The following is a 57,671-nucleotide window of genomic DNA, read 5'->3' as shown; positions in this document are numbered from 1 at the left end:
TATTAGCAAAGTCAATCAAATCTTTAATTTATGTTTTGTAGGTTTTCTACCACTTTTTATAGGTTGAAATAAAAAAACCCTGCATAGCGCAGGGTTTTTTGAAACTTAAAATCTAAATCTTAAAATGTAAGATTATTTAGATTCTTCAGCTTTTGGTTTTTCACGTAAGCGAATACCTAAGTCACGTAATTGGTTCGCTTCAACTGGCGCAGGCGCTTGGGTTAAAGGACATTCCGCAGTCTTAGTTTTCGGGAATGCAATCACGTCACGGATAGAAGATGCACCAGTCATCAACATCACTAAACGGTCAAGACCGAATGCTAAACCACCGTGAGGAGGCGCACCGAATTTCAAGGCGTTAAGCAAGAAGCTGAATTTCTCTTCTGCTTCTTCTTCAGAAATACCAAGCGCTTCAAAGATCGCTTTTTGCATTTCTAGATTGAAGATACGTAATGAACCACCACCGATTTCAGTACCGTTCAATACCATATCGTAAGCAACAGAAAGTGCAGCACCTGGGTTGTTCTTCACTTCTTCAACGCTTGATTTTGGCAGCGTGAATGGGTGATGAACAGACGTCCATTTACCGTCATCAGTTTCTTCGAACATTGGGAAGTCAACAACCCAAAGTGGCGCCCACTCGCAAGTTGCAAGTTTCATGTCGTGACCGACTTTAATACGTAAAGCACCCATCGCATCATTTACGATTTTCGCTTTGTCCGCACCAAAGAATACGATGTCGCCATTTTCAGCACCAACGCGTTTCAATAGATCAAGCACGATTGGCTCGATGAATTTAACGATTGGAGATTGAAGACCTTCAATACCTTTTTCAAGTTCGTTGACTTTGATGTAAGCCAAGCCTTTCGCGCCATAAATGCCAACGAATTTAGTGTATTCGTCAATTTGGCTACGTGGAAGCGCGCCAGCACCTGGTACGCGAAGCGCAACAATACGGCCTTTAGGATCTTTTGCAGGACCTGCGAATACTTTGAACTCAACGTCTTGCATCATGTCTGCAACGTCAACCAATTTCAAAGGAATACGTAAGTCAGGTTTATCAGATGCATAGTCACGCATTGCATCTGCATACGTCATACGTGGGAACTTGTCGAACTGAACGTTTAGAAGTTCTTTGAACATCTTAACCGTTAAACGTTCCATCAAATCCATAATGTCATCGTCACTCATGAACGATGTTTCAACGTCGATTTGTGTGAATTCAGGCTGACGGTCAGCACGTAAGTCTTCATCACGGAAACATTTAGCAATTTGGTAGTAACGATCGATACCGCCAACCATTAACAACTGTTTGAACAATTGCGGAGATTGTGGAAGTGCGTAGAAGCTACCGTTAGAAACACGACTTGGTACTAAATAGTCACGCGCACCTTCAGGAGTTGCACGAGTCAAAATCGGTGTTTCAACGTCTAGGAAACCATTTTCTTCGAAGTAGTTACGAATCAGGTTTGTTAATTTAGAACGGAAACGTAAACGATCTAACATTTCTGGACGACGAATATCGAGGAAACGATATTTCAAACGTACTTCTTCAGAAATATTGGTATTTTCGTCATTCAATGGGAATGGAGGAGTTTCAGACGCAGCAAGAACTTCAATTTCTTTGCCTAAAACTTCGATTTGACCACTCACGATATTCGCGTTTTCAGTACCTGCGTAACGACGACGCACACGGCCTGTAATTTTTAATACGAATTCTGAACGTGATTTATCAGCAGTCGCGAAAGCTTCAGGAGTATCAGGGTCAATCACCACTTGAACAAGGCCATCACGGTCGCGCATGTCAAGGAAGATTACACCACCGTGGTCACGGCGACGGTGAACCCAACCGCATAATGTAACGGTTTGGTCGATTTGGGCTTCAGTAAGTGAGCCGCAGTAATGAGTTCGCATCATAGCGTTAGAAATCCAACTATATGGGTTAAGGTCAGCGAATACGTAAACAGCGTACCGCTTTTATTCGAATAGGGGATTATGCCTCTTTTTGGCTGTTTTGTCACAAGGACTTATTGCTAAAACTGCCAAATTTACAGCAAATTTTCGGTCAATGATGGGCTTAAGCCGATGACGTTGAAAAAATATTGGTGCTCTTGCTTAAGATCAGAAATATCAGACTACCGAAGCTAAACGTGGCTAAAAATGCACGGAAAAAATAATTAATGGCTTTGCCGACATAGGCATACAAGTCGTGTACAAAGGCATCAGAGTAAATACTGTCAGCAAAATAAAAATAACTTGCGATTCCCGCAGCTAGAGACAGGGCCGCTAAACCATATACATAGACTTTGATGGTTGTGGGGACGTTTACAGTACTTCGATAGTGAAGATGATGACGATAAATCATCCATGCCAAAACGGGGAGTGCCAAGCCAGATAATCCAATTTGCAACACGCGATGTAGGGGATATGAATGACCAAAAAATTGAATCGGTAGACTCAATAGATCCTTAAATGCAAAGGTACGAAAGTCAACATGGGTCAAGCCATCCCAAACAATATGCGTCGAAGTTCCAATGATGAGTGCGAGGATGAGGCTTAGGATAAACCCACAGCATTGATTGAAATTCTGTAGATGCAGCGGCTTATTTAAACCAAAAAAAGCAAATAACATCGGGCGATAAAGCACATACCACAGCACACAAAACAGCAAACCTAGGATTAAGTTTGGAACAATTAACCCCGACCATTGATGTGAACCTACATAGTCAGCATTAGTAAATAAACGGAATAAATCCGGCACCATGCTACCAATTGCGAGTGCTGCAATAGACAGGCGGTTTCCGCTTAACTTGGAAATAGGCGGTGCGAGTACAGCATGGGATATGGTAAAAGGCATTGAACTAAAATAAATATATGAATAAATACAATGTGGTATAGGTGAGTGTATATGATTTGGGCAGATTAGAATGTTTTTTATTGCAAAATGAATGAAATGTTATATTATAACATTATTCAAAAATAGCCTGATTTGAGTCTCTCCAACATGTCTTTTCATAAGAATTTAATAACTGTTTCGATTTTTGCAGTGATTGCACCCAACCTTTATGCCGATGATCCAGAACAACAGGTACAAAAGCTCGAAGCTATTAATGTTCAGGTCCATCCTTTAAACCAAAGTGCGGCAGATTTTGCTGTTGCCGATAATGTCATTCAACATAAAGCCCTTGCACAAGGTGGCGTCACAATTGGTGATGCGTTAGCCGGACAGCCCGGTGTATATTCAAATCAGTTTGGTGCAGGTTCAAGTCGTCCTGTGCTGCGTGGTCAAGATGGCCCTCGTGTCAAAGTCTTAGAACATGCCTCAGAGACTGCTGATGTTTCGACCTTATCTCCTGACCATGCGGTTACGGTAGATCCGATTTTGGCCAAACAAATTGAAGTGATCCGTGGACCATCAACACTGTTATATGCGGCAGGAACAGTCGGCGGTTTGGTCAACGTGACGGATCAAAAGATTCCTACCTCTATTCCTGATAAAGGTTATGAAGGGCAAGTTGGGGTTCGTTATAACTCAGGCAGTGATGAAAAATTGGCGAGTGCCGGTGTGACGGCTGCTTTAGGTGAGCAATTTGCCATCCGTGTAGAAGGTTCGAAACGCAAAGCCAATGATTATATTGCACCCAATTATTTCCATGATCATGATGGTGAATTAGAAAAAGAACGCCGCGTTGGCAACACTTTTGCAGAAGGGCAAAATGTCAGTGTGGGCGCGTCATGGATTCATGATCGTGGTTTTGCTGGACTGTCTTATAGCAACCGACAAGACCAATATGGCCTGCCGGGTCATAGTCATGAATATGAAAGCTGTCATCCACATGATGACCATCTACACTGTGATGGTCATGATAACCATGGGCATACCGATGAACATGATCATTCAGCGCATGACGAACATGATCACGATCATGATGCCGCAGGCCTATGGGTCGACTTAAAGTCAGAACGTTATGATTTCCGTACCGAACTTGCGAATCCGTTTGCGGGCTTCCAAAAACTCCGTGCACATGCAAGTTATACCGATTATCAACATGACGAAATTGAAGGCGATACAGCGGCAACAACCTTTAAAAGTCAGGGCTATGATGGTCGTTTAGAGTTAGTGCATAACCCGATTGCAGATTGGGAAGGTGTGATTGGCGCACAATACAATCAGCAAAAGCTCAATATCAGTGGTGAAGAGTCACTGATGAATCCAAATAAAACCCAAAAATGGAGTGTTTTTGGTTTAGAGCATAAACAATTTGGTGATTTTCATGTCGAGCTGGGTGCCCGTGTCGATCAGCAGAAAATACAGATCGATTCTGCACAAAAAGATTATGATGATTATGGCATTTCTTATTCAGGTGCTGTGAATTGGGCGTTTGCACCCAATTATAAATTATCCTTGGTGGGTTCTCATCAAGAGCGGTTGCCATTGGCGCAAGAGCTGTATGCTGATGGCAAGCATTTTGCGACCAATACCTATGAACGTGGGAATGAAAATCTAGATGTTGAAAAATCTAATAATCTCGAATTAGGTTTCCATTATGAAAAAGATCAGTTGGATTATCACGTTCATGTGTACCACAACTGGTATGACAACTACATTTATGCAGCAACCAAAGATAATTTTGAAAACTTCCGTTTAGTTGATTACACCCAAGACAAAGCCAAGTTCTATGGCGCGGAAGCTCAAGTGGGTTATGCCATCAATGATGTGTATAAGCTCAGTGTCTTTGGTGATTATGTTCGCGGCAAAATTGATGGTGAAAATGCGCCACGTGTGCCTGCAGGGCGCTTAGGAACCAAGGTCGATGTTGACTTTGCCGATGGTTGGTCAGGTCTTGCAGAATATTCACATGTATTCAAACAAGACAAAATCACTGCATTTGAGCGTGAAACAGATGGCTACAACATGGTGAACTTGGGTGTGGCCTATAGTGGTCAGTTGAAAGATCAAAATGATTATCGAGTCTATTTCAAAGCCAATAATTTATTGGATGAAGATGTTTACTCTCACACGTCATTCCTTGCCAATATTCCACAAGTCGGTCGTAATTTTACAGTTGGTCTTGAATTTGGTTTCTAATTGAATTTGCACAGACTTTTCTAAGGAAGTCTAGGTGAAGTCACAGAAATCCTCTTGAAAAATCAATGAATAAAACCTAGTCTGAGCGCATTAGACTAGGTTTTTTCTTATGCGCATCATTCAACGAATACATCACAAGCTCAATTGGTCACGCCGTCGCTATGTGGGGGTGGTCATTGGTTTATTGGTTTTAGGTTATTTGGCATCGGCAACCTATCACACGCTAAAACCACTCCCTGAAGGGCTGAACTACACGGGGAAACTTCGCCATGCTGAAGTGAACTTTTTAGTGGATGAAACCTATATCGATGCGCAAGGAAAGCAGCAACAGGAACATCGCATTTTTAAAGAAATGCTAAAAATGATCGAAGAAGCACAGTCGACCATTGTGTTGGATATGTTTCTCTTTAATCCGCAAGTTGGCGACTCTCAATTAAAACATGAACAATTAACACAGGAACTGACCGATGCACTGATTTTGAAGCGTCGACTATCTCCTCAAGTGGAAATTTTTGTGATTACTGACCCGGTCAATTCGGTCTATGGCGGCATTCAACCCGAGCATTATCGTCAATTACGGCAAGGGGGGATTGAGTTGATGGAAACCAATTTGGCGCCGCTTCGTGCGTCCAATCCTGCATGGTCAGGTTTTTGGTATATCTGTTGTCAAGATATTGGCAATAATCCTGAAAAAGGCTGGTTACCGAACCCATTGGGAACCGAAAAGGTGACGATCCGCAGTTATATGGATCTGTTTAACTTTAAAGCCAATCATCGTAAAACCTTGGTGGTAGATACCGTTGAAGGTTGGAAAGGTTTGGTCACCTCTATGAATCCGCATGATGGTAGCTCACGACATTCTAATGTGGCCTTAACCGTCAAAGGCATGACCGCGATTGATCTGTTAAAGACCGAGCAAGCCGTAGGCATGATGTCCAAAGCCAATATTCCATTTGTGGTGATTAAAGATGTTGAAGCGGCGAAAACTCAGCCACAGGTTCAAGTACTGACTGAAAAAGCAATTTATGATGCCACACTCGACTTAATTGATAGCGCGAAGAAAGCTGGAACTGAAATTGATATCGCGATGTTCTACTTGTCAGAACGTAAAATTATCAAAGCACTCATTGCTGCACATGAACGTGGCGTGAAAGTGCGGGTATTACTCGATCCCAATAAAGATGCTTTTGGTCGAACCAAAAATGGTATTCCAAATCGTCCTGTTGCCTCTGAATTACACGATGCGGGTATTGATGTACGTTGGTGTAATACCCAAGGTGAGCAGTGCCATAGCAAGATGATTTTAAAACGAACAGCTTATCAGGCAGATATGATTTTAGGTTCTGCCAATTTCACAGCGCGTAACCTGAAAAATTATAATTTAGAAACTGATTTACGCGTGATTGGTTTGAAAGACGCTCAAGTCTTTAAAGAGGCAAATCAATATTTTAATACGGCTTGGTCAAACCGTGATGGTAAGCAAATGAGTGTGGATTATGACACGTATGCCGATGACTCTAAGTTGAAATATGTGTTGTATCGCTTTATGGAATGGAGCGGATTATCTACTTTTTAGAATTGTCTTAATCTCCCTAAATCCCTCTTTTGAAAAGAGGGACTTTCCTCCCTTTTTTAAAGGGAGGTTAGGAGGGATTTAATCAGTTTTAATTCTTCGGTTCAGGATTTGGCGGAACGATTTGATCTAAATCTTTATCCGTCATTTGATCCAATTCTTTAATATCGGTTTTGATTTTCCATTTATCGGCATCATCTACCGGTTGAGGTAAACGAGCTTCTAACCAGTCACAGATGACATCTGGAGGAAAGTCAGCATGGTTACATTGAATCACCCAAGACAAGAATTGTTTTGCTTCGCCATTCATATATGGTGGCGGAGAAACCGGTAAAAATTGAGTCGGTAAGCGTTCATTTTTAGAAATATAGTTCAATACATGGCCCAATTCTTGAACAGTTTGCCATGCTAAAGGGTGATCTACATTAATTTGAAATTTGAACCACCACGCATTTTTGCCATCGGTGCCGTAGGAGTCGATTAAGGCTTCTTGGATACTTGGTACTTTCGAAAAAAATTGATGAAGTCGGTCAAAACTTAATTCAGACACAGCGTTTGATCCACTACGAAATAAAAGGCATCTTAGCATATTCCGTCGAAAATCGAGTGCATCATCTGCTGATCAGAATCGCGTGGAGTATTTAACAAATCATTGCATTTGATGGATTTTTATCCATTTTTTCTCCTACAATGGAATTTATACTGAGCGTATAAACTGTCGAGGAGAGCTTAAGTGAAAACCACATTATTCTATGCGATTGCAGGTGTGATGCTGATCAGTGCTTCAGCTAGTACTTTTGCGGAAAACAAATGGGCAAATTACCAAGGTGTAGATACGTCAAAGACACAACACCGCCCACCGTCGATGAATCGGCCTGGCTATCCGCAACATGCGCCGAATTATCCTCAGTATCCAAGTCGTCCGCCAGTTTATCCGCAATATCCAAATCGACCTTATCCGCAGTATCCACAAAGTGGCATTAGTATTCAATACAATGCGCCGACCACGATTACTCAAAATTCGCAGAGCTATAGTTGGGTCAATGGCGATCCTGCCAGCGCTAGTATTTCGAGTTCGACCTATACGTTTATCAGCGATTGGAAACGGATTGGTTTACCAGCACCCCCAAGTGGCATGTATTGGATCTTTGAAAATGGTCGCTATGTATTAGTGCCGAATCGGTAATTTAATCTCCCCAAACCCCTCCTTAAAAAAGAGGGGCTTTAATAAGACTAAGCTAACTCATCATCTTGCGGACGTGGGGTTTTTCCTTCAGGCAGTGGCTTCTCGGAATGCTTATCTCGAATAACCGAAGGATATGTCCAAGAGGCATAGCGCACAATCAAAATGGCCACAGCAAGGATGAGGATCGAACCTGTAGTAATGACCAAGCCCATATCCGCTTTATGGTCATGTTGAATGTCCGAAATCAGTAAACGGGTCAGGGCAGTAATAGCAATATAAATCAGGAAGCGAACAGGCATGTGGTTGGTTTTAAAATAAATACCAACCATGGCACCGAGTTCGAGGTAAATAAACAATAATAAAATATCGTCAATCGTGGCGAATTGCTTAACTGTAATAATTTCAAAAATGGTATGACCCGCAGACCATAAAATCATACAGCCGATGACAAACAGCGCAAGATAATGAAAACCTTCTACAGCAAGATTGCCAAGTCGGTCGAGGAGGGCTTCAATTTTTTCTACTTTAGGATCACGGTGTTTCATATATCTTCCTCCTGTGTAAATTGCGTGAATATTCAATCAAGAACAAGTCATTAAATACCAAGCAAATTTCATGCACATGAAGCGCATATGACATAAATATTTTTTAGGTTAAATAAAGTCTTTAATGTTAAGTTTGAGCTTAAATTTTGTCCTATTAGAATGAAGCGACGATGTATCAACCAACGCATTTTAAACAGAATGAACTCCCTGATCTGATTGATCTTATGCGTAAGTATGCTTTGGCGACAGTAATACTGACTGCACCCAATGGTGAGTTGGAAGTGAATCATTTACCACTAGAATATGACACTGAGTCAGGCGAATTGGGTATATTGCGCGGTCATATTGCCAAGACCAATCCAATGTTTGAATTACTAAATCAGTCAGCGCAAGCCTATGTGATTTTTCATGCCGACGAAGCATATATTTCGCCTAGCTGGTATGAAGGAAAGCAGGAACATCATCGCGTTGTGCCGACATGGAACTATCGCGTGGTACATGTCAAAGGCAAGATACGTATAATTGCAGATGAAAAATATTTACGAGGGCTTCTGGCTCGGTTGACTCGGCAACATGAAGCTAGCCAACCCATGCCATGGAAAATGGGTGATGCACCGAATGATTTTATTGCGGAACAACTGGAAAAAATTGTAGCAATTGAAATCGATATTCAGTCGATGATCGGGAAATTTAAAGTCAGTCAAAATCGCAGCGCTATAGATGCGATGAATGTGGAAAAAGCTTTGGAAAGGTCGAATGCTGAAATGGCGGAGTCGATCAAAAAATTTTATCCCATGAAATAACAGGCTAAATAATCATGCCCAATATGATTGAAACTGAACGTTTATGCCTGAGAAAGTATCAGTTAGGAGATGAAATTTCATTATTTGATACATATTTTTCGAATATAGAAGCAACTCGTTATCTGCAGCGGTTGCCACATAAAACGATTCAACAGACTAAGAGTGTTTTAGAAAAGTGGGCAGATCATTATTGGTCGATACACAATCCTGATTTTGCATGGGTGATTAGTGATAAGAATACGCATTTAGCGATGGGCTTACTGTATTTCTTCAATCAAGAAAACCATGGAGAAATACATTTTGGGTTAGGGGTGAATTTTCATGGTTGTGGTTATATGACTGAGGCTTTAATTGGAGGAATTAAGTATTTAAAGCAGAATCATGTCACGAAGGTTGTTTCATCTTTTTGTGCTGAGGAACATCTAGCATCACAAAATGTCTTAATGAAGGCAGGATTTAAACAAGATAAAGATACAACGCATTGGGCTACATTTCCAATGCTAGACGATCAGCTCCATTCTTGTTTTACATATCGAATGGAATTATGAGATTATGAATAAGTAAATATGCTTATGATTTTTTGAAAAAGTTGCACTCAGTGTTTATGTAATAAGAGCAGTAAAATAAAAAAATGCCCGATAAATCGGGCATTTTTGATTTTGTACGGCTAATTAAGCTTGGTTGGTAAAGTAATCTTCAGAGAAGTTCATGATCACTTCAGAACCTGCTTTCACTTTAGCAATGCGTAAAGCCAATTCAGGCAAAATACGCTGCGTGAAGTAAAGAGTCAGTGCAAGTTTGTTTTGGTAGAATTCGCCATCTTTGTCTTTTGCTGCATCTGCAATGCGGGCAAACATATAGGCAAAGCTGAGTAGGCCTACAGCATGTAGGTAATCAACGGCTGCTGAGTTCGGGAATTCAATGTTTTCACGAGCAGCTTCAAGTACATATTGAGTCACAGCTTCAACTTCAGCTGCTGCATCTAATGTTGCATCTTTGATGTAGTTCAAGCTGGCATCTAAATTATTGGCAAAATCACGGATTTCTTGGATATATTCAGCAATGAATTCACCATTGCACTTAATGGTTTTTCGACCAATTAAGTCTTGCGATTGAACACCGTTGGTCCCTTCGTAAATCTGTGCAATACGGAGGTCACGGATACATTGTTCCATACCCCATTCACGAATAAAGCCATGACCACCGAAGACCATTTGCGCATCGAGTGTTGCTTGGAAAGCTGTATCAGTTAAATACGCTTTCGCAATCGGTGTTAATAGCGCAACACGGTTATTGGCTGCTTTGACTGCTTCTGGGTCAGTAGAGAACTTGGTAATGTCCAGTTGTTGACCAACATAAACCGCAAATGCACGAGACGCTTCATTGTTGGCACGTGCGTTCAGCAACATACGACGTACATCACCATGAACTAAGATGCTGTCTGCAGGTTTTGCAGGCGATTGAACGCCAGAAGCGCTACGGCCTTGTAAACGATCAGTCGCATATTGCGCTGCATTTTGATAAGCAAATTCAGAAGCACCTAGGCCTTGAATACCCATAGACAGACGTTCGTAGTTCATCATGACGAACATCGCTGCAAGGCCTTCATTTTCTTTACCAACCAGGTAGCCTTTCGCGCCATCAAAGTTCATCACACATGTTGCAGACGCTTTGATCCCCATTTTATGTTCAATAGAACCAGGGCCTACAGCATTACGCTCTCCCAATGAACCATCTGCATTCACCAAGAATTTAGGTACGATGAAGAGTGAAATTCCGCGTGAGCCCGCAGGCGCATCAGGCGTTTTCGCTAAAACTAAGTGGATGATATTTTCAGAAAGGTCGTGGTCACCGCCAGTGATGAAGATTTTCGTACCAGTAATGTTATAAGTACCGTCTTCATTACGTTCGGCTTTAGTTTTAATAATGCCTAAGTCTGTACCTGCATGCGGTTCAGTTAAGCACATCGTGCCTGACCATTCGCCTGTATACATTTTCGGCAAATAAGTTTCTTTTTGCTCTTGTGATGCATAGCTGTTTAATGCCATGCCTGCACCTACAGAAAGAAGTGGGTAGAGCATGAATGATGGGTTGGTTGCAAACAGCATTTCGTCAGACAGAACAGTCAGCATTTTTGGCATGCCTTGACCGCCCCATTCTTCATCTGCGCCTAGACCAATCCAGCCGCCTTCTGCATATTGTTTAAATGCTTCTTTGAAACCAGCAGGAGTCGTGACATTGCCATTGCTATAGCTTGCGCCTTCTTCATCACCTGTGCGGTTTAAAGGATGAGTGACGTTTTGCGCAAATTTTGCCATTTCTTCAAGAATGGCTTCTGCAGTTGCAGCATCAACGTGAGCAAGATTTTCGTTGTTTTGCCAGAATTGTTCTGCTTTAAAAACATCATTTAAGATGAATTTCATATCTGCAAGTGGCGCATTATAAATTGGCATGTTCGTTCACCTGTTTATTGTTTGAATCTATGGACTTGGGGCAATTTGTATCGACACAAAGCGTGAAGAAAATTGGCCTAAGTAAAACTGTGGGACTATTTATAAAGAAAAAGGACTGCCAATGCTATGACCGTCCTTTCTCTATTTCTGCACTCAAGAGTACAATCTTTTGAATATGTTTAGATATTCACATTAGAATGCAAAGTGTTCTGCATCCAATGCCATAAGAGGATCTAGGCCACCTGCAATCACTTCTACATGAGAGCGAACGCGTGGTAAGATTTTCTTGAAGTAGAAACGGGCAGTCGTTACTTTTGCATTGTAGAAATCAACATCTGTTGTTCCTGCAGCTAAAGTTTCTTGTGCAACTAGCGCCATGCGAGCCCATAAATAAGCAAGCGTCACATAACCAGAGAAGTAGAGGTAATCGACTGCAGCAGCACCTACTTCTTCAGGGTTTTGCATTGCTTTCATACCAATCTGCATGGTTAAGTCGCCCCATTCTTTGTTTAGCGCAGCAAGCGGCTCAACAAATTCTTTCATGGCAGCGTTGTCTTTGTTAGCTTCAACAAATTTATGGATGATCTTGGTGAAGTCTTTCAACATTGCACCTTGAGTACCCAATACTTTACGGCCTAACAAGTCAATTGCTTGAATTTCAGTCGTACCTTCGTACAAGCATGAAATACGTGTATCACGTACAATTTGTTCCATACCATGTTCAGAAATGAAGCCGTGGCCACCAAATACTTGAACACCGTGTTTTGCAGATTCAGAACCTGTTTCAGTCAAGAATGCTTTAGCAATTGGAGTTAGTAGAGACAAAATGTTGTCAGAGAACTTACGTTCTTCTTCCGTTGCACCTTGTTCCACGATATCGGCATGGAAAGACAATAAGTAAACCAGAGCACGACCAGCTTCAGCAAATGATTTTTGCGTAAGCAGCATGTTGCGTACTGCAGGGTGAACGATAATTGGATCTGCTTCTTTTTCAGGTGCTTTAGGGCCTGAAAGTGAACGCATTGCCAAACGGTCTTTTGCGTAAGCAAGTGCACCTTGGAAAGCGCCTTCAGAAGCTGAAAGACCTTGTACAGCAGTACCGATACGTGCAGTGTTCATGAATGTGAACATGCAGTTTAGACCGCGGTTTTCAGGGCCAATCAAGAAGCCTTTTGCGTTATCAAAGTTGATGACACAAGTCGCGTTACCATGGATACCCATTTTGTGTTCAATCGAACCACAACGTACCGCATTGCGCTCACCAATTGAGCCATCAGCATTTACATTGAATTTAGGTACGATGAATAATGAAATACCTTTCGTGCCTTTTGGTGCACCTGGAAGACGAGCAAGTACGATATGGATGATGTTTTCAGCCATGTCGTGTTCACCAGCAGAGATAAAGATTTTCTCGCCAGAAATTGCATAGCTACCGTCTGCTTGTGGTTCAGCTTTAGAGCGGATAATACCTAAGTCAGAACCTGCATGAGATTCTGTTAAGCACATCGTACCAGTCCATTCACCTGAAACAAGTTTAGGAAGGTAAGTGTCTTTTTGCTCTTGAGAACCGTGATGTTCTAATGTACGGACAGCACCATGAGATAGACCAGGGTACATACCCCATGCCCAGTTCGAAGTACCCACCATTTCTGAAATGATGTTGCCTAAAGAAACCGGTAAGCCTTGACCGCCGTATTGTTCTTCAGCAGATAAAGATGGGAAACCGAGTTCGATATATTTTTGATACGCTTCTTTAAAACCAGTTGGTGTTGTTACAACGCCATCATTCCAAGTACAACCTTCACGGTCGCCGACTTGGTTAAGAGGAGAAAGTTCATTTTCACAGAAGTCAGCAGCCGCTTCTAGATATTGGTCAACCAACTCACGACTTACGGTGTCAGAAAATGCAGGCAGTTGTGCATAGTGATCTTCTGCTTTTAAAAGTTCATGCAGAACAAATTGCATATCACGTAAGGGCGCTTTGTATTGTGGCATATCGTTTTCCTCAATACTGGTTTCTACCAGCGTTAGTAATCCTAAATAAACATTTGAACGTATCTTCAATGACACGTATTGGAATGGTTCTAATCGTGCAACATCTTCTTATTGGGTACAAGCATTTCAGGGCGATTTGTTGGTGACTGTAAAGTCAAAGAAATATCCCTTGAAAAAGCTAAGTGCATTGAGTGTAAACGCTTTTAGATGAAAATGAATGACACAAATAGTCAAAAAGCGTAAAAAGATATGTCCAATAAAAAAGGCACTCATGGGAGTGCCTTTTTTAAGCAATGGTATTGCGATCTAAGTTTGGATTATTTCACTGGTGCTGGCGTCGGGGCAACAGGGGCTTTAGGTTGGAAACGCACTTCACATTTACCATTGATCTGCTGTTCACCAACTTTAATCGCAACCGCGCTGCCATCGGTTTTGCCTTGGCATGCTTTCATAATCGCTTGTTGTTTGGCTTGGCGTTCCGCTAAACGCTGATCAAACTGTTTAGTCAGCTCTGCACGTTTTGCATCAGTCAGTGGCTCACCGCGTTGCATCTGACCACGTATGTCGCCACGCATTGGACGATGTTCACCGCGCATTGGTTTGTGTTCACCACGCGCTTTTTTCATGTCCTGACGGTCTGCTTTGAACACCATGGTACATGTACCATCAATGTTTTTTTCGCCAGCTTTTACTTGAACAGTTGAACCTATCGTCTTGCCATTACAAGCTTTTTGCATATCAGCAAACACTTGACGTTGCTCGGCACGCATTTGTTTAAAATGTTCACGTTGCTCAGGTGACATACGACGATCTTGATCACCATGATGTTGTTTCATCATACGGCCATGATCGTTATCTTTTGGTGCGGTTGTCGATTGACAGGCAGTGAGTGCACCCATGCTCAATACGCTTGCACCGATTAAAGCCATTTTGGTCATTTGTTTCATAGTCTTTACCCCACCAGATTAGATATTTTTTCAATGGTTAAAGATTAAATAATAAAGATGTAGAAACAATGGAGAGTTTTTTAGTAGCGTGTTCGCTACAATAATGAATATAGAAGAAAAATGAGAGTTCTCTTTTGAAAATACGTCGTATCCCGATTGCCTTACGCTTGTTTCTGACTGTGCTGTTGACGACGCTCGTCATCACAACGGTAAGTCTTGGCGTGTTGCATTGGAATATGCAGCGTAATTTCACCAAATATGTGGCCGATGTCGAGATGCAAAAGCTTGACCATGTCATTGAAAATTTAGCCGATGTGTATACGGTTTATCATGATTGGGGAAATGCGATTCAGGCGCAGATTCTACAAATTGAAGGGCAGGCAGCACCCGATGACTATGATCGTCTCTCTCGGTGGTGGCTACGTCGTCAATATGACATTGCATTGCAGCAGCGCTATTTCCAAGATCATAGTTTAAATGCAGCATCGATGCTGGCAACACCACAGCATACGGCAGAGCAAAAAATTGAAGAGCTAAAATGGCTGGAACAAAACTTACCATCTGAGTTCCAACCCTTTGAAGGTTTAAAATTTCCTTTAAGTACGAACCAAAATGTATTCCGTCCAAAAGAGTCGAACACGGATGAAAAAGATGCAGATCAATCCTCACAAAGTAACAGTAATAATGGTGGTAAGAAACAATTTATCCAAATGCCTGACCGCTTGGGCTTGAGTTCGCGTTTATCTTTATATGATGCACAGCGCCAATTTGTTGTGGGTGAGCCGACAGATGAACAGATTTCTTATCGTCCGATTATGGTGAATAATCAAATCGTGGGATATTTGGGGCTCAAACCTGTCCTCGATCAAGATGATGCGATCAGTATTAACTTCTTTAGTAAGCAAAAACGTTATTTATTATTGGTTTATGCGCTTAGTTTTATTGCGAGTTTAATTGCAGCATTGTTATTGGCAACATACTTTAAAAAACCGATTCAGCGTTTGTTAATGGGAACACGTGAATTAACCAAGGGCAATTATCAACATCAAGTTGCAGTGAACCGTAATGATGAGCTTGGTGATTTATCGAATGAATTGAATCAGTTGGCCGTAATTCTCGATCAGCATGAAACGTCACGTCGTCAATGGGTGGCTGATACTTCACATGAATTGAAAACGCCATTGGCCGTGTTACAGGCTCAAATTGAGGCGATGCAGGACGGTATTCGTAAGCCAACGCCAGAGCATTTTACTTCGATGCTGAATCAAGTGAGTAGTTTGAAAAAATTGACCAAAGATTTGGCAGATTTGGCACAAGCCGATGCACAACAACTGAATTGTTATTTGACCACGCTCAATCCTTGGGATGTAGTGATCCAAGAGGTTGAAAGCTTTAAGCCGAAGTTTGAGCAAGCAGATTTGAAAATTACCGCAATGGGCGAAGGGACTTCATTACAATTAGATATAGACCGTTTTAAACAGATTATGGTCAACTTATTGGGTAACAGTATTCGTTATACGGAAGCTGGTGGTGAAGTGCATGTTCATACTGAGCAAGATGAAACCCAGTGGACCGTGTATGTTGATGACAGCCCATTTGGTTTAACTGATGAGCAGTTGGCACGTTTAGGTGAGCGTTTCTATCGTGTGGATGATTCACGTACGCGTGCAACTGGTGGTACAGGATTAGGATTGGCGTTATCCGTAAAAATAGCTAGAGCATTGGGTGGAGAGTTGAGTTTTGATCATTCTCCATTGGGCGGTTTGCGTTGCAAATTGACATTTCCCAAACAGATGAAATATTAAAAGGAAGCATGCATGAAACATATCATGTTGGTTGAAGATGAAGTGGAACTTGCACAGCTGGTGCGTGATTATCTAGAGGCTGCAGGCTTTGAAGTCAGCATGTTTCATGATGGGCAAGAAGCCTATGAGAGCTTCACGCAGCGTAAGCCGAGTCTAATGATTTTGGACCTAATGGTGCCACGTATGGATGGCTTAACCATTTGCCGTAAAGTCCGTGAGCAGTCTGATCTGCCAATTATTATGGTGACTGCACGCACTGAAGAAATTGACCGTGTATTGGGGCTCAATATGGGTGCTGACGATTATGTCTGCAAACCGTTTAGTCCGAAAGAATTGGTGGCACGTGTGCAAGCGGTATTACGTCGTTTAGAACGTAAAGCAGAGCCAGAGGTGAATGATTTATTCCGTATGGACAAAGCACAGCAACGTATTTGGTATCAACAAAAAGCGTTGAGCTTAACGCCAACAGAGTTTCGTTTACTTGAGTTGTTTTTAGAGCATGTAGGGCAGGTGTATTCACGTGCGCAATTGCTTGATCATATTAACCCAGACAGTTTTGAAGTGGCTGACCGTGTGATTGATAGTCATATTAAAAATTTACGTCGTAAGATTTCAGATGTAGCGGAAACTGGCAACCGTCATGAATGGATTCAAGCCGTGTATGGCGTTGGCTACCGTTTTGAATATCCAGAAGATTAATGTTACTTTTTGTTCTTGAATCTTTTTTTAAAAGCCTTTAATTTTTAAAGGCTTTTTTATTTGTATTTTTAAGAGGGAAAAACATAATGATTTTAAAAAAAACCTTATTAGCAATAAGCTGTTCTGTAATTTTAACTGCATGTGGCGGTGGTGGCGGCGGGTCTTCTAGTAGTGGTGGGACTTCAGATAATGGCGGTTCAAATGGGGAAACAGCTAACCCATCAAATCCAGCAACAGATTTAGAGAAAGCTAAAGTATTAATCAAAACTACGAACAATATTATTGCCTATTTTGACAGTTTTAAAGGTTTGCAGTCTCAGTATGAGCCTGCATTTGATGCTGTAAGTAATGCAGGAAATGATATTAGTAATGCTTCTGATCTCATCATTACTTTAGCTTCATTGGCGCAGAAAGATGCTCAAGGTTCCACAAAAGACTATACCGCTGCAGAATTAGAGGCACTTTTAGAGGATGATGCGACCTATGGGGGGATATATTATCCAGATTATATTTTGAGCAAAAATGGTCTTAAAATCAGCGTAACACCGACTTCAGTTTCTGTTAATGGAAGTGTATCGGCTAAATATTGGATGGACTATATTTGGGATAGCAGTACTTTTACTGGAAAAGATGTTTTTAGCGATGCGGTTTTGATTACTGTAAGCAATTTAAAGTTGGATGCGCCATTCACAGCATCTGCAAAACAGCATGATTTTAAAATAGTTTCAGGCGGTAAAATCACAGCTAAAAATGCGGATGGATTAGAATCAAGCTTAGGGTTTAATAGCAACAGTACCGCTCAAGTTGTTTATGATACAGCTATCAAGCTGGAAGACTCAGAAAGTGAAAATGCTCCGGTTACGGCACAATTTAAATTTTTAAATGTTTTGTTAACAACTCAGAACGCGAAGCTGAATTTAACTGAACTTTCAAGCAAAGCTGCTCGAGTTAAATTCAAAAATGGTACTGAAACATTTAATCAAATTATTCCATATGAAATTATTTTGAAAGGTGAAGCTTTAAGCGGAGCAGAAAACTTAGGCTTAGATGCAAATATTAAGCTAAAAAATGATCTGACTAAAACCTTTGATATTACCCAAGGCGAATCTGCGGCTGCATTTATTAATGCAGATTTGACAGTTAATCTCTCTGGTAACGTAAAAGGTGGGGGGGCTGCTGTGAAGCCATTCAGTTTACTGCTTAACGCTAAAAGGAATGATTACCAAAAAGGGATAGCAAATCTTAAAGTTACAGTTGATCAAAATACATTAAATATAGATGTAAAAACTGACAATCTGATCGCGCAATCTCCAATTATCTGGTCAAGAGTATCTCATGCGAATGGTGCATTTGTAGAAATTCCAGATTTAGATCAATTCAGTTCTGCTGATATTAAAGTCGGTACTGTTAGCTACGGTACGATCAATAGAGTATCGAATAGCATTTATTCTGCGAAATTTACCGATAACACTGTGTTAATGATTGCACCATAATAATGAATTAAGGAGAGGGGGTAACGATGTTCCCCCTTTTTTCTATGTTGAAAAAAAAATTAGTATTATTGGGATTATCGCTCCCGTTTTATAGCTATGCACAAGAGGCTATCTATTATCAAGTGCAAGCAGATGTTTATAGTGAACCGTTAGCGATTCATGCATTTACAGATGATTGGGGTGATTCTAAGTTTAAATCAGGAAAAAATGCATTTGCTCATGGTTTAATGCAATTGGGCGTAAAGCAGGGTAATTGGGATTTTAGCTGGATCTGGCGATATGACTATGCGCTCAATTTCAGTGAGGATACAGCAAAGCTTTATTATCAAATACAGAATGAACTGCCTATCGATGCAAACTCAACGTATGACTTGAGGCTTGAAGCACAGCATATTGATACTGTTGGGTCTCGGGCTGCCTATACATGGCCCATTAGTTCGAATTGGAATTTAGAAACGGGTATAACCGCGTTAATTGGGCGTCATTATATTGATGGTCATATTAATGCGCTAGGGGTAACGACAGATCAGCAAGAGCTTATGGACCGCGTCAAATGGCTGAATGGGAGCATAGATTACAGTTATGATCATCCTGCTTTGAAAGAAGATGAAATGGGCTGGAATGAGCAGGCGCATAGCGGGTATGGCTATGCCCTAGATGCGACTTTAAGAGGTGCTATTGCAAAAAATTGGAATTTAAAAATTAATATTCAGGATGCATTGGCATATTTATATTGGCAAGATGCTCCATACACACGATATAACATCAGCTATGATCAAGATAAGCGTCCACGGTTTGATATTCAGGGAGAGTTTGATAAAGATAAGACCTATGCGCAAAAGCTGCCATTTAAAATTTATACGGATTTAAATTATGACTCAGAGCAGGCTTGGAGTTTAGGACTCAGTTCAATCTCAAATGAGTATATAAGTCTTTGGCAGCTCAATGCATATTGGAATACAGGGCTAATGTGGGGAATCCATTTTGAACCCCAAACCAATTCGTTTGGCCTTTCCGTCAAACATGAAAACTTTGGTTTTAAATACATAGCAGATTCATTCAATACCAACCAAGCAAAACGTATGGGCGCGCAAATATATGCGCAATATCTATGGTAAGTGCTGTTGGACCAGCGACTGTAAACAGATTAGCTTCTTTAGAATATGTAAAGTTTTAAGCAGTTGTTTTATTTAGCCGTATTGATATGTATTAAAAAAAGCTTTGCATTGTCATAATGGAATTTAAATTGTTCGGTTATGGATAAGTTTGAATTTATCTATAACCGATTTTTATTTATATCGTAAATTTTTTATTTTTTAAAGTTTTTATTAGTATTAGATATTTATTAGTATTCCATTTTTGAAGGAATGGGCATCCCTTAACAGCAAAACAATGGCAATTGGATGAATGATAAAAATCACATAAAAATGCGAAATTTGCGCATTTAATGAAAATTGGTTATTATTTTGCTGGAATATTCACCAGTATGTTTGGGCTGGTAGAGTTCAATGTAGAGATAACAATTTTTAAAAATGGAAAAGCCAGAGGGCAGAACAGATGAAAAATAGCGCATTTGCAAAAATAATAATGGTCACAGGTGTCTTGGGTTTAACGGCGTGTGGCGGTAATGATCGTGATGAGACTGTAAGCGTACCGCCAGAGCCAGTTGCCGATGCCATGGTACAGAAAAGCGTAGAAGAGCTGACTTTATTAGATGTGAATAATCTTGCCTTAAATGCTGCGTCGATTCAGATTTTAAGTGATGAAGAGTGGCAGAAAGTACAAGCAGGCAGTCTGAAAATAGCAACAAATACAATCACAGCAGATGATTCTGAACAGTTATTTCCACCGATCAACAGTTTACCGACAGCGACTCATTTTAAAGGTCAAAGTTACCTTGCTAATGCTCAAGGCATCGTTAAGCTGCCTAAATTGGCTGCAGGCACATATTATGTTTTGGTCACTAAAAATGGACAGTCTGCAGTTTCAGCATTCTTGATCCATCCTAAAAATACCAATAAGAGCATTGTGCTGAATGTGATACTCAACTGTTTAGACCAAGACTGTCAGACCTTAAGCGATGCACCTGTCAATGATGCAGTAGTCGGTACGTTGTCTGGTCAGGTCATTTATAAAGGAAAGCCTTTAGCGAATGCGCAAGTCGCATTATCTGGCGGTGCTGCGACCAATGGTGCATTTGTCAGTGCAATTACCGATGCCAATGGCTATTTCACGCTTTCATTCAACGTATCAAATGCGCTGCTTGAAGCATTGAAAAATGCCACGCTCACCATTAGCGGTGCAGGAATTAATACTATTACGAAAAAAGTTACGGTCATTGCTTCTTCTGCATCGGGCTATCAATTTGAAGTGCTGCCTGAAACGACATCTGCAGATGCCATATGGCGTGAAACTTTTGAAGCGGACTCTGCTACTCGCAATGCATGGACAAGGTCGCAACCAAGTGTGGCCAATGTCGATTGGCAGTTGCTAAACAAAGGTCACAACATCCGTAATAATCAAGTGAATCAGCGTGTACGCTTAGCGCCGAATGACCAAAGTCAAGGCAAGGTGCCTGAGCCACTGCAAGGTAATACGGCATATTGGTATGGCGACAAAGTAAATGGCAACTTTATTGGCGCTTTAAGTGATTCATCTTTGGCTCCAGAGTTTGATGGCGGAACATCTAATACCCATAATATGGGTGAGTTAATCTCACCTGCCATTAATCTAAGCCAGTATCAAGCGCCTTTGAGTTTAAGCTTTAAAACATGGTGGGAAATTGAGTCGGTCAATCCAAATAATCAAGGGTTCGATTTGATGAATATTTTAGTTTCTACCGACGGTGGCAACAGCTTTAAGACCTTGGCTCGATTAAACCCGCTGGCAGATCCGTCCTCTGCATATGAGCGCGCGCCGATTCCATACAGTAATTTAGGCTTTAACCTCGCGCCGGCTGCTGTTCAGCAAGAAGCAATTTCATTGGATGAATATGCAGGCAAGGCCAATGTTCAACTGAAATTCCAATTCAAAACGGTCGATCAACTTTATAACGGTTTCCGCGGTTGGATGATTGATGATGTGGTGATTCAGAAAAAAGCCGGTACTTTCCCATTATTTGATGGTGCGAGTTTGGATGAAAATTTAGATAGTTTCTCTCAGGACTATAGTGGCGTCACTGCAAAACAAGCGGACACTGTGCTGAAAAGCACGAAGAGTTATGCACGGTGGGCTGACGAGCCACAGCGTAAATAACGATTTACATGGTGCCGTAGTATGAATGGTTAGAATAGGTTTAGGCGTACTGCATTCGCGATCAATCAACCATCAAGCGTGGTGAATGCTAAAAACAGCTCTCAATTGAGAGCTGTTTATATTTGAAAGGGCAATATATTCAGCCACTTTAGCATACTGGCGGCTAAAGATTTCGGATGTTGTAATGGAATCATATGGCCTGTATTGTCAAGCACTATAAATTACCAAGTGCTATGGAGTAATGCAGCTCACACGCTGTATTCCATAATGATTCATACAGAAATAAACTGCGAATATTTGGCTGCAAAGAGCTGCACAGGCTACAATCCACTTTTTTATAAGATGAGACGTGTTGTGAGCAGCGAAATGCCTCAACTGCAGCGCCGATTAAAGAACCGCCATATTCAGCTGATTGCAATGGGTGGCGCAATCGGGACAGGGCTATTTTTAGGCTCTGCGCATATTATTGAGTCGGCTGGACCATCGATAATTCTGGGCTATTTGATTGGTGGTTTGATTGCTTTTCTGATTATGCGCCAGCTGGGCGAGATGATCGTGCAAGAGCCAGTCACAGGTTCATTCAGTCATTTTGCTTTTAAGTATTGGGGCAAATTTGCGGGCTTTTTAACGGGCTGGAACTACTGGATTCTGTATATTTTAGTAGTGATGACCGAGCTGACCGCGATAGGCAAATATGTCAATTACTGGTGGCCGCATGTGCCTGCTTGGGTTTCAGTTTTGGTGTTTTTTGCTGTGATTACGCTAGCCAATTTAGCCAATGTCAAACTGTATGCAGAATCTGAATTTTGGCTGTCGATGATTAAAGTTGTGGCGATTGTTGCCATGATTATTTTTGGTATATATCTGCTACTTACAGCTGGCGCAGACTCTACCGCTTCGATTAGTAATTTATGGGTACATGGCGGCTTCTTCCCGCACGGTTTTGAAGGCTTATTCTACATGCTAGCCTTTATGATGTTTGCTTTTGGCGGCATTGAATTAATCAGCATGGCGGCGGCTGAAACTGAAAATCCTGATCAAAATATCCCGAAAGCGGTGAATCAGACCGTGATCCGCGTGTTCTTATTTTATATCTGTTCCTTGGCGGTACTGCTGTCGCTGGTGCCGTGGAATCAGTTGAAACTTGGCGGTTTGGATCATAGTCCTTTTGTGATGATTTTTAATCAGATGGGGATTGATTGGGCGGCACATTTGCTGAACTTTATTATTTTGACTGCATCCGTTTCGGTCTGTAATAGCGGCATGTATGCCAATAGCCGCATGCTGCTCGGTTTGGCAGAACAGGGCAATGCGCCAAAAGCCTTTAAACAGGTGAATAAGCACGGGACACCGATTGCTGCGGTTTTATTTTCAGCTTTGTTGATTTTTGGCTGTGTGCTGCTGAATTATTTCTTGCCCGAAAAAGCATTGAGTTATTTGATTTATATCGTAGTGAGCGCTGCGGTGCTGAATTGGATGCTGATTAGCTTAATTCATTTAAAGTTTAGAAAAGCGATGCAGCAGCAGGGTGTACAAACTAAGTTTCCTGCATTATTTGCGCCGTTCACCAACTACTTTGTCTTAGTGTTTATGCTGATGATTTTATACATCATGTGGAATCAGGGCTTTATGCTGTCGGTGCTGATGCAGCCCGTATGGATTTTACTGCTGTATGTGCTGTTTAAAGTGATGCAAGCGAAGAAGATTTAATACCATGAAGGCTTAGGGAAGAGCCTTTGTTCATTGCCACTAAAGAATGATTTTGAAAATTCTGACAAAATACGCAAATTGAGTGAGTATTAATATAAAGACTGCTCTAGTGTATTAAATTCTAGGGCGAATTTATATAAGATTATGATTTATATTGGATAAAATAAATTATTTCGTATAACGTGTATTATGTTAATTTTATGAAATTTAAATAACGGATTTTAAATAAATATCCAGAATTGAATATATGAAATAAAGTACTGCACCTAAAAAAAGAAACATTTTCTGCCATTTACTTGTTGATGTTAATTTATTTGCTGCATTTTCAAAATTCTTAACTAATAATTTAGCTTCATCCATAGTACTAGACTTTTTAGATAATAGACTTAAGTATTCAGAATTAAATTTTAAAAAATTTGCCTTATGCCCTAATTGAGCAGATCCGAAAATGAAACTTAATGCTAAAAAAAGCAATGATCCTATAATTAACCAAATTAAATCACTCCAAATGACCTGCTTTAGCTGAGTCAAAATAAAACCAATTGAAGCTGTTGCTGCTGTAAGAAACATAAAAGTAGTTTTTTCAACTAAAGCTGTATGTTGTTTGTGTAGCTCAACTTGTTTAGAATTATCATCCATAATAAATTATTAAAATTCTTAATGTTAAGAAAAATATTAACATAAAAAATTAGGATTAAACGAGACTAATAAATAATAAAGTTTCTAACTCGTTATTTTATAAACAGTGGGGCACCAAACAACTATCTAATTAACATAATAGTGATTATTTGAAATTCTCAATATTAACTTAATTGTAAGGGAAGTGTTATCTAAACACTCCTCAGCAACTCAATCCTTTGCCGCTGTCCTTTATTTAACTTCGACACCACTAATTCATAAGAATTTAGCACCAAATCCTGCAGCAGTTCTTCTTCCAATTCTTCATCTGTAAAAACAGAAATCCAATGCTTCTTATTCATATGCCAGCCCGCACGAATAAAGGGATAAATATCTTTAAGTATTGAGCCATTGTCTGGCAGCACCTTTAAGTTGATGGCCGCTTTGCCTTCCAAATGAAAACTCAGCATAAAGACCTTCTCCATCACTTTAAACACATCACAGCCTTCACCAAAAGGCTGGCTACAGGTGGTTTCAGGCAGGGCTAAGGCCGACTTAGCAGCTACAGTGTGTAATGCAATCATAGGGGATAACCTAAAAATAAGCCTGAGTTTTAAAGCCTAGGGACGAATATGTATAACGGTATCATTATTCACCAATTGCCAAATTTCATCCATATCAATATTACGCACAGCAATGCAGCCCCAAGTCCAATCTTTTTGTGGGAAATAAGTCATCAGTTGTGGTGCAGCTTTCATTTGTAAACTGGTCGCCGAACCATGAATCATAATGTCACCACCTGCAGAAACACCTAAATCTTTAGCCTTTTGTTTATCGGTCGCATTGGGGTAAGAGATATGCAAAGACTTATAAAATGAACTTTGCGGATTGCGCCAATCAATCATATAGCTGCCTTCAGGCGTTTTGCCATCACCTTCTTGAACTTTATGTCCAAGCGGTTGAAAACCCAGACGCATCGGGTAACGCCGAATGACTTGATCCTGATGTTTTAATTCCAAATAACGCTGAGCCTTATGTACCTGAATATTGTCGATCGGCGTTTCTGTGCGAATTTTTTTGAATTTGTAAATCGCTTAATTCAGGTGGAAAGGCCAGTGCATTGGTAGGTGTAGGTAGATATTTTTCAAATTTTTGATAGGCAAAGCAGGCAGCAACAATGCAGACGAGGATAGCGAAACTAAAGATCGTGATATTTTTTCTTGTCATTATTTTTGAGAGGATGAAGTGCTTTCGCAGTCCATCGATTTCTGAATTGTGGATAATGTTTAAATTATCCACAATTTTGATTCGAGTGAAATGTGGATTTGTGGATATTTTTTTAAGACGAGCAGCTGACCATCACTTCAGGCACATCACTTGGTAAAGGTCCTAAATCTTCTGTTGTTTCCAGTTCAGGCTGTTTAGTAAATGGTCGACTGAGCAATGTAAATAAACGTTCTACCTCTGAAAAATCATTGCGTTCAGCTAGCTCAATCGCCTTTTGCGCCATGTGATTTCGCAAAATATAATGCGGATTGGCCTTTGCCATTTCAGCATCTAAAGCATCGGTGTCCTGATGCTCACGGATACTTTCATATTGGGCCAAGAAACCTTCAAAGGCGTGGCGGTCTAAGCAGTCATCTTTAATGGCTTCATATTCATGATTTTGCAGACGAATAAAGCTTTGCGTGTAATCCAGCTGTTCACTTTGCAGAATACGCAAAAAGGCCATGGCGCAGTCAAAGCTGTCTTTATGGAAACTTGGCAAACCCATTTTCTGAGCTAAGCCCAATTTATAATGTTCCAAGAAGGTCAGTTCAAAATGCTCTAAGCACTTAGCTAAATCTTCTTTCCACTGTTCTTTGTCATAGTCCGTAGGGCAGAGCAGAATGAGATTATTCAGCCATTGCCATAAATTCCAATGCCCAATGCTCGGCTGCTGTTGATAGGTATAGCGACCCTGATAATCTGAGTGGTTGTTAATCCAATTTGGACGGAAGCGCTCCATAAAGCCATAAGGGCCAAAGTCTAGGGTTGAACCTGTGATATTTAAATTATCAGTATTCATTACGCCATGTGCAAAACCGACCAGTTGCCAATGTGAGATCATCACCGCAGTACGCTGAATGACTTGGGTCGCAAAGGCCAAAATGGGTTGTTCTGCATCTAAACATTCAGGGTAATGCCATTCAATACATTTTTGGGTAAATTCAGGCAGTAAATCGCCCTGATATTGGTTGATCCATTCGAAATGTCCCAAACGAATATGACAGTCTGATGTACGTAGCATCATCGCGCCAAGCTCGAGTTTTTCACGCTGCACACCTTGCTCAGAGCTGGTAAAACCCACGGCATTACTCGATGCAATACCTAAGCTGTTCAGCGCATGTCCTGCAAGATATTCACGAACTACTGAACGTAGCACTGCACGGCCATCACCCATGCGTGAATAAGGCGTAGAACCTGCACCTTTGAGATGGAGATCTATTGTTTGACCTTGCTTATTGAGGATTTGAGCAATCAGTAAACCGCGTCCATCACCAAGTTGACCGGCCCATTGACCAAACTGATGACCAGCATAGACCATCGCTAGAGGCTCAAATTCCTCAAATGTTTTTTGCCCACTGCAAATCTCTACCCATTGAGCTTTATCTTCATTCGACCATTGTAACTGTTCAGCCAAAGCAGCATTAAAATGCCCCGCTTTTGCACCTTTTAATGGGGAAGGGAGTTGGTGATGATACAGTTTAGGACTAAGTGTCGAATATCGAGTATTGAATTGCATAAGTGCGAAAATACATTTGAAATGAGTTTTACTATAGCAAAGTGCGCTATGAAAACTGTAGCTTTAAAATGAACAAAGCCTCCATCAGGAGGCTTTGTTGTGTGAACAAGAAGTAGCAGAACTGCTTAAACCGTTTTTTTCTTCAAGTTACGCATCAATTGATTCAGTGTTTCACGGTGATGTGAAAGACGTTGCTCAACTTGTTGGAACTCAAGCTTTAACTTGTCATCCATTTGATGGATTTTTTCAGCAACGGCGGTTTTCTTCGCTTGAATTTCCTGTTCTTTTAATTTCGCCCAGTCATTCAAGGTTTGCGAAAACGCATCATATTCTTGAGAAATACGTTGTTTTGCTGTGGCGATGTCATCGGTCATATTCAGACCATAAATCGCAAGGTCTTGTTCAGCATATTTAAACTTCATGGCCAACTCAGCTTTTTTAATATTAAAGCTTGGAATACGGCGTAAGTTCTTTGCCAAACCTAATTTAGAACATGACCAAATTAACCATTTAGTTGGGTCATATTGCCACCACTTAACACCATTACGGTAGTCGTATTGGAAAATGTGGTGATAGTTATGATAACCCTCACCCCAAGTAGCAATAGCTAGAACAAAGTTGTCGCGTGCTGTATTTTCATCAGTATACGGACGTTTGCCCCACATATGGCAAAGTGAGTTAATAAAGAAAGTTACGTGATGGCTTAAGATTAAACGCATTAAACCGCCCAATAACAATACGCCCCACATATCGCCCACAGCCCAACCAATTGGTAACAAAATAGCTGCGTGAACGGCAATCACTAAAGGGATGTAATATTTGTCTTGGAACATCACGACTTTATCTTTTAATAAGTCAGGTGCATTTTTATAGTTTGGTGCTGCTGCTGGATAATCACGAAGCATCCAACCAATATGTGCATACCAAAAACCACGGTTGATTGAGTATGGATCTTGATCCACATCATCAACATGACGGTGATGTGTACGGTGGCCTGAAGCCCAAAATAAAATACTATTTTGAACTGCAAAAGTACCCATCAGCATTAAAATGATTTTTAATGGTAGAGTTGCTTCATAAGCACGATGTGCCCATAAGCGGTGGTAGCCCGCCGTGATTCCTAAACTGCTAACGCCGAGTAAGATAATCATACTGATCCATGCAGCAGCACTAAAATCATGATTCATGGCATATAACGGAATAGCGATAACAGCAACAATTGGTAAGAACACCAATGCAAAAATGGCAATCCAGTTTATTGGGGCTTTGGGTAGGGGAGCATTCATCTCCAACAGCACTCCTGAAACCTTGGGAGGTATTATTGATGTTAATCCCTTTATTTTTTTAAGGGATTAGAGTTGTACAGCATATTAGCACGGTAAAACCCGATTTAACCACTGTTATTGTACAGTTGTATTGTACTAAACAGTAACATAATAAGACTGAAGTTTTCTGACTTTTTAAAGGGAAGATGAACATGCATAAATATCAGCAAAATAAGCATAAAAAACTGCTGAAAATACTTAAAAAACACATGGTTTATGGTGTGTTAAGTAGCGTTATAGGGTTGGCAGCATGTCAAAGTTCCACGCCTTCTGGAATGACTACTAAGTCATCAAGCAGTTCGTTGGAACGTCCTTTAAAAGTCACCCGATTGTCTGATGGGATTCAAGATGTGCAATGGGACATTGTGCAAATATCAGGAAACAAGGCGAAGTTTTTTCACAGTATCCCCTATCTATTATTTAATTCACAATTTAAACAAATTCAAGGCAATACGGGGTGTAATCGTATAGAGGGCAACTATGTGATGGATACTGTGAAAGGCAGCATTGATCTGAATGCGCGTGCAGGATATTTAAGTTGTGATTCTGCCTTGGCACAAGAGGCCGAACTGTCCGATGTGCTACAAGTAGTCACGCAATTTCAAATACAGGGTAAACGTATGACTATGCAGAATAGTCGTGGTCAGACGCTACTTGTCCTTGAGCGTAAATCATCCTTTCAGTACAAGTATGCATAGGTATGATTAGTAGAATGATGCAGTATTAAAAATGCTGCATCATTAATTTCGGAAAATCGGTAATTAAACCGTTTATACCTAAATCCTTTAATTCTTTCGCACGTTCAATATCATTGACAGTCCAAACACTGATATTCAGGTTTGCTTGTTGCGTCGCTCGAATCATTTCTTTCGTTGCCAGTTGATTCATCCAGCCAATTTGACAACATCCTAAAGCTAGGGCTTGATCAATCGCTTTAAATTGGACGTTATCTTCAATCAATAAACCATGTTTGAAATGAGACTTCTGCGTGTTGAGGGCGTAATGAATTTTGGGGTCAAAACTGGTAATCACCGCAGATTGTTCGAAACCTTTTAGCTGATGTTGCAAAACCGCTGTAAGTTGATCTGCTTCATCTTGGTTTTTCACCGCTTTCACCTCAACTTCGATATGATCAAAGTTATGGATGATCTTCAGCGTTTGATCTAATAAAGGTGTTGGCTCAACTTTATTCCATTCAGACCATGTCACTGCATGGTTATACGGTTCTAGTTCAGAACTTTCGCATTCATAGAGATACTTATCTTGGCCGGTGGTACGGATGAATTGATCGTCATGCATCACAATTAAGGCGCGATCTTTTAGCTGTCGCACATCAAATTCAACTGAGCGTATGCCTAAATCTTGAATATATTGGAAACCACCTAGGGTATTTTCAGGTGCTTCACCACGAGCGCCACGGTGACCGATTATGCGCATACGAGGCCTACAAAAAAGGATGTTAAGAACATAATGTCCTGTAAGAATGACAGGGAGATGACACTGTTATTTTGATCCGATCATCCTGAAATACAAGAATGATCGGACGAAATGTTTCGATTTATTTCAATGTAAAATAGACTTTTAATTGGTCAAAGGATTTGAGCAATTTTTGAATCCAAAAATTATTGATCAATCGTGTCGTTAATATTTTTCTGCCACAGCACCTCAGAACCACCTTCAGCGCGTTGTAATGTACGCGATGCGACAAATAACCAGTCAGAGAGTCGGTTAAGTAGCTGCAATGACGGTGCTTGAATGTTCTGGTCACGGTTATGTACAGCCATTAAACGACGTTCTGCACGGCGGCAAACTGCACGCGCTTGATGGGCAAAGCTGCACACCAATGTTCCTGATGGCAGGATAAAGTCTTTGAGCATTGGCAGTGCTTCATTCATACGGTCAATGTCATTTTCCAAAAACTCAATTGACACAGGTTGTACCAAGTTGAAGTTTGGAATGCAGACTTCACCGCCAAGGTCGAATAACCAATGCTGAATCAGGCTGAGCGATTTATCCCAAGCCGCTTTGTCTTCAATACTGCTTAGTGCGATGTGCGAACGCAGAATACCAATGCTTGAATTGAGTTCATCGACATCTCCTAAGGCTTCAATACGTAAATCATCTTTGGCTACGCGTGATCCGTCGCCAAGACCTGTCGTACCTGAATCGCCTGTGCGGGTATAAATTTTACTTAAGCGGTGGCCCATTTTAATTGTCCATTTTTTGATTAAAAGTTGAATAAATCAGTGTGAAATTAATATCTAACTGTGATGCCAAAGGAAGCCAAACGGCCGCCATTTAAATAGAATTTGCCGTCGAAATTGCCAGCAGAAGCCGTTTTATATTGAACATCGCCGACATTTTGAATATTGGCAAAGAAGCGCAGTTGCTCGTTGGGTTGGTAATAACTATTGAAATCAATCTGAGCATGTCCAGGGATCACATCCTCATCATAATTACTGCTGTCTGAATGGCTGTTCGCACTCAGTGTTGTTGACAGCCCATAATGTTCATCAGCCCAACCAGCTGACAATGCCAGTTTTTGACGTGGGCGGCGGCTCAAATCCAAACCTGTTTTATCATTTTTTGCTTGATTGTAGCTATAACTGGCCTTTGTAAAAAATGCCTCATTGCTCCAATTCACATAGACTTCTGAACCTTGAATGGTCACTGCATCAATATTGGCAAACTTCCAGTTATTGTTGGGATCAGAATCAATAAGGTTATCAATTTCAGTTCTGTAGATAGACAAACCAGTTTTTAGTTGTGGTGTCATTTGTAGGTCTAGCCCAATTTCATAGGATTGACTTTCTTCGGGTTTTAAGTCAGGGTTTGCATAGTCGCCATAATATAAGTCGTTCATGGTTGGCGCTTTAAATGCTGTACCAATATTGGCATAGCTACTAAACAACGGCGTGAAAAAATAACGCGCAGCAACTTGTCCGACCGTGTGTTGACCATATTTTTCATGGTCTTCACGACGAATACCCGCTTGAGTTTTTAATTTATCAGTTTGATATTGGTGCTGTAGATAATAACCCGTACTGTTTAAGTCTTGATGAAAAGACTCTGCAGTTTTTAGCGTTGATGTTTCTAGCTTCCGATGGGTGATGCCTGCAATGATGTTCTGAGACGGCGTCATTTGCTGTTTTGCGGTCAGTTCATATTCAGTGGATTCATAATGGGTCTGTTCAAAGATTTTGAGCTGTTCCAACTCATCTTTAAAATAAGACACGCGAGCATTCAGGGTCAGCTGATCTGTGGGGTTGAAGCGTGACTTCAGGGTTGCAATTTGATTTTTAAAATCTTGCGACTTTTGCTCATATTGCAGTGAATTCCAGCTGTATTGCTCATATTGAGCATTACCTTGGTTTTCAGAATAATCCAATGAAGTGCCAAAGCGTGTTTCTTCATAGCCAAATTTGGCAGACACGCCTTTTTGATTAAAGCTAGAAGCTCTGGCATTTTCATGTTCATGAATCAATGTGCCGTCGGTTTCTAAACGCTGTCCACGAATTTGCGCATAAAAACCTTGCTTGGCTAGGTCTACCCCGACAGTACTTTTATAGGTTTGATTTTCACCTATTTCAGCGCTGATAAAAGCTGCATTTTTTTCAGGGGTTTTGCTAATGATTTGTACCACACCACCAATGGCATTGGTGCCATAAAGGACAGATGCTGGGCCTTTTAAAACCTCAATCTGCTTAATGTCTGTGGTATCTATAAAATTATTTGGCGCTAAACCGCTGGCATCATTATTTAAACGGACACCGTCACGCAATACCAAAGTGTGGTCTGACTCTGTGCCACGTAAAAAAAATGAAGCTTGTTGTCCATAGCCACCCAGCTGCACCATATTGATAGAAGCATCACTCATTAATAAATGTGGAAATGATGCAATTGGTGATTGATCTATGAGCGACTCATCAATAATGGAAATACGTGCTGGCACATTTTCTAATTTTTCTTGTGAGCGTGTTGCAGTCACCACAATGGTATCCATTGTTGGTTGAGCAATGCGCGATTCATTTGCAAAACAAGATGTAGAAAAAGCCCAAGCGGCAGCAATGCCTGTAGCGAGTGCTGTAGGGCGAGCTAAAGTTGACATGCGATGCTCCATACATTTACCCCACGTAAATGATTGAGTGATAGAACACAGTGAGCAGGTATCGGACTGGCAAATTTACTTTTGCGCACCGTTGCGGGGGCAGTGTTGTGGAAACTTCCCATGCCAACTGTTGTGAATGGCTTAAGTATAGTGAACTCCGATTATTCGAACAATCGAAACTATGGGGTATTTGAAGATAGGTGCATATACAGCTTGACTTGCTGTGGAGCAGAAATTAATCTGCCTGCGCTTCAGGTGCTTCCTTAATTGAGAAGTGAAACTGGGAAGTTAGTCCAACAGTCTATAGCTGTTGTCATCTGACACTGCCCCCGCAACGGTGAATCGTTATTCAATAACGTAAGTCCGGAGACCGGCCTGATGCAGACCTATTCATAATGCGGCGGGCGTTATAGCGGGATTGCATCATTGCGCCAATATTGGCCTTGCATTGCTGACCCTGAATCCCCCTGCGTTATCCATTTTATTATTCGCACGGGCGGTGCGATCGGGGAATACAGCATGCATTCTTTTTCTAAGACTCTACTCGGGTCACTTTTTGTTTTATCTCCACTTTCTGCTGCGATGGCAGCAGACCAAGTTTATCAACTTCCAGTGATTACCAACACGGTTGCCAATATTGTTGAGCAAGACGCACAAAAAACCTTGGCGGCAGTCACCGTAATCAACCGTGAAGAAATTGAACGCAAGCAATTTACTTCTTTGCAAGAATTGCTTCGTACAGTGCCGGGCGTAACATATAGCAATACTGGTGGTTTAGGGAAAACAACCAGTGTTTCTATTCGCGGTACGGGTAATCGCCATGCATTGGTCTTGGTGGATGGTCAAAAGGTAGGTTCAGCAACGCTTGGTGAAACGGCTTTTGAACACTTCCCAATTGATCAGATTGAGCGTGTCGAAGTTCTGCGTGGTCCGCGTTCTAGCTTGTATGGTTCAGAAGCGATTGGCGGTGTAATTCAAATCTTTACCCGTAAAGGCACGCAAAACGGCATAAAACCATTTGCATCTTTTACCTATGGTTCGCATGAAACGTATCAAGGGAATGTTGGTTTAAATATTCGCCAAAATGATACTTGGGCAACACTGAATGTTGCAGGAACAAAAACTCAAGGCATTGATGCGACAAATATTGCGGAGCCTTATGACCTTGATAAAGATGGCTATGAAAACAAGTCAGCATCTTTACGTATGGGGCATAAATTCAATGATCAGTTTGATATTGATGCAAGTGTTTTAGTTGTTGATGGTGAAAATGAATATGATAATAGGGATGACTGGGGTTCTCCTTATATTGATGCAAAAAATGTGCATAGTAAAATCGAGCAAAATGTTTACAGCATTGGTGCTACCTACAAGCCATTTGATGTGTGGACTACAGGATTAAAGTTAGGTCGCTCTGAAGACAAGTTAGATAGCCGAGATGGCTATCCATCAGTGATCAACACTCAGCGGGACAGCTTATCTTGGCTGAATACATTGAACTTTAATCAGCAAAATACATTGATGCTTGGCTTTGATTATCAGAATGATGAAGTCTCAGGTACTAAAGCTTATGCTGTTAAAGAGCGTGATAACAAAGCTTATTTTGCGCAATATCTAGGTTCATTTGGTAACTTCGATGTGCAAGGTGCAGTCCGTCAGGAAGATAACGAGCAGTTTGGTAATCATACGACTGGAAGCGCAACTTTAGGATATCGCTTCAATGATGCCATACAAACTTATGTCAGCTATGGCACCGCATTCAAAGCCCCAACATTCAACGATTTGTATTGGCCAGGAAGTGAAAGCCCGACATTGGTTCCAGAGGAATCTGAAAACTATGAAGTTGGTTTCAAGGGCGTGGTCAGCAATGTTCAATGGGAGCTAAACGCTTTCCATAATGAAATTGAAAACATGATCGCATGGGCACCAAATGCATCGGGGAACTATGTTCCAAGCAATATAGATAAAGCCAAAATTAAAGGCGCTGAACTATCACTTACTCAGCAGTTGAATAATTTTCTTTGGAATATCAATTATACCTATCAAGAGCCTGAAAATGAGACAGCAGGGTCCCATGGCAAGCAGTTGGTCTTAAAGCCAAAGCAAATCTTTAATGCATCAGCTGATTATACGATGGATAAATGGACTGTCGGCGCTTCAGTTCATGCCGAAGATAAGCGTTATACCAATGCTGCAAATACTGATGAGTTGGGTTCTTTTGCCACAGTAGATACGCGAGTAACTTATCAAGCAACGCCTGAATTCAGTGTTCAAGCCAAGCTTGCCAATATGTTTGATAAAGAATATTCGACCAACTACAGCAATAGCACTTTATTTAATCAAGACGGCCGCACAGCTTGGATAACCTTACGTTATGCGATGAAATAATTCATTAAAATTTCAAAAGGCCCTGATCATTCAGGGCTTTTTATTTTTGCGCAGTAATCATGCTGAAAATCCACGCAATGCATGAAAATTGCATTACAATGATTCGCCTTCATATTCATAGATAGGCTATGAATAGGGCGGAGTCAGAGCCAAAACAACATGCGAACCCGTGCCAAAATCTGCGGAATTACACGTACTCAAGATATTCAGTCTGTCGTCCAAGCTGGTGCAGATGCGATAGGATTTGTATTCTTTGCGCCCAGCCCGCGCAGTGTAACGGCAGTGCAGGCCGCTGAACTGATTCAGCATGTGCCGCCGTACGTGCAGACCGTGGGTTTATTCGTGAATGCGTCGGCTGTGGACATACAGGCTATTTTAAAAATTTCACCTGTAGACATACTGCAGTTTCATGGCGATGAAAGCCCTGAACAGTGCCAAACGATTGCGAAGTCCGTTGGACGCCGTTGGTATAAAGCCATTCAGGTCAAACCCGATTTGGACGTGATTAGAGAGATTCAAGCTTTTCAGCAGGCAGGGGCAAGCGCCGTACTGTTAGATGCATGGCATCCTGAGCTGAAAGGCGGTACAGGGCATAGCTTTGACTGGGCACAGTTCCCAAAACTCGATATTCCTTTAATATTGGCAGGTGGTTTAAAGCCTGACAATATTGAAGAAGCGATTCAAACCACTGGCGCTTACGCCGTAGATGTGAGCGGTGGTGTAGAATCGGCAAAAGGTATTAAAGACCAACAACTCATAGAACGCTTTATGCAAGGAGTCCATCGTGGATCAGCAAAATAAGATTGACTATACCCAATTCCCTGACGCACAAGGGCATTTTGGTATTCATGGCGGGCGTTTTGTGTCAGAAACTCTTATGGCAGCACTTGAGGACTTAGAAAAACTCTATTTCCGTATGAAAGATGATGCACAGTTTTTGGCAGAATTCGACCGTGACTTGGCGTATTACGTCGGTCGTCCAAGTCCTTTGTATTATGCTGAGCGATGGTCGAAAGAGTTGGGTGGTGCGCAAATTTACTTAAAACGTGAAGACCTGAACCATACAGGCTCACATAAAGTGAATAACACGATTGGTCAGGCTTTGCTGGCTAAACTTTCAGGTAAAAAACGTATTATTGCCGAAACAGGTGCAGGTCAGCACGGTGTAGCAACGGCAACGATTGCAGCACGTTTAGGCCTTGAATGCGTGGTGTTCATGGGTGCAGAAGACGTAAAACGTCAAGCGATGAACGTGTACCGTATGCGTTTACTCGGTGCGACTGTTGTGCCTGTAGAAAGCGGTTCAAAAACATTGAAAGATGCTATGAACGAAGCGATGCGTGACTGGGTCACAAACGTAGATTCTACTTATTACGTGATTGGTACAGTTGCAGGCCCGCATCCATATCCGCAATTGGTTCGTGATTTCCAATCAATCATTGGTCGTGAGGCGCGTAAACAAATTCAGGAACAAGCAGGCCGTTTACCGGATGCACTTGTTGCATGTGTGGGCGGCGGTTCAAATGCAATGGGCTTATTCTATCCATTCTTAAATGATGAAGATGTGAAAATGTACGGTGTTGAAGCTGCAGGCTACGGCATTGAAACGGGCAAGCATTCTGCACCATTAAACGCAGGTCATGTCGGTGTACTTCACGGTAACCGTACGTACTTGATGTCGGATGATCAAGGTCAAATCATTGAAACACATTCAATCTCTGCAGGCCTGGACTACCCAGGTGTAGGCCCTGAGCACAGTTTCCTCAAAGATATGCACCGTGTGAACTATGTGCCAATCAATGACACTGAAGCGCTACAAGGCTTCCGTGATTTAACCCAAATTGAAGGTATTATCCCTGCATTGGAAAGCTCACATGCGATGGCTTATGTGACGAAACTTGCGCCGACCATGGACAAAGACCAAATTATTATTGCGACTGTATCAGGCCGTGGTGATAAAGACTTAATGACCGTTGCCCGCATTGATGGCGTGGAAATGGTTGAGATGTAAATTCCTTTAAGCCCTCTCCTTTAAGGAGAGGGTTTGGGAGAGGTTATATATTCTGAAATATCAAATCGCGCAGAAGCAATTCCGCGCGATTTTTTTTATGACCATAAATGTAAGTCTAAAAAGGCCTACAAAAAACAAGCAAAGTTAAAGAGTGAGATAAGTCACAATATTGCTGAAATTTATAGCGTTGAAAGACTCAATAATAATGACATTTACACACTTGGTTCGTGCTGAATCATTTCCTCAAAAAATCAGTTGGAATGCACGGGATACTTTTGCGGTACTCATCATTCCTTTGATTTTGCTGAATAGCTTTGTCTTGGATCAATTGTTCGGTGCGTCGGTTCAAGTTGCTTTGGGCGATTCGATTTTTCGCGGCATTTTATTTATTGCTGTATGTTGGCTCTATAAAACGATGCTGTATACGCACTGGCAAAAGTATAAGCAGGCCTTTTGGCGCTCAAGCCTGTTGGTGGTTGTCGGTGCAGTCGTCTTACAAGTGGTGATTTCTTTTACACGCAGTCTGTTGCCCGTCGGTGAGAGCATTGAAAAAGAATCGACCATTGATCCTAATACGATTGCGTTTTTTAGCTTGCTGATCATCAGCCTTGGGCCATTATTTACCGCTTTGCTTGAAGATATTATTTTCCGCTATACCTTGCTGCAAAAGCTGTTTGTACAGCCGTGGCTATGGCGAGTGATTTTGGTCTTACTGAACTCAATCTTATTCGGCTTGATTCATTATCATAATTTTGATGGCGATTTGATTGCGACCATCAGTTTTATGGCGGCAGGCCTATTTCTCAACCTGATCTATTTGTGGACGCGTAACATTTGGCATGTCTTACTCATTCATTTCATTAACAATGCAGTACTATCGCTAGGCGGCGTGATTTTATTGAAATTGCTTCAGCCCTATGTGGGCAGTTGAAGTCAAAAATAGGGGGAAGATTGTGTCCAGTTTATTTATGGTGATGCTCGGCGGACGCCATCCAAGAGCAAATATTGAAGTGCATGACGTCATTCTTGCAGTGGGTAACGCATTAGAAGAGGTTTATCCGCAACTGAGAACGGCATGGTTTGGTGAGCAAAAAGGCTTACATATTGATGCTTGGGCACAAGTACATACAGTCAGCACTGAAAATCGGCATTATCGCATCCAATTTTGTGATGCCGCGCCCCGAGCTGAAGATGAAAAATTATGGCTGATTAATCTCGGGGGATATGATGCCCGCGAATTTGGTGAATTACATCGTTATGTTTTGGTGACAGGACAAAATGCCGTTGTTGCAAAACAACGAGGCAAGGCTTTTTTTGAGTCACATTGGCAAAAACAGCATACCGACCGAACCCTAGATGTTGATGATTGTATTACGATTGATCATGTGTATGGGCGCTATATCAAATTGGTTGAAACGCCGCATAGCCAGCAAAATTCATGGAAAAATGATTACATCTTAATAAATGAACATTTGTGATGATTAAGAGCTGAAATGTCAGCTTTTATATTTTTTTGTGATATTCGCCTGAAATCAGATGGATTGTCTTTTCAGGCGTTAAATAATAGGCATAATAACATTCAGGATTTAGACCTTAAACCTCAATGGAATGGCGTATATGGATTTAATACGGCCGAATGGACAGCCGCATTATGGGCGTTTTAGTGAACTTCCCAATCGTATCGATTTAAGTAAGTATGAATATAAGACACCGTATGGAAAACGACTTCAAGGTTGGCGTAAGCGTTTAAAATATAAAAAATTTAAATTTTGTTGTATTCAGCATGAACATTATACGATTGGTCTAGCGATTGCCGATATCGCGTGGGCGGGGCACGGTTTTGTCTATGTGTATGACCATATTACGAATGAAGTGTTGGAATGGAATTCGATTAATTTCCTGTCACGCAATACCGTTTTAGATGAACAACCTTTATTTAATCAGAGTCATTTTATTAAGTCAGGGATTCAACTGGACATTCAGCATGCCAATGGTGTGCGATACATTCAAATGTCGAAACATGGCGAACTCAAACTGAGCGCTCGAGTGTTTTGTGCGGGGACTGATCCGCTGAGTATGTGTAGCCCCACAGGGATTAATGGTTGGACCTATACTCAAAAATTGACGACGTTAGGGTGTGAAGGTTTCTTCATCAATAAGCAAGGTAAGACCATTCAATTCCATGACCGGACATTGGTGTCTTTAGATGATACCTGTGGTTTTCTTCGTCCTGAAACCGCATGGTTTTGGATGTCGTGTAACTTTTGGGATAGTCAAAATCGACGCGTTGGGATCAATCTTGCCTCAGGGGTAAATGAAAGCTTTGGCAATGAAAATTGCCTTTGGGTCAATGGACATCTGTATGCCATGTCTGATGTGCTGTTTCAGCAACAAGGCGATAATCAATGGAATATTAGCTCATTAGACAACAGCTTAAATTTGATCGTCACCACAGGTTGGCGACGCTATGAAAACCTGAATTTAAGATTGGTCGGTAGTCAGTTCAGTCAATGGCAGGCAAAAATTAGCGGTACAATTCAACGTGATGGCGAAGAAATAGTATTCTTAAATGAATATGGTTTACTTGAGCAGCACTATGCCAAATGGTAAGTCTAAGCCTATAAAAAAGCCGCAATCGATGCGGCTTTTTTTATTCAATTTTTATTTTGCAGCTTGCCAAAACACTTCTGCAGCTTGAATTGGATCATTGGTTTCTTCATAAGTTTTTAACCAAAGATCATAATTTTGCACAATGGGATGCTGACTCGGATGGAAGTCTTTTTTAAACCAATCTCGATATGGCTTGCTCATACGGGTGAGGGTGCCATTTTTACCAAAGAACCACGGTAAGCCTTTCATATTTAATTTTAAACGTTCAGTGAAACTAAAGCCGTCATGTCTTAGCATCACATTGGCACGGTATAAGGTAAAGCCAAGCATCAATCCACTGGTCCAGACCAAAGTAAATTTCTTTAGATTTTCATCGACCTTAGCCACATCTTTCATCACATCAAAAGCCACATCGCGATGTTCCATTTCTTCTATCGCATGCCAAATAAATAATGCACGGACATAAGGATGCGCAGATTCTAGTACGGACTTTTGGCTACAAAAGGTTTCAGCCATCAGTGCAGTCAAATGCTCAGCAGAAGCCGTCATGGCAATGTTGTATTCAGGTGAGCGCTTGCTCAGTTCAAATTTAAAAATTTTATTCAGACGTTTAATGAACGCATCGACAGGCATGCCTTGTTGTTTCATCAACATATTCATTTTGTCATGCGCCATACCGTGCTGCGCTTCTTGACGAATAAAGTCAGCGACACGTTGCTGTAAATCAGGGTCTTGAATTTGACTGCGGAACAGACGTACAGATTCAATAAAATAGCGCTCGCCATCAGGAAAGGTCAGGCTCAAGGCATCAAACATACGAGTTAAAAAGGGGTCTCCCCCAAACCAATAGCGCGGGATTTCTTCTAACTTAAAATTCAGTTTTGTGCGAACAATAGGTTCGACTTGATATTTGACGATAGCATTCATGATATTTTTTCTGTGCGAGTCGTATTGATTGCAGTATGTCGGAGAAATTGCACTTTGTTTTGACAGATATTGCCAATTTTTATACATTTTACGCCATGATGAAAATATAAAATGTCAGAATTGGCAGGTCAGAAAGAGGGGCGAGATGGCTGAAATTCAGATCCCAAATGGTTACTTCCAATTGTGGAATATGGTCTTAATTGAGCGTGAATTAAACTATACACAGCTCGAATGGATTGCGCCGTATGCTGCGCAAATTCAGCATGTGCTGTCTTTGCCGATCGACTCTCAATCGCCGAATTCTTTTTTTAACAGCATCATGCAACTGACTCAGCAGCATCTGGATTGCCCGCAATTGGTTTTTGAAATGGCCAAGTATATTCGTGCGGAGCATTTTGGGGTGTTAGGCTATATGGCGACACTGAGTAATAGCGTAGCAGATGCTTTGCAATATGTGATGCGGTTTAGTCGTTTGGTGATTGATGGCGCGCAAATTGTGCCGATGAATATGAGCCATCAAGATCATCAAATTATACTGTCTTGGCCACAGCATGATGATGAATATGCTTTGGTGAATGAATTAACGATGGCCTGTATGGCACATTTGGCCAAGCAAATTTTTCCAGATTCTATAAAGTTACTCCGCATTCATTTTGCCCATGCGCCGCGGATGGCACGTTATCACTATGAAAAGTTTTATGGCTGCCAAATGGAATTTTCGACCCTTAAATATTCATTTGTGATTCATGCCGATAGTTTGGATTTAAAGTCAGAACTTGCTGATCCGTCACTGATGCAATTGTTATTACGCCAAGCCGAAGAGGCGATCGCCGCTCGTCCGCAACATGCAGATCCAATTCTACAGATGCAACAATGCATCGCTGATCATCTCAAACGAAAACAGCAAGCCCCTAAAATAGAGTGGTTAGCAGAGGAGTTACATCTGTCAGTCAGAACCTTGCAACGACAGTTAAAGGAGAAAGACACTTCGTTTAAACGGCTTTTGGAGCTTGAACGGATGAAACGCTGTGAATATCTACTTTCACAACAAACCCATTTGACGGATATCGCGTTGCAGTTAGGATATTCAGATCAGTCTGCTTTGGCACGTGCTTTTAAGGCATATAGCGGAGAGACATTATTAGCGCGAAAAAAAACCTTGAGATTAGAATAAAACTTGCAGATTGCTCGTTAAGAAAAGCCTTTTAAACAACATTAAAAAAAGCGGTCAAACGACCGCTTTTCTTTAAAGCCAAGCTTATGCCGCAGCTTTTAATTTTGGATACCGAAGTAAAATGGCAAGGATGGCAAAGATTGCCAAGACCCAACAGTAATACACACTACCAATCAGTTCCACAGGCGAAAGTTTTGCGATCGAACAAGCCAGTAACAGCTGTGCACCATAAGGAATGAGACCTTGGACTACGCAAGAGAAAATATCCAAGAGTGCAGCCGCACGTTTAGGGTCTACACCATATTCTTTCGCGACTTCACGTGCCATGTCACCAGATAAAATAATTGCGACAGTGTTGTTTGCCACAAATAGGTTGGAGAAAATCACCAAGAAACTGATACCAATTTCCCCCGCGCGTTCAGCACCAACTTTAAAGCAGCGCGTCATGCTGTAAATGCGTTGAATCAGCCATTCTAAACCGCCTTCTTTTTGCATAATGGCAGAAATACCACCCAAGAAAATAGAAAGCAGGGCAACTTCAAACATGCCGGTAAAGCCGTCATAAATAGAATTATTTAAGCTTAATAAATTAAATTCAGGTTGAATCACCAAACCAATCAAACCAGATAACAAGACACCAATGGTCAGTACAGCAAGCACGTGTAAACGTGAAAAGGCCAAAATAAATACGGCTAAATACGGCAAGATCAGCCACGCATTATAGGCTTTGTGTTCAATCGCTTGTGAGCCTTGACTCATGAATAAATAAATACAAATACTAATAATCGATGCAGGAACAGCAATCCAGACATTGACCTTAAATTTATCGCGAAGCTGAACTTTTTGACTGTTCGTTGCAGCAATAGTGGTATCTGAAATCATCGACAGATTATCACCAAACATAGCACCACCGACCACAGCACCAATGGCATACACCGCTTCAATTTCGGTGACTTGAGTAAAACCAAAGGCAATTGGTGCACAGGCTGCAATAGTGCCCATGGAGGTTCCCATCGCTGTGGCAATAAAGGCCGCAATAATAAACAGCATGGGCAGCACGAACTCAGGCGCAATCATCGATAGTCCCAACTGCACTGTTGCATCGACACTACCGATGGCACTGCTGACACTGGCAAAAGCACCAGCGAGCATAAAGACCATGAACATTAAGATCAAATTCGGGTGGCTAGCACCTTTCATAAATGTATCAATCGCGTCATTTATCTTGCCGCGATAGAGCAAAATTGCCAATACAATTGCAGGAAGAGCAGCGACTGGGGCTTTCACTTGATAGAACGCAAACTCAGTTCCAATGATGGAATGGTAAATACCACTGCCCAAAAAAATGGTCAGAAAAACAATAAGCGGGAGCAGTGCAAATGCCCGAGCAGGCACTTTCACTTGTGAATCGGAGGACATAGGAGATAAAAAAATAAAAGTATGCGGCTAGTATAAAGCAGGTTTTGCAATTTAAGGAAAATTAAAATGTAAATGCTAAGCCTGTTATTTTTAACATTTTTTTGATGATAAAATTAAGTTAATCTAAAACCTTATAATTTTGCCAGATCCTAAAATTAGGCATCTTTGATCATTGTGAAAAAAACTGAAATATCGGTAAATGATGCTTTCGGGTTGTTCTGGAAAATTATGTTTGCATGAGAAATGCCGACAGAGGATTGTATGCCCTGTTCAATGGGTAAAAAATAGCGTTACAATGCGATGTCTTGTATTTCGACAAAACCCACATCATAGTTTTGATTCATTCAAGGAAAGTATAACCCTATGTCACGTTTAGCCACTCGATTTGGAACGCTTAAATCTCAACAGCGTAAGGCCTTGGTTTCTTATGTTATGGCTGGTGACCCTCATCCACAAGTAACGGTACCTTTGTTACATCAAATGGTTGAGGCAGGTGTAGATGTGATCGAATTGGGCCTTCCATTTTCAGACCCAATGGCGGATGGTCCTGTTATTGCACTTGCCGCTGAGCGTGCACTTGCTGCAGGAACCAATACTCTAGATGCCTTGAACATGGTGAAAGAGTTCCGTAAAAACGATACAGAAACACCAGTAGTACTGATGGGCTATTTAAACCCCGTTGAAGTAATCGGCTATGAAAAGTTTGTTGCCTATGCACATGAATGCGGTGTAGATGGCGTGCTCTTGGTGGACCTTCCACCAGAAGAAGCAAAAGATCTAGATGCAGTATTGAAAAAATACGACATGGATCAAATCTTCTTACTTGCGCCAACATCCACTGATGAACGTATTCAGCATGTAGTAAAACAAGCCAGTGGATTTATCTACTATGTTTCTTTGAAAGGTGTGACAGGTGCAGCGACTTTAGACGTTGCTGAAGCTGCGGCACGTATTCAAAAAATCAAATCGTATAGTCAGGTACCTGTCGGCGTTGGCTTTGGTATCAGTGATGCAGCATCGGCGAAAGCCATGGGTGTTGCTGCGGATGCTGTGATTGTAGGTAGTGCTTTTGTTAAACAATTTGCAAACTTAGCGCCAGAACAAGCTGTAATCGAAACAGTGAATAAAGTGAAGGAGCTTCGAGCTGCGCTCGATGAGTTAGTATGAGTCAAGACGCAAAAACAGGCAAAATTCTGAGCGCATCTACGCCATGGACAGAGCGTGCGGTACCAGGTATTCATGTACCTGATGAACAGCAAGCATTAAAGGCGACATTTACTGAGCCGACGATTGAATGTCCTGAGTGTCATGCACTTGTGACTCGTACTGCGATGTCATTTAATGCCTACGTTTGTCCGCAGTGTGATGAACACTTGCGAATGAAAGCGCGTGATCGCTTGAACTGGTTCTTTGACCAAGTACAAAAAGAATTGGGTCAAGAATTTAAAGCCAAAGATCCACTTAAATTTGTAGATAGCAAAGCGTATCCAGACCGTATGTCTGAAGCGCAGAAAAAAACCGGTGAAACAGAAGCTTTAGTGGTAATGCAAGGAACGCTGAAAGGCATTCCAATGATTGCGACTGCTTTCGAATTTGATTTCATGGGCGGCTCAATGGGCACAGTGGTCGGTGACCGTTTTGTTCAAGCGGCTGAACTTGCGATTAAAGCTAAACAACCGCTTATTTGCTTCGCTGCTTCTGGTGGTGCGCGTATGCAAGAAGGTATGTTGTCATTAATGCAAATGGCGCGTACTTCTGCTGCCATCCAAAAAATGAAAGATGCAGGCTTGCCTTATCTAGTGGTATTGACACATCCTGTCTATGGTGGTGTGACTGCATCATTAGCAATGCTCGGTGATGTTCATTTGGCTGAGCCAAAAGCCATGATTGGTTTTGCTGGTAAGCGTGTGATTGAGCAAACTGTACGTGAAAAATTGGACGAACCGTTCCAACGTGCGGAATATTTGCTTGATCATGGTGTAGTCGATCAAATTGTCCACCGTCATGCATTACGTGATACAGTTTATCGTATTGTAGCGAAATTGATGAATTTGACTTGAACACAGCACCACTTGCATCTGATTCTTTAAGTACATGGCTCGATTATTGGAGCCATGTTCATGTTACGGGTATTGATTTAGGTTTGGAACGGGTGATTCCTGTTGCAGAACGACTCGGTGTAACCCAGCCTGATGCGAAAGTGCTGACGGTCGCGGGAACAAACGGTAAAGGTTCAACCACGACCACTTTGGCTGCGATTTTAAATGCCCAAGGGTATAACGTGGGGCTATACCAATCACCGCATATCTATCGATTCAATGAACGTGTAAAGCTTCAAGGTGTTGAAGTAGCCGACCAAATCCTGATTGATGCTTTTGTAGCCGTTGATCAGGCGCGTCGTGAATGTGAATTAAGTTTATCTTTTTTTGAAGCGACCACTTTGGCCGCTTTTGTTATTTTTAAACAGCAACATTGCGATGTATGGGTACTTGAAGTAGGCCTAGGTGGTCGACTTGATGTGGTCAATGTCGTCGATCCAGATGTTGCAGTGATTACCAATATTGGTTTAGACCATACCGATTGGTTGGGCGACACCATTGAAAAAATTGCTTTTGAGAAAGCAGGAATTATTCGTCCAAATATTCCCGTAATTTTTGGCGGGCAGCAAGTTTTGCCTGAAGCCATTCGTCAAAAAGCAGAAGATTGCCAAGCTGCTTTACATGTACTCAATCGTGATTATTTTTATCAGTACAGTGATGACGGACAATCTTGGATGTTTGCTTCATCAGGTACAACTTTAAAACTGCCCGTGGGTTCTTTGGCGCTCGAAAATATCTCTACGGCTGTAGCAGCAATATTGGCCAGTGGTTTAGTGGTCTCTCAGCAGTCGATCGCTCAGGGGATTATCAATGCCAAGTTACAAGGCCGTTTTGAAGTTAGAGAAATTGCAGGTAAAACGGTGATTTTCGATGCGGGACATAACCCGCATGGTGTTGAATTTTTGTTAAAGCAATTGCGAAATTTTCTCCAGTACAATAAACAATACACAGAAGTGATCAGCGTTTTCTCCATGCTGACTGATAAAGACATAAATTCTGTCGTTAACTTATTGAAAGATACGGTAAGAATGTGGAAAATTGCACAATTAAATGTGCCACGTGCGGCATCTATCACACAATTGGATAGCGCACTGCAGCATCAAGTCGTAGAACATTATGACAATGTGCAATTAGCTTTTAAGTCCGCGCTGGAAGAAACAAAGAATAATCAGCTGATTCTGGTATGTGGTTCATTTCATACCTTAGAAGCGGTATGGGAGTATCTGGAAGAATGTCAATGAATAACAAACAACGCTGGATGGGTGGTGTTGTTTTATTAGGTGGTGGTGTACTGCTGGCCGCACTTTTACTTAAAGGCAAAGAAGAAATACATCAAAATCAAAGCCAAACCCCTGAAATGGCTCAAGTTGAGCAACAAGGTCAGGGTGCGGGTAAAATGTCATCATTGACTGTTGATGTTGAAACTGAAAAGCGTTTGCTCGAAGAACAACGACGTACCCGTGAAAAATCGGTTGCGGAGCAAGAAGCACGTGCAGCAGAATTTTTAGCGATGCAACAACAAGCGGAAGCGGATGCAGCACGTAAAGCAGCAGAAGAATATGCAGCTTTAAACGCACATCGTTCAGCTCAACAAAGTTCGGATAATATTCCGCCCGAATTGGTTGAAGATGAAAAAGCCAAGCAAAAGCGTTTAGCTGAGGATAAGTTGGCGGCTCAAAAAAAGTTAGAGACTCAGTCGGCGCAGCAAAAGGCTGATCAGGCACGTATCGCAGCAGATAAACAAAAAGCCGAAGCAAAACGTAAAGCGGATGCTCAAAAAGAAGCTGAACGTAAAGCACATGCTGAAGCTGAGAAAAAAGCAGCAGATAAGAAAGCAGCCGAAGCGAAGCAACAGGCTGAAGAAAAGCGTAAAGCCGAAGAAAAACACAAGGCAGAAGAAAAGCGTAAAGCCGAAGCCAAGAAAAAAGCTGAAGCTGAAAAAGCACGTGATCTGTTGGAAAATGGCGATAAGCAATGGATGGTACAAGTTGCTCTAGCTGCCAATGAAGCCAATGCAGATGCCGTCGCTGCAAAATTACGTGCAAAAGGCTATAAAGTGACGAAGAGTCCTACATCTAAAGGCATTCGTATTATGGTTGGCCCTTCGAAGGACCGTGATGCTGCGGACGCAACACGTAAAAAGATCAATTCAGATGCAAGTTTGAATATGAAATCGGCTTGGGTGATTGATTGGGTACCTCTCGATAAACGCTAAGTTTATTTGAGAAATGACCTTTAATAAGATGGATTCAGTAGTTGTTGCTGAATCCATTTTATATTTTCAGGGCTGAATAAACGGTCAATATTTTTCCAAATAGGGTGGAAGCCATAGCCACCTTGTTTCATTTCACGTTTTGCTTCCTCAATGGACCAATGCTGAAAAATTATACGGTACATGGCCGCACTCGCGCCTGTACGGTCTGAGCCGTGGTAGCAATAGATTAATACTTTTTGCTGCTGTTGTTCAGCCACTTTTATGGTTTTCATCACCGCCAATAAATCTTCACGATCGATTTGCCACGTGTGTATCGGAATATGTACAAAATTAATCTTTTGCATATCAATAGCGTTGTCTAAGCGTTCTGGGTCATGATGCCGCGAACGTAAATTTATGATCACATCGATGTGCTGTTCTCGTAGAATAGGGGCGAGATCTGCATCAGGTTGTTCACTGCGAAATACTGTTGGGCTGATCTGATAAAAATTATGCTGTTGATGAACGACTTTTCCCCAATGCTTAGGACGTTCATTTAACGGTAATGGATTTGATGTCATGCAACCCGTGAAGCTGAAGCTAACACTAAGGAGGATCATTGGCAGGATTTTAGCGGTCATTGCTTGTGTTCTGATAGCGAGCGAGTTCGAATGGGTCATGTGCGCAGATGAGATCGATGTCCGGATGCTGTGCTAACTGCTGAATCTTATGAAGTGTGTGCAGTCGCTGTGTATTGTCGGTGGCAAATAAACGCTCAAGCTGATTTAAGGCCCGCGAATGAAAATTTGGATTTAATTGATGCTGTGAGTAATAAGCATCGCCGCAATATAACAACCAGCGATGGTTGTTTTTAATCGCAATACCGGCATGACCCGCGGTATGTCCCAAAAGTGGGAGCATTAAAATATCCTCTTGAAAAATAGACAGACCGGCAGTGTGTTCTAAGTTAAACCATGCTTGCGTCCCGATGCTTTCGATAAAATTCCAATAACGATGCAGTTGGAATTGCTGTGGTCGATAGCGCAGTCGTGATTTTAAGCTATGAAGGTTTTGAGTGGCATTATATTCACTGGCTAAGACATGCACAGTCGCCTGCGGAAAATCAGAGATCCCGCCAGCATGATCAAAATCTAAGTGTGACAACAAAATGTGTTGAACATCTTGAGCCTTAAAACCTAATTTTTGAATTTGATGAATCGCACTTAGTTGCGGATTAAATTTAATCTGCGCTGTGCGTGAAATAAACCGACCTAAACGATTTTGTGGATGTAAATAATCTTGTAAGCCCAGTCCTGTATCGACTAAGACGAGCCCTTTATCAGTTTCAATGAGCAGGCAATGACAAACCAAATGTGCGCGAAAGCCTTTCTGTCCAAATAAAGGGGCACACGTTGGACAAAAACTACCACAATGTAAATGATGAATTTGATGAATCACGGTTTGTTGTTTTCAAGTTTTTCTTAGTTATAACGGAATTGTGATGTTTAACCAATCTAATCCCAGAGAGGAATTTGTAATCAAAAAAAAGCTCATCCGAAGATGAGCAGGTTGGAGAATGCCAGAACGGGCTCGTAATTCGTTCTGAGGGGAAAACTATAAGTAACTATAAGTAACTATGGTTATGATTCTGAGTTGGGTCAGGTGCTGCACTTAAAAATAGTTAAATTTGTACCTTCGCTTTGGTCACTCACAGCAGAGCTTCTTATCTTGCGCTCGGACAGCGTAATGCTCCGTTTTATCCTCACTTAGGTTGAGGCGTTAAACGAAGGTAAGGCGTAACTGCGTTATATCCTTGAGGAAAGCGTTGTTTGATTTCCTCTTCATCTTTTAATGACGGCACAATCACCACATCTTCACCTTGTTGCCAGTTGGCCGGTGTTGCAACTTTATGGTTGTCTGTCAGTTGCAAAGAGTCAATGACACGTAAAATTTCATGGAAGTTACGCCCTGTAGATGCAGGATAAGTAATGATTAAACGGACCTTTTTATTTGGATCGATGATCACCAAAGAGCGAACAGTTAATGTTTCGCTGGCATTGGGGTGAATGAAATCATAAAGGGTAGACACTTTACGGTCTTTGTCTGCAATGATCGGGAAGTTCACCGTGGTATTTTGAGTATTATTAATGTCATTAATCCAACCATGATGCGACTCAACATCATCAACAGACAGGGCAATGGCCTTGACACCACGTTTGCTAAATTCATCTTTTAGTTTTGCGGTAAATCCAAGTTCTGTGGTGCAGACTGGGGTGTAATCGGCTGGATGCGAAAATAAAATGCCCCAACTGTCACCTAAAAAGTCATAAAAATGAATGCTGCCTTCGCTTGAGTCTTGAGTAAAGTCTGGTGCAGTATCACCTAAACGAATCGTCATGGAATATCCCCGTATTTATTGAATTTGTTTAACTCAAAAATAAATATGAAGGATTTTTTTTATGATTAAAAATAGTGTTTTTTCATTTCTTTATGAATATATTTCATATAAAACAGTTTTATTGGGGGATAAATGCGAAATATCTCACGACAGAGTCACTATGTTGTCTGCAGAAAATTTGTTACATTAGCTTGCCTTAAGTCTCCGGGGCTAGAACCCGAGCGCAGAATATTTAAGGGGATTTTTGTGCAAAACCCTTGTACTTCGAATTTCTAGCACCATAATAACGACTAAGAAAATATATTCATTTGACAAGCAAGATTTAGAGAGTCTATTCATGTTGGCAAGTCTGATCGGAGGAATCTTCGGTACCAAAAATGAGCGCGAACTCAAACGCATGCGTAAAATCGTAGAGAAGATTAATGCGCTCGAGCCGACGATATCTGTTCTAAGCGATGCAGACTTATCTGCAAAAACTGAAGAATTCAAAGAACGTTATAAAAAAGGCGACAGCCTTGATAAATTATTACCTGAAGCGTTTGCTGTTTGTCGTGAAGCTGCAAAGCGTGTCATGGGCATGCGTCATTATGATGTACAGCTGATTGGTGGTATTACTTTACATGAAGGTAAGATCGCAGAGATGCGTACCGGTGAAGGTAAAACCCTCATGGGAACGCTTGCTTGTTACCTCAATGCGATCAATGGTGAAGGTGTTCACGTGATTACGGTGAACGATTACTTGGCGCAACGTGATGCTGAATTAAACCGTCCATTATTCGAATTTTTAGGTTTAAGCATTGGGATTATTTACTCAATGCAAGACCCAACTGAAAAAGCTCAAGCGTATCGTGCTGACATTACTTACGGTACCAACAACGAATTCGGTTTCGATTACTTGCGTGACAACATGGTGTTTTCTGCTGCTGAGAAAAAACAGCGCAGCTTAACCTATGCCATCATCGATGAGGTCGATTCGATCCTGATTGATGAAGCACGTACACCGTTGATCATTTCTGGTCAATCAGAAGACTCATCTCAGTTGTATGCTGCAATTAACAGCATTCCACCAAAACTTCATGCACAAAAAGAAGAGAAGGTACCAGATGGTGGTCACTTCTGGATTGACGAAAAACAGCGCTCTGTAGAAATGACCGAAGTCGGTTATGAAACTGTTGAAGCTGAATTGATTCAAATGGGCTTGCTTGCTGAAGGTGAAAGTCTATATTCATCTGCTAATTTAAACTTGGTGCACCATGTTTCTGCGGCTATTCGTGCGCATTACCTATACCAACGCAACGTGCATTACATCATTCACGAAGGTGAAGTGATCATTGTCGATGAAAACACTGGTCGTACCATGCCGGGTCGCCGCTGGTCAGAAGGTTTGCATCAAGCGGTAGAAGCCAAAGAAGGTTTGGAAATTCAACCTGAAAACCAAACACTAGCAACCACAACATTCCAGAACTATTTCCGTCTTTACAAGAAATTATCAGGGATGACGGGTACTGCAGATACTGAAGCTGCAGAAATGAAAGAAATTTATGGCTTGGATGTTGTACTTATTCCAACCCATCGCCCGATGATTCGTAATGACCAAAACGATTTAATCTATTTAAACCGTGAAGGTAAATACAACGCCATCATTCAAGAAATTCAACGTGTTCATGAAGCGGGTGTTGCACCGATCCTGATTGGTACAGCAACCATTGAAGCCTCTGAAATTTTATCAGATAAGCTGAAAGAAGCAGGCATTCAACATGAAGTGCTCAATGCGAAACAACATGAGCGTGAAGCGGATATTATTGCGCAAGCGGGTTCACCGCGTGCAGTGACGATTGCTACCAACATGGCCGGTCGTGGTACTGATATTCTGTTAGGTGGTAACTGGAAAGCGTTGCTGGCGAAGATTGAAGAGCCGACTGAAGCAGATGAAGCACGTTTGAAAGCAGAGTGGGAACAAAATCATGAAATGGTGCTGAACTCTGGTGGTTTACACATCATTGGTTCAGAACGTCATGAATCTCGTCGTATTGATAACCAGTTACGTGGTCGTGCGGGCCGTCAAGGTGACCCAGGTGTATCACGGTTCTACTTGTCGCTTGAAGATGACTTGATGCGTATCTTCGCGGGTGATCGCGTAGTTGCAATGATGCGTGCCATGGGTCTGAAAGAAGATGAAGCCATTGAACATAAAATGGTGTCACGCTCGATTGAAAATGCACAACGTAAAGTTGAAGCACGTAACTTCGATATTCGTAAAAATTTATTGAAATACGATGACGTAAACAACGAGCAACGTAAGATTATTTACTCTCAACGTGATGAAATTCTTGAAGAAGCATCATTGCAAGATTACATCGAAACAATGATTCACGATGTGACTAAAGGCATGATCGAAGTATATATTCCACCTGAGTCTATTCACGATCAGTGGGATATTGAAGGTCTTGAAAAAGCACTTCGTGAAGATCTATCGATTGAATTGCCAATTTCGCAGTGGCTAGAGCAAGATCGTCGTTTAGATGAAGAAGCTTTGGTTGAACGTATTACTGATGAAGTTCTTCAGCATTACCGTTCACGTCGTACACAAATGGGTGACGAAACGGCTGCAATGCTAGAACGTCACTTTATGTTGAATTCATTGGACCGCCATTGGAAAGAGCATTTGGCAGCGATGGATTACTTACGTCAAGGGATTCATTTACGTGGTTATGCGCAGAAAAATCCTGAGCAAGAATACAAAAAAGAAGCCTTTAACTTATTTGTAAACATGCTTGCTGTGATTAAGTCAGATGTCGTGACAGATTTATCTCGTATTCATGTGCCTACAGCCGAAGAACTTGCAGAAATGGAAGCTCAAAAACAGGCTCAAGCTGAATCAATGAATCTTCAATTGTCACACAACGACTTTGATAATTTGTTGGCTGAAGCCAATGGTAATGATGTTATCGATGCGCAGTATACCCCTGCAGAGCAAGTGATTGTTCCGCCAGAAAGTCGTAACTCACCTTGCCCATGTGGTTCAGGTCTAAAATATAAACAATGTCACGGTAAAATCTAAACAGCATTGTTTAATTTCAAATAAATCAGAGCCTTCGCGCTCTGATTTTTTATTTACACTACTGATCTGACCTGAATAGTATTTGCAGTTCAGTAGATTAAATGTTATTTAGTTTCTATCAATAACCGTAAGACGGAAAAGACAATGAAAAAAGTACTAAAACCGTTCATGATTGCTGCTTTGGCTTTGCCAACTTTTGCCTTTGCAAACGCTCCTCAGACGACTTCTTTAGAGAAAGTTCAACAAGCAGTTGGTCCAACAACAACTCAAGTACAGGTTGGTACTGACGGTCAAGTGACTGTAGCAAGCCCGCGTACGGGTATTCGTTATACCTTTGCCAATCCAAATCGTCCAATCGTATTGCAAACTGCAAAAATTGCAGCAGCCAATGCGGCGAATGCTGACCGTATTGTGGCTGAAAACCCAGCCCTTTCTGCTGCGAGTCAACAAAAAGCGAAACAAGTGCTTCTTGATGAAGCAACTCAGCTTGCGCGTAACTAATTTACGACGAACATCGATAAAGACCAGTCGAAAGACTGGTTTTTTTATGTGCAAAAGAAATCCACAATAAAATTACAGCAAAACCGTGCTTCTGCTCGATTTTTTATAGATTTTGCACTAAGCTGTATTTTTTATAACTCATATAGTTGGACGTTGAAAAATGGCAGTTGGTGACGTATCTATGCCACAGATGCATGTGGTGAAAGGTGTAAAAATCGGTTCGGCTGAAGCGTATGTGCGCTATCAGAACCGACGTGACCTTGTCATTTTTGAATTTGCTGAAGGTTCTAATGTTGCAGGCGTATTTACTCAAAATGCATTTTGTGCCGCGCCTGTTCATATTTCGAAAGCACACTTATTAGCAGGTAATCCACGTTATTTGGTGATTAATACCGGAAATGCCAATGCCGGTACTGGCAAAATCGGCATGGCAAATGCTGAGGCGACGTGTGCGAAACTGGCAGAACTGGCAGGTGTTCAAAATACAGAAGTTCTTCCATTTTCAACAGGTGTAATTGGTGAGCAATTACCTATTGATCGTTTGGTTCAAGGCTTGCAACCCGCATTAGATAGTTTGCAGGAAGATGCATGGTTGGATGCGGCAACGGGCATTATGACCACAGATACAACACCTAAAGGTGCATCTGAACAGTTCGAACTAGATGGCGTTCTGTATACCATGACAGGTATTTCTAAAGGCGCAGGCATGATTCGTCCAAATATGGCGACCATGTTGAGCTATGTGGCAACTGATGCACCCATTAGCCGTGAGCTAGTGCAACAGCTTTTGAAAACCACAGTTAACCTGTCGTTTAACCGTATTACGGTGGATGGTGATACCTCAACGAATGACTCATGTATTTTGATTGCAACGGGCCAAGCTGGTGGCGTAGAAATTACTTCAGAATCAGATTCACGTTATGCTGCTGTTTTAGACGTGTTAACACGTGTAATGAAGCGTCTTGCACAGCTCATTGTCCGTGATGGTGAAGGTGCGACGAAGTTTATTACTGTGGCGGTAGAAGGTGGTGCAGATACTCAAGAATGTTGCGATATTGCTTATAGCATTGCACATTCACCGTTGGTTAAAACTGCAATCTTCGCATCAGATCCAAACTGGGGCCGTATTTTGGCAGCTATTGGTTATGCCGGTGTGCCAAACTTAGATGTTGAAAAAATTCAGGTCTGGTTAGGTGATGTTCAAATCTGTAAAGACGGTGGTGCCGCAGCAGATTATACCGAAGCAGCAGGGGCTGCAGAGATGGAGAAATCTGAGATCACGATCCGTGTAGATTTAGGACGTGGCAGTGCTCGAGATACTGTGTATACCTGTGACCTGTCGTATGACTATGTCAAGATTAACGCAGATTACCGTTCATAAGGTATTTGATGTTTTTGAAAAGCCTCCGTTGTGAGGCTTTTTTATAAGTGGAACTTTTTAATGACCGGTAAAAAATAGCCAAGTGCCATATTTATGGGTCAGTTGTGAAGCACCTGTGTAGTAACAGGCATTAAGGATAGAGAAGACGTTGTGATGAATAATGCAAACAACTTAATTGCAAATGAAGCAAAATCAATTGTACAAGCGCATTTGGATCGTTTGGGCGATGTTAAAGAGCATCACTTAACGGAGGCTGCAAAGCTTGAAAAGTTTGAATTAATTAAAGCGGAACTCAAAAAACGTAACGCTGTCCTTGTTGCACACTATTACTGTGATCCTGAAGTGCAGGAACTAGCAGAACTGACGGGTGGATGCGTTTCGGATTCACTTGAAATGGCACGTTTTGGTCGGGATCATGAAGCAACGACGTTGGTGGTTGCAGGAGTAAAATTCATGGGGGAGACCTCGAAGATTTTATCTCCTGAAAAAACTGTATTGATGCCAACCCTAGAAGCAACATGCTCACTTGATTTGGGTTGTCCTGTCGATGAATTTACCAAATTTTGCGATGCACATCCGGATCATACGGTTGTGGTATATGCCAATACCTCGGCGGCAGTGAAAGCGCGTGCAGATTGGGTGGTAACCTCGAGCTGTGCTGTTGAAATTGTTGAGCATTTAGATAGTTTAGGTGAAAAAATTATTTGGGCACCCGATCAGCATCTCGGTCGCTATATTCAAAAGAAAACCGGTGCAGACATGTTGCTATGGGATGGGGCATGTATTGTCCATGAAGAATTTCGTGCACGTGGTATTGCCAATATGAAAGCGCTGTATCCCGATGCAGCAGTTTTGGTACATCCAGAGTCACCAGAATCTGTGGTGGATATTGCAGATGCCGTCGGTAGCACCTCGCAATTGATCAAGGCTGCACAAACCTTGCCACACGAACGTTTAATCGTGGCAACAGATCGCGGTATTTTTTATAAAATGCAGCAAGCTGTACCGAATAAAATTCTCATCGAAGCACCGACGGCAGGTGAAGGAGCGACTTGTCGTTCATGTGCGCATTGCCCTTGGATGGCGATGAATGAATTGGATGGCATTCTGGAAGTTTTACAAAAAGGCGATCAGGAAATTTTTGTAGATCCGGCATTGGCTGAGCGTGCTAAATTGCCTTTAGATCGGATGTTGAATTTCAGCGCCAGTTTAAAACGTTAATTTTTGCTTGAAAAATGATTAAAGTGCTTGATAAATAATCGCTTGAAATGATTTTTTATGTTTTTTTGAAGATAGGTGTTGACGTTAATCAACGTCACGCCTAGAATGCACACCGTACCGCACGATATGCGATACAGCGAAAGCTGAGATGAAACGGAGCATAGCACAGCCTGGTAGTGCACCTGGTTTGGGACCAGGGGGTCGTAGGTTCGAATCCTACTGCTCCGACCAATTTCTCAAGGCAAAAATCGCGTGATAGTCTATGTCATCGGTAATGCGCCTGTAGCTCAGTTGGATAGAGCATCCGCCTTCTAAGCGGATGGTCACAGGTTCGAATCCTGTCAGGCGCGCCATTTTAATGGTGTTCTGATAATAGAATCTGAAACTTGTTGTGATGGTGGATGTAGCTCAGTTGGTAGAGCCCCGGATTGTGATTCCGGTTGTCGTGGGTTCGAATCCCATCATTCACCCCAATTCGGAGCATAGCACAGCCTGGTAGTGCACCTGGTTTGGGACCAGGGGGTCGTAGGTTCGAATCCTACTGCTCCGACCATTTTCTCAAAGAAAACGGTCGATAAAAGATACCGCATACAGCGGTTTTTTTATGCCTGTAATTTAAAATGCGTTATATTGGTTATTCACAAGCAAGAACATGATGGTGGATGTAGCTCAGTTGGTAGAGCCCCGGATTGTGATTCCGGTTGTCGTGGGTTCGAATCCCATCATTCACCCCAACTTTTAAAGTTGAAAGCGGAGCATAGCACAGCCTGGTAGTGCACCTGGTTTGGGACCAGGGGGTCGTAGGTTCGAATCCTACTGCTCCGACCATTTATTTCAAAAACAATACTGTAAAAGATGCCGCATATAACGGTTTTTTTATGCCTAAAATTTATAAACACAATAAAAAAGCCACCATAAGGTGGCTTTTTTATATTTCACTATTTAGGGAATGATCGTGACATTTACGCGACGGTTGATGGCACGATTGGTTTCAGTGTCATTAGAGACCATCGGCTGTTCAGCACCACGGCCAATAATTTGAATATTTGAACTGTTATAACCTTGCTTTAAAAAGACGTTTGCGACGCTTTGCGCACGTTTTTCTGACAGTTGTTGGTTGTAATTGGCTTGTCCAACATTATCCGTATGACCAATAAACTTAATTTTGTTTAGGTCATATTTAATCAGTTGAGTGGCGAGGGTATTTAGTTTGCCTTCTTGGTGAGGTTGTATTTGATAATCATCAAAACCAAATAAAAGTCGTTCTGGTAGGGCAAGTGTCCAACCATCATTGGTCAAGACAAAACCTTCTTTTTTAAGCATACGTGCTTGTTTATAGCTTAAGTTACCTAAACTCATGCAGGCTGTCATAGTAGCCGTGAATGCAAGTATAAATAAAACTTTAAATGCGTTCTTTAACATAGCAAATCCTATGAGTTGGGGTGGTGTAGTGCAATGCACCAATGATTATTCGAAAGTTTAGCATCATACATCGCGCGTTCCGCATCTGCGATCAAATCTTCTGGCGATTTTGCATTTTGGATAAGTGCCACACCAATATTAGCTTGTAATGCAATATTATGTTGCTCATAAACAAATGTGGAACTATAGCAGTCATGTATTTTGTGACAAAAGACTTCGAGTTCCGTCAGGAAGTTTAAGCGATTGATAATAATTGCAAATTCATCACCACCGAGTCGCGCAACGAAAGCATCATCTGGCAGTGCTTGCTTTAAACAGTGTGATGAGGCGCGTAGTACTGCATCACCAGCTATAGCCAAATCCTAAAAACTATAGAACAATAGAGATATGGGATATTCAAAAGATTTTAAAGACAAAGTCATAGAAATTATGATTCGAGATGAAATGTCTGTGCGAAAAGCAGCACAGCATTTTAA

48 protein-coding genes, 6 tRNA genes, 1 pseudogene and 1 riboswitch are annotated in these 57,671 nt (G+C 41.5%); of the genes and pseudogenes, 33 read left to right on the top strand and 22 right to left on the bottom strand.

The window, feature by feature from the left end:
- Positions 1-132: 132 nt before the first annotated feature.
- Together aspS and FTU65_RS09065 are read right to left on the bottom strand one after the other, a co-directional pair.
- Positions 133-1,917 carry an aspartate--tRNA ligase gene (gene aspS / locus FTU65_RS09070; protein ID WP_180004578.1) on the bottom strand — a complete coding sequence of 595 codons (1,785 nt, stop codon included), beginning with the start codon at positions 1,915-1,917 and terminating at the stop codon, positions 133-135.
- A gap of 160 nt (positions 1,918-2,077) precedes the next feature.
- A complete protein-coding gene (locus FTU65_RS09065; RefSeq protein ID WP_180066666.1) occupies positions 2,078-2,857 on the bottom strand; it encodes a DUF4184 family protein in 780 nt (259 codons plus the stop codon).
- A gap of 147 nt (positions 2,858-3,004) precedes the next feature.
- On the opposite strand from FTU65_RS09065, the gene znuD reads away from it, so the two are divergent.
- Together znuD and FTU65_RS09055 are read left to right on the top strand one after the other, a co-directional pair.
- Positions 3,005-5,089: a zinc piracy TonB-dependent receptor ZnuD gene (gene znuD, locus FTU65_RS09060; RefSeq protein WP_180066664.1), complete on the top strand. Its 2,085-nt coding sequence runs from the start codon at positions 3,005-3,007 to the stop codon at positions 5,087-5,089.
- A gap of 109 nt (positions 5,090-5,198) precedes the next feature.
- Entirely contained in the window at positions 5,199-6,665 is a 1,467-nt protein-coding gene (locus FTU65_RS09055) for a phospholipase D family protein (protein ID WP_180010974.1), read from the top strand.
- An 88-nt stretch (positions 6,666-6,753) separates the two neighbouring features.
- On the opposite strand, the gene FTU65_RS09050 is transcribed toward FTU65_RS09055, so the two are convergent.
- Positions 6,754-7,212, bottom strand: a complete 459-nt coding sequence (locus FTU65_RS09050) for a hypothetical protein (protein WP_180010976.1) — start codon at positions 7,210-7,212, stop codon at positions 6,754-6,756.
- A gap of 183 nt (positions 7,213-7,395) precedes the next feature.
- Here FTU65_RS09050 and FTU65_RS09045 point away from each other — a divergent pair, with 183 nt between their 5' ends.
- The gene (locus FTU65_RS09045) at positions 7,396-7,848 is read left to right on the top strand and encodes an RcnB family protein (protein ID WP_373683459.1); all 453 of its coding nucleotides are present in this window, start codon (positions 7,396-7,398) and stop codon (positions 7,846-7,848) included.
- Positions 7,849-7,895: 47 nt separating this feature from the next.
- Here FTU65_RS09045 and FTU65_RS09040 read toward each other — a convergent pair whose 3' ends face one another.
- Positions 7,896-8,393, bottom strand: a complete 498-nt coding sequence (locus tag FTU65_RS09040) for a phosphate-starvation-inducible protein PsiE (RefSeq protein ID WP_180026737.1) — start codon at positions 8,391-8,393, stop codon at positions 7,896-7,898.
- 170 nt (positions 8,394-8,563) lie between these two features.
- On the opposite strand from FTU65_RS09040, the gene FTU65_RS09035 reads away from it, so the two are divergent.
- Complete coding sequence (locus FTU65_RS09035) at positions 8,564-9,196, top strand: FMN-binding negative transcriptional regulator (RefSeq protein WP_180065273.1); 633 nt, start codon at positions 8,564-8,566, stop codon at positions 9,194-9,196.
- A gap of 14 nt (positions 9,197-9,210) precedes the next feature.
- The gene (locus FTU65_RS09030; protein WP_180065272.1) at positions 9,211-9,744 is read left to right on the top strand and encodes a GNAT family N-acetyltransferase; all 534 of its coding nucleotides are present in this window, start codon (positions 9,211-9,213) and stop codon (positions 9,742-9,744) included.
- Positions 9,745-9,867: 123 nt separating this feature from the next.
- On the opposite strand, the gene FTU65_RS09025 is transcribed toward FTU65_RS09030, so the two are convergent.
- The 3 genes from FTU65_RS09025 to FTU65_RS09015 form a co-directional block, all read right to left on the bottom strand.
- Positions 9,868-11,649, bottom strand: a complete 1,782-nt coding sequence (locus tag FTU65_RS09025) for an acyl-CoA dehydrogenase C-terminal domain-containing protein (protein WP_180010979.1) — start codon at positions 11,647-11,649, stop codon at positions 9,868-9,870.
- Between the two features lie 192 nt (positions 11,650-11,841).
- Positions 11,842-13,644: an acyl-CoA dehydrogenase C-terminal domain-containing protein gene (locus tag FTU65_RS09020; protein WP_078194152.1), complete on the bottom strand. Its 1,803-nt coding sequence runs from the start codon at positions 13,642-13,644 to the stop codon at positions 11,842-11,844.
- Between the two features lie 317 nt (positions 13,645-13,961).
- Complete coding sequence (locus FTU65_RS09015; RefSeq protein WP_180010981.1) at positions 13,962-14,591, bottom strand: hypothetical protein; 630 nt, start codon at positions 14,589-14,591, stop codon at positions 13,962-13,964.
- A gap of 134 nt (positions 14,592-14,725) precedes the next feature.
- Between FTU65_RS09015 and baeS the strand changes: the two genes are divergently transcribed.
- The 6 genes from baeS to FTU65_RS08985 all read left to right on the top strand — a co-directional run bounded on the left by baeS (position 14,726) and on the right by FTU65_RS08985 (position 23,553).
- Positions 14,726-16,396, top strand: coding sequence for a sensor histidine kinase efflux regulator BaeS (baeS, locus tag FTU65_RS09010; protein WP_180065271.1), 1,671 nt, complete (start codon positions 14,726-14,728; stop codon positions 16,394-16,396).
- A gap of 12 nt (positions 16,397-16,408) precedes the next feature.
- The gene (locus FTU65_RS09005; protein WP_180010985.1) at positions 16,409-17,095 is read left to right on the top strand and encodes a response regulator; all 687 of its coding nucleotides are present in this window, start codon (positions 16,409-16,411) and stop codon (positions 17,093-17,095) included.
- A gap of 86 nt (positions 17,096-17,181) precedes the next feature.
- Complete coding sequence (locus FTU65_RS09000) at positions 17,182-18,588, top strand: hypothetical protein (protein ID WP_218946169.1); 1,407 nt, start codon at positions 17,182-17,184, stop codon at positions 18,586-18,588.
- 26 nt (positions 18,589-18,614) lie between these two features.
- Complete coding sequence (locus tag FTU65_RS08995) at positions 18,615-19,706, top strand: hypothetical protein (RefSeq protein WP_257222989.1); 1,092 nt, start codon at positions 18,615-18,617, stop codon at positions 19,704-19,706.
- 439 nt (positions 19,707-20,145) lie between these two features.
- Positions 20,146-21,843, top strand: coding sequence for a carboxypeptidase regulatory-like domain-containing protein (locus FTU65_RS08990; RefSeq protein ID WP_180010987.1), 1,698 nt, complete (start codon positions 20,146-20,148; stop codon positions 21,841-21,843).
- A 354-nt stretch (positions 21,844-22,197) separates the two neighbouring features.
- Positions 22,198-23,553, top strand: a complete 1,356-nt coding sequence (locus FTU65_RS08985) for an amino acid permease (RefSeq protein ID WP_180010989.1) — start codon at positions 22,198-22,200, stop codon at positions 23,551-23,553.
- A gap of 207 nt (positions 23,554-23,760) precedes the next feature.
- On the opposite strand, the gene FTU65_RS08980 is transcribed toward FTU65_RS08985, so the two are convergent.
- From FTU65_RS08980 to FTU65_RS08960, 5 genes and pseudogenes are all read right to left on the bottom strand, one after another.
- Positions 23,761-24,192 carry a hypothetical protein gene (locus FTU65_RS08980; protein ID WP_180010991.1) on the bottom strand — a complete coding sequence of 144 codons (432 nt, stop codon included), beginning with the start codon at positions 24,190-24,192 and terminating at the stop codon, positions 23,761-23,763.
- Positions 24,193-24,383: 191 nt separating this feature from the next.
- The gene (locus FTU65_RS08975) at positions 24,384-24,755 is read right to left on the bottom strand and encodes an MmcQ/YjbR family DNA-binding protein (RefSeq protein ID WP_218946194.1); all 372 of its coding nucleotides are present in this window, start codon (positions 24,753-24,755) and stop codon (positions 24,384-24,386) included.
- Between the two features lie 36 nt (positions 24,756-24,791).
- A pseudogene (locus FTU65_RS08970) lies at positions 24,792-25,398 on the bottom strand (murein L,D-transpeptidase family protein).
- A gap of 112 nt (positions 25,399-25,510) precedes the next feature.
- Entirely contained in the window at positions 25,511-26,956 is a 1,446-nt protein-coding gene (locus FTU65_RS08965) for a YdiU family protein (protein WP_180065269.1), read from the bottom strand.
- A 125-nt stretch (positions 26,957-27,081) separates the two neighbouring features.
- Positions 27,082-28,242 carry an acyl-CoA desaturase gene (locus tag FTU65_RS08960; protein ID WP_180065268.1) on the bottom strand — a complete coding sequence of 387 codons (1,161 nt, stop codon included), beginning with the start codon at positions 28,240-28,242 and terminating at the stop codon, positions 27,082-27,084.
- A 314-nt stretch (positions 28,243-28,556) separates the two neighbouring features.
- Between FTU65_RS08960 and FTU65_RS08955 the strand changes: the two genes are divergently transcribed.
- Entirely contained in the window at positions 28,557-28,979 is a 423-nt protein-coding gene (locus FTU65_RS08955) for an META domain-containing protein (RefSeq protein WP_180066662.1), read from the top strand.
- Positions 28,980-29,004: 25 nt separating this feature from the next.
- Here the strand turns inward: FTU65_RS08955 and FTU65_RS08950 are convergent, their stop codons facing one another.
- The 3 genes from FTU65_RS08950 to FTU65_RS08940 form a co-directional block, all read right to left on the bottom strand.
- Positions 29,005-29,718: a glycerophosphodiester phosphodiesterase gene (locus FTU65_RS08950; protein WP_180065266.1), complete on the bottom strand. Its 714-nt coding sequence runs from the start codon at positions 29,716-29,718 to the stop codon at positions 29,005-29,007.
- A gap of 185 nt (positions 29,719-29,903) precedes the next feature.
- Positions 29,904-30,488, bottom strand: coding sequence for a cob(I)yrinic acid a,c-diamide adenosyltransferase (locus FTU65_RS08945; protein WP_111885379.1), 585 nt, complete (start codon positions 30,486-30,488; stop codon positions 29,904-29,906).
- Positions 30,489-30,535: 47 nt separating this feature from the next.
- Positions 30,536-32,389 carry a TonB-dependent siderophore receptor gene (locus tag FTU65_RS08940; protein WP_180011767.1) on the bottom strand — a complete coding sequence of 618 codons (1,854 nt, stop codon included), beginning with the start codon at positions 32,387-32,389 and terminating at the stop codon, positions 30,536-30,538.
- A gap of 236 nt (positions 32,390-32,625) precedes the next feature.
- A riboswitch (cobalamin riboswitch) is annotated at positions 32,626-32,783 on the top strand.
- A 125-nt stretch (positions 32,784-32,908) separates the two neighbouring features.
- On the opposite strand from FTU65_RS08940, the gene FTU65_RS08935 reads away from it, so the two are divergent.
- The 6 genes from FTU65_RS08935 to FTU65_RS08910 all read left to right on the top strand — a co-directional run bounded on the left by FTU65_RS08935 (position 32,909) and on the right by FTU65_RS08910 (position 39,398).
- Entirely contained in the window at positions 32,909-34,777 is a 1,869-nt protein-coding gene (locus tag FTU65_RS08935; RefSeq protein WP_180065265.1) for a TonB-dependent receptor domain-containing protein, read from the top strand.
- Between the two features lie 159 nt (positions 34,778-34,936).
- On the top strand, positions 34,937-35,578 hold the full coding sequence (locus FTU65_RS08930; protein ID WP_180065264.1) for a phosphoribosylanthranilate isomerase: 642 nt from the start codon (positions 34,937-34,939) through the stop codon (positions 35,576-35,578).
- Positions 35,562-36,788, top strand: a complete 1,227-nt coding sequence (trpB, locus tag FTU65_RS08925; protein ID WP_111885382.1) for a tryptophan synthase subunit beta — start codon at positions 35,562-35,564, stop codon at positions 36,786-36,788. Before FTU65_RS08930 ends, trpB begins: the two co-directional genes overlap by 17 nt.
- Positions 36,789-36,993: 205 nt before the next feature.
- Positions 36,994-37,719: a CPBP family intramembrane glutamic endopeptidase gene (locus tag FTU65_RS08920; RefSeq protein ID WP_180065263.1), complete on the top strand. Its 726-nt coding sequence runs from the start codon at positions 36,994-36,996 to the stop codon at positions 37,717-37,719.
- 22 nt (positions 37,720-37,741) lie between these two features.
- Positions 37,742-38,266 carry a DUF1543 domain-containing protein gene (locus tag FTU65_RS08915; RefSeq protein WP_180027143.1) on the top strand — a complete coding sequence of 175 codons (525 nt, stop codon included), beginning with the start codon at positions 37,742-37,744 and terminating at the stop codon, positions 38,264-38,266.
- Between the two features lie 139 nt (positions 38,267-38,405).
- Complete coding sequence (locus tag FTU65_RS08910) at positions 38,406-39,398, top strand: DUF2804 domain-containing protein (protein ID WP_180065262.1); 993 nt, start codon at positions 38,406-38,408, stop codon at positions 39,396-39,398.
- 51 nt (positions 39,399-39,449) lie between these two features.
- Here the strand turns inward: FTU65_RS08910 and FTU65_RS08905 are convergent, their stop codons facing one another.
- On the bottom strand, positions 39,450-40,325 hold the full coding sequence (locus FTU65_RS08905) for a metal-dependent hydrolase (RefSeq protein WP_180065261.1): 876 nt from the start codon (positions 40,323-40,325) through the stop codon (positions 39,450-39,452).
- A gap of 145 nt (positions 40,326-40,470) precedes the next feature.
- Here FTU65_RS08905 and FTU65_RS08900 point away from each other — a divergent pair, with 145 nt between their 5' ends.
- A complete protein-coding gene (locus FTU65_RS08900; protein ID WP_180011756.1) occupies positions 40,471-41,499 on the top strand; it encodes an AraC family transcriptional regulator in 1,029 nt (342 codons plus the stop codon).
- Positions 41,500-41,583: 84 nt separating this feature from the next.
- Here FTU65_RS08900 and FTU65_RS08895 read toward each other — a convergent pair whose 3' ends face one another.
- On the bottom strand, positions 41,584-42,918 hold the full coding sequence (locus tag FTU65_RS08895; RefSeq protein WP_180065260.1) for a Na+/H+ antiporter NhaC family protein: 1,335 nt from the start codon (positions 42,916-42,918) through the stop codon (positions 41,584-41,586).
- A gap of 363 nt (positions 42,919-43,281) precedes the next feature.
- Between FTU65_RS08895 and trpA the strand changes: the two genes are divergently transcribed.
- The 4 genes from trpA to FTU65_RS08875 are packed head-to-tail and all read left to right on the top strand — an operon-like array spanning position 43,282 to position 47,232.
- Positions 43,282-44,085, top strand: a complete 804-nt coding sequence (gene trpA, locus FTU65_RS08890) for a tryptophan synthase subunit alpha (RefSeq protein ID WP_180065259.1) — start codon at positions 43,282-43,284, stop codon at positions 44,083-44,085.
- Positions 44,082-44,978 carry an acetyl-CoA carboxylase, carboxyltransferase subunit beta gene (gene accD / locus FTU65_RS08885; protein WP_168378778.1) on the top strand — a complete coding sequence of 299 codons (897 nt, stop codon included), beginning with the start codon at positions 44,082-44,084 and terminating at the stop codon, positions 44,976-44,978. Before trpA ends, accD begins: the two co-directional genes overlap by 4 nt.
- On the top strand, positions 44,975-46,258 hold the full coding sequence (gene folC / locus FTU65_RS08880; protein WP_180065258.1) for a bifunctional tetrahydrofolate synthase/dihydrofolate synthase: 1,284 nt from the start codon (positions 44,975-44,977) through the stop codon (positions 46,256-46,258). The genes accD and folC overlap by 4 nt, the downstream gene beginning before the upstream one ends.
- Positions 46,255-47,232: an SPOR domain-containing protein gene (locus FTU65_RS08875; protein WP_078191218.1), complete on the top strand. Its 978-nt coding sequence runs from the start codon at positions 46,255-46,257 to the stop codon at positions 47,230-47,232. The genes folC and FTU65_RS08875 overlap by 4 nt, the downstream gene beginning before the upstream one ends.
- 20 nt (positions 47,233-47,252) lie before the next feature.
- Here FTU65_RS08875 and FTU65_RS08870 read toward each other — a convergent pair whose 3' ends face one another.
- The 3 genes from FTU65_RS08870 to FTU65_RS08860 all read right to left on the bottom strand — a co-directional run bounded on the left by FTU65_RS08870 (position 47,253) and on the right by FTU65_RS08860 (position 49,609).
- Positions 47,253-47,792, bottom strand: a complete 540-nt coding sequence (locus tag FTU65_RS08870; protein WP_373683458.1) for a dual specificity protein phosphatase family protein — start codon at positions 47,790-47,792, stop codon at positions 47,253-47,255.
- 49 nt (positions 47,793-47,841) lie between these two features.
- On the bottom strand, positions 47,842-48,669 hold the full coding sequence (locus FTU65_RS08865) for an MBL fold metallo-hydrolase (protein WP_180065256.1): 828 nt from the start codon (positions 48,667-48,669) through the stop codon (positions 47,842-47,844).
- A 304-nt stretch (positions 48,670-48,973) separates the two neighbouring features.
- On the bottom strand, positions 48,974-49,609 hold the full coding sequence (locus tag FTU65_RS08860; protein WP_078194127.1) for a peroxiredoxin: 636 nt from the start codon (positions 49,607-49,609) through the stop codon (positions 48,974-48,976).
- Positions 49,610-49,946: 337 nt separating this feature from the next.
- On the opposite strand from FTU65_RS08860, the gene secA reads away from it, so the two are divergent.
- The 10 genes from secA (at position 49,947) to FTU65_RS08810 (ending at position 56,601) form a co-directional block, all read left to right on the top strand.
- Entirely contained in the window at positions 49,947-52,670 is a 2,724-nt protein-coding gene (secA, locus tag FTU65_RS08855) for a preprotein translocase subunit SecA (RefSeq protein WP_180065255.1), read from the top strand.
- Positions 52,671-52,814: 144 nt separating this feature from the next.
- Positions 52,815-53,171, top strand: coding sequence for a hypothetical protein (locus FTU65_RS08850; RefSeq protein WP_078194125.1), 357 nt, complete (start codon positions 52,815-52,817; stop codon positions 53,169-53,171).
- 160 nt (positions 53,172-53,331) lie between these two features.
- Positions 53,332-54,552, top strand: a complete 1,221-nt coding sequence (argJ, locus tag FTU65_RS08845) for a bifunctional glutamate N-acetyltransferase/amino-acid acetyltransferase ArgJ (protein WP_180035849.1) — start codon at positions 53,332-53,334, stop codon at positions 54,550-54,552.
- A gap of 153 nt (positions 54,553-54,705) precedes the next feature.
- A complete protein-coding gene (nadA, locus tag FTU65_RS08840) occupies positions 54,706-55,773 on the top strand; it encodes a quinolinate synthase NadA (protein WP_078191211.1) in 1,068 nt (355 codons plus the stop codon).
- A gap of 154 nt (positions 55,774-55,927) precedes the next feature.
- Positions 55,928-56,004 (top strand) — tRNA-Pro (locus FTU65_RS08835).
- Positions 56,005-56,049: 45 nt separating this feature from the next.
- Positions 56,050-56,126: transfer RNA gene (locus tag FTU65_RS08830), tRNA-Arg, on the top strand.
- 44 nt (positions 56,127-56,170) lie between these two features.
- A tRNA-His gene (locus FTU65_RS08825) sits at positions 56,171-56,246 on the top strand.
- 3 nt (positions 56,247-56,249) lie between these two features.
- Positions 56,250-56,326 (top strand) — tRNA-Pro (locus tag FTU65_RS08820).
- A 105-nt stretch (positions 56,327-56,431) separates the two neighbouring features.
- Positions 56,432-56,507, top strand: a tRNA-His gene (locus FTU65_RS08815).
- A 17-nt stretch (positions 56,508-56,524) separates the two neighbouring features.
- Positions 56,525-56,601, top strand: a tRNA-Pro gene (locus FTU65_RS08810).
- A gap of 114 nt (positions 56,602-56,715) precedes the next feature.
- On the opposite strand, the gene FTU65_RS08805 is transcribed toward FTU65_RS08810, so the two are convergent.
- Together FTU65_RS08805 and FTU65_RS08800 are read right to left on the bottom strand one after the other, a co-directional pair.
- A complete protein-coding gene (locus FTU65_RS08805) occupies positions 56,716-57,195 on the bottom strand; it encodes an OmpA family protein (RefSeq protein ID WP_180005407.1) in 480 nt (159 codons plus the stop codon).
- An 8-nt stretch (positions 57,196-57,203) separates the two neighbouring features.
- Complete coding sequence (locus FTU65_RS08800; RefSeq protein WP_180011738.1) at positions 57,204-57,554, bottom strand: diguanylate cyclase domain-containing protein; 351 nt, start codon at positions 57,552-57,554, stop codon at positions 57,204-57,206.
- Positions 57,555-57,671 lie beyond the last annotated feature (117 nt).

Source organism: Acinetobacter sp. YH12129, from assembly GCF_013418685.1.
Lineage (GTDB): Bacteria > Pseudomonadota > Gammaproteobacteria > Pseudomonadales > Moraxellaceae > Acinetobacter > Acinetobacter amyesii.
This window is presented reverse-complemented; position numbering and strand designations above follow the sequence as displayed.

Excerpts from the sequence above, each read along its gene's own strand:
- FTU65_RS08870 (WP_373683458.1), bottom strand. The coding sequence starts at position 47,792 with ATGACATCAAATCCATTACCGTTAAATGAACGTCCTAAGCATTGGGGA.
- FTU65_RS08975 (WP_218946194.1), bottom strand. The coding sequence starts at position 24,755 with ATGATTGCATTACACACTGTAGCTGCTAAGTCGGCCTTAGCCCTGCCT.
- FTU65_RS08875 (WP_078191218.1), top strand. The coding sequence starts at position 46,255 with ATGAATAACAAACAACGCTGGATGGGTGGTGTTGTTTTATTAGGTGGT.
- FTU65_RS08930 (WP_180065264.1), top strand. The coding sequence starts at position 34,937 with ATGCGAACCCGTGCCAAAATCTGCGGAATTACACGTACTCAAGATATT.
- FTU65_RS09035 (WP_180065273.1), top strand. The coding sequence starts at position 8,564 with ATGTATCAACCAACGCATTTTAAACAGAATGAACTCCCTGATCTGATT.
- FTU65_RS08960 (WP_180065268.1), bottom strand. The coding sequence starts at position 28,242 with ATGAATGCTCCCCTACCCAAAGCCCCAATAAACTGGATTGCCATTTTT.
- FTU65_RS09020 (WP_078194152.1), bottom strand. The coding sequence starts at position 13,644 with ATGCCACAATACAAAGCGCCCTTACGTGATATGCAATTTGTTCTGCAT.
- FTU65_RS08805 (WP_180005407.1), bottom strand. The coding sequence starts at position 57,195 with ATGTTAAAGAACGCATTTAAAGTTTTATTTATACTTGCATTCACGGCT.
- FTU65_RS09005 (WP_180010985.1), top strand. The coding sequence starts at position 16,409 with ATGAAACATATCATGTTGGTTGAAGATGAAGTGGAACTTGCACAGCTG.
- FTU65_RS09040 (WP_180026737.1), bottom strand. The coding sequence starts at position 8,393 with ATGAAACACCGTGATCCTAAAGTAGAAAAAATTGAAGCCCTCCTCGAC.
- FTU65_RS09000 (WP_218946169.1), top strand. The coding sequence starts at position 17,182 with ATGATTTTAAAAAAAACCTTATTAGCAATAAGCTGTTCTGTAATTTTA.
- FTU65_RS08850 (WP_078194125.1), top strand. The coding sequence starts at position 52,815 with ATGAAAAAAGTACTAAAACCGTTCATGATTGCTGCTTTGGCTTTGCCA.
- FTU65_RS08965 (WP_180065269.1), bottom strand. The coding sequence starts at position 26,956 with ATGCAATTCAATACTCGATATTCGACACTTAGTCCTAAACTGTATCAT.
- argJ (WP_180035849.1), top strand. The coding sequence starts at position 53,332 with ATGGCAGTTGGTGACGTATCTATGCCACAGATGCATGTGGTGAAAGGT.
- FTU65_RS08905 (WP_180065261.1), bottom strand. The coding sequence starts at position 40,325 with ATGAATGCTATCGTCAAATATCAAGTCGAACCTATTGTTCGCACAAAA.
- znuD (WP_180066664.1), top strand. The coding sequence starts at position 3,005 with ATGTCTTTTCATAAGAATTTAATAACTGTTTCGATTTTTGCAGTGATT.
- FTU65_RS08980 (WP_180010991.1), bottom strand. The coding sequence starts at position 24,192 with ATGGATGATAATTCTAAACAAGTTGAGCTACACAAACAACATACAGCT.
- aspS (WP_180004578.1), bottom strand. The coding sequence starts at position 1,917 with ATGATGCGAACTCATTACTGCGGCTCACTTACTGAAGCCCAAATCGAC.
- FTU65_RS08910 (WP_180065262.1), top strand. The coding sequence starts at position 38,406 with ATGGATTTAATACGGCCGAATGGACAGCCGCATTATGGGCGTTTTAGT.
- FTU65_RS08955 (WP_180066662.1), top strand. The coding sequence starts at position 28,557 with ATGACTACTAAGTCATCAAGCAGTTCGTTGGAACGTCCTTTAAAAGTC.
- FTU65_RS09065 (WP_180066666.1), bottom strand. The coding sequence starts at position 2,857 with ATGCCTTTTACCATATCCCATGCTGTACTCGCACCGCCTATTTCCAAG.
- FTU65_RS09055 (WP_180010974.1), top strand. The coding sequence starts at position 5,199 with ATGCGCATCATTCAACGAATACATCACAAGCTCAATTGGTCACGCCGT.
- FTU65_RS08920 (WP_180065263.1), top strand. The coding sequence starts at position 36,994 with ATGACATTTACACACTTGGTTCGTGCTGAATCATTTCCTCAAAAAATC.
- FTU65_RS08940 (WP_180011767.1), bottom strand. The coding sequence starts at position 32,389 with ATGTCAACTTTAGCTCGCCCTACAGCACTCGCTACAGGCATTGCTGCC.
- FTU65_RS08860 (WP_078194127.1), bottom strand. The coding sequence starts at position 49,609 with ATGACGATTCGTTTAGGTGATACTGCACCAGACTTTACTCAAGACTCA.
- FTU65_RS08995 (WP_257222989.1), top strand. The coding sequence starts at position 18,615 with ATGTTCCCCCTTTTTTCTATGTTGAAAAAAAAATTAGTATTATTGGGA.
- FTU65_RS09015 (WP_180010981.1), bottom strand. The coding sequence starts at position 14,591 with ATGAAACAAATGACCAAAATGGCTTTAATCGGTGCAAGCGTATTGAGC.
- FTU65_RS08900 (WP_180011756.1), top strand. The coding sequence starts at position 40,471 with ATGGCTGAAATTCAGATCCCAAATGGTTACTTCCAATTGTGGAATATG.
- secA (WP_180065255.1), top strand. The coding sequence starts at position 49,947 with ATGTTGGCAAGTCTGATCGGAGGAATCTTCGGTACCAAAAATGAGCGC.
- FTU65_RS08935 (WP_180065265.1), top strand. The coding sequence starts at position 32,909 with ATGCATTCTTTTTCTAAGACTCTACTCGGGTCACTTTTTGTTTTATCT.
- FTU65_RS08990 (WP_180010987.1), top strand. The coding sequence starts at position 20,146 with ATGAAAAATAGCGCATTTGCAAAAATAATAATGGTCACAGGTGTCTTG.
- FTU65_RS09030 (WP_180065272.1), top strand. The coding sequence starts at position 9,211 with ATGCCCAATATGATTGAAACTGAACGTTTATGCCTGAGAAAGTATCAG.
- FTU65_RS08945 (WP_111885379.1), bottom strand. The coding sequence starts at position 30,488 with ATGGGCCACCGCTTAAGTAAAATTTATACCCGCACAGGCGATTCAGGT.
- trpA (WP_180065259.1), top strand. The coding sequence starts at position 43,282 with ATGTCACGTTTAGCCACTCGATTTGGAACGCTTAAATCTCAACAGCGT.
- FTU65_RS08895 (WP_180065260.1), bottom strand. The coding sequence starts at position 42,918 with ATGTCCTCCGATTCACAAGTGAAAGTGCCTGCTCGGGCATTTGCACTG.
- accD (WP_168378778.1), top strand. The coding sequence starts at position 44,082 with ATGAGTCAAGACGCAAAAACAGGCAAAATTCTGAGCGCATCTACGCCA.
- FTU65_RS09025 (WP_180010979.1), bottom strand. The coding sequence starts at position 11,649 with ATGCCAATTTATAATGCGCCACTTGCAGATATGAAATTCATCTTAAAT.
- nadA (WP_078191211.1), top strand. The coding sequence starts at position 54,706 with ATGAATAATGCAAACAACTTAATTGCAAATGAAGCAAAATCAATTGTA.
- FTU65_RS08950 (WP_180065266.1), bottom strand. The coding sequence starts at position 29,718 with ATGCGCATAATCGGTCACCGTGGCGCTCGTGGTGAAGCACCTGAAAAT.